The 54,133-nt window shown below is 73.4% G+C and carries 50 protein-coding genes (1 of these 50 cut by a window edge); 32 read left to right on the top strand and 18 right to left on the bottom strand.

Going from position 1 to position 54,133, the window contains the following annotated elements:
• Position 1 precedes the first annotated feature (1 nt).
• The 3 genes from ABZ312_RS02725 to ABZ312_RS02715 all read left to right on the top strand — a co-directional run bounded on the left by ABZ312_RS02725 (position 2) and on the right by ABZ312_RS02715 (position 3,597).
• Positions 2–529 (top strand): GTP-binding protein, encoded by a 528-nt coding sequence (locus tag ABZ312_RS02725; RefSeq protein ID WP_500436252.1) that lies wholly within the window; start codon positions 2–4, stop codon positions 527–529.
• Between the two features lie 30 nt (positions 530–559).
• On the top strand, positions 560–2,026 hold the full coding sequence (locus ABZ312_RS02720; protein ID WP_500360828.1) for a cytochrome P450: 1,467 nt from the start codon (positions 560–562) through the stop codon (positions 2,024–2,026).
• 500 nt (positions 2,027–2,526) lie between these two features.
• Complete coding sequence (locus ABZ312_RS02715; RefSeq protein ID WP_500360830.1) at positions 2,527–3,597, top strand: terpene synthase family protein; 1,071 nt, start codon at positions 2,527–2,529, stop codon at positions 3,595–3,597.
• Between the two features lie 51 nt (positions 3,598–3,648).
• Here ABZ312_RS02715 and ABZ312_RS02710 read toward each other — a convergent pair whose 3' ends face one another.
• Entirely contained in the window at positions 3,649–3,822 is a 174-nt protein-coding gene (locus ABZ312_RS02710) for a hypothetical protein (RefSeq protein WP_500322686.1), read from the bottom strand.
• A gap of 239 nt (positions 3,823–4,061) precedes the next feature.
• Between ABZ312_RS02710 and ABZ312_RS02705 the strand changes: the two genes are divergently transcribed.
• Entirely contained in the window at positions 4,062–4,496 is a 435-nt protein-coding gene (locus ABZ312_RS02705) for a GNAT family N-acetyltransferase (protein WP_500322687.1), read from the top strand.
• A gap of 28 nt (positions 4,497–4,524) precedes the next feature.
• On the opposite strand, the gene ABZ312_RS02700 is transcribed toward ABZ312_RS02705, so the two are convergent.
• From ABZ312_RS02700 to mptB, 3 genes are read right to left on the bottom strand one after another with little or no spacing between them, the layout of a single operon-like run.
• Entirely contained in the window at positions 4,525–5,754 is a 1,230-nt protein-coding gene (locus tag ABZ312_RS02700; RefSeq protein WP_500322689.1) for a S8 family peptidase, read from the bottom strand.
• A 46-nt stretch (positions 5,755–5,800) separates the two neighbouring features.
• A complete protein-coding gene (locus tag ABZ312_RS02695; RefSeq protein ID WP_500360467.1) occupies positions 5,801–6,961 on the bottom strand; it encodes a glycosyltransferase family 87 protein in 1,161 nt (386 codons plus the stop codon).
• A complete protein-coding gene (gene mptB / locus ABZ312_RS02690; RefSeq protein ID WP_500322763.1) occupies positions 6,958–8,271 on the bottom strand; it encodes a polyprenol phosphomannose-dependent alpha 1,6 mannosyltransferase MptB in 1,314 nt (437 codons plus the stop codon). Before mptB ends, ABZ312_RS02695 begins: the two co-directional genes overlap by 4 nt.
• Before the next feature lie 112 nt (positions 8,272–8,383).
• On the opposite strand from mptB, the gene ABZ312_RS02685 reads away from it, so the two are divergent.
• Positions 8,384–9,133: a hypothetical protein gene (locus tag ABZ312_RS02685; protein ID WP_500436250.1), complete on the top strand. Its 750-nt coding sequence runs from the start codon at positions 8,384–8,386 to the stop codon at positions 9,131–9,133.
• Between the two features lie 504 nt (positions 9,134–9,637).
• Entirely contained in the window at positions 9,638–10,837 is a 1,200-nt protein-coding gene (locus tag ABZ312_RS02680) for a DUF2786 domain-containing protein (protein WP_500360472.1), read from the top strand.
• A gap of 85 nt (positions 10,838–10,922) precedes the next feature.
• On the opposite strand, the gene ABZ312_RS02675 is transcribed toward ABZ312_RS02680, so the two are convergent.
• The 3 genes from ABZ312_RS02675 to ABZ312_RS02665 form a co-directional block, all read right to left on the bottom strand.
• Positions 10,923–11,435 (bottom strand): pyridoxamine 5'-phosphate oxidase family protein, encoded by a 513-nt coding sequence (locus ABZ312_RS02675; RefSeq protein ID WP_500322695.1) that lies wholly within the window; start codon positions 11,433–11,435, stop codon positions 10,923–10,925.
• Between the two features lie 18 nt (positions 11,436–11,453).
• On the bottom strand, positions 11,454–12,995 hold the full coding sequence (locus ABZ312_RS02670; RefSeq protein WP_500360470.1) for a vWA domain-containing protein: 1,542 nt from the start codon (positions 12,993–12,995) through the stop codon (positions 11,454–11,456).
• Between the two features lie 185 nt (positions 12,996–13,180).
• Complete coding sequence (locus ABZ312_RS02665; RefSeq protein WP_500322698.1) at positions 13,181–14,410, bottom strand: APC family permease; 1,230 nt, start codon at positions 14,408–14,410, stop codon at positions 13,181–13,183.
• 130 nt (positions 14,411–14,540) lie between these two features.
• Between ABZ312_RS02665 and ABZ312_RS02660 the strand changes: the two genes are divergently transcribed.
• From ABZ312_RS02660 to ABZ312_RS02650, 3 genes are read left to right on the top strand one after another with little or no spacing between them, the layout of a single operon-like run.
• Positions 14,541–15,440, top strand: a complete 900-nt coding sequence (locus ABZ312_RS02660) for an alpha/beta fold hydrolase (RefSeq protein ID WP_500436248.1) — start codon at positions 14,541–14,543, stop codon at positions 15,438–15,440.
• Positions 15,437–16,309, top strand: a complete 873-nt coding sequence (locus ABZ312_RS02655; protein ID WP_500436246.1) for a metal-dependent hydrolase — start codon at positions 15,437–15,439, stop codon at positions 16,307–16,309. The genes ABZ312_RS02660 and ABZ312_RS02655 overlap by 4 nt, the downstream gene beginning before the upstream one ends.
• 13 nt (positions 16,310–16,322) lie before the next feature.
• On the top strand, positions 16,323–17,432 hold the full coding sequence (locus tag ABZ312_RS02650) for a PDR/VanB family oxidoreductase (protein ID WP_500322701.1): 1,110 nt from the start codon (positions 16,323–16,325) through the stop codon (positions 17,430–17,432).
• Between the two features lie 14 nt (positions 17,433–17,446).
• Here ABZ312_RS02650 and ABZ312_RS02645 read toward each other — a convergent pair whose 3' ends face one another.
• Positions 17,447–18,475: a rod shape-determining protein gene (locus ABZ312_RS02645; RefSeq protein ID WP_499512538.1), complete on the bottom strand. Its 1,029-nt coding sequence runs from the start codon at positions 18,473–18,475 to the stop codon at positions 17,447–17,449.
• Between the two features lie 116 nt (positions 18,476–18,591).
• Positions 18,592–20,280, bottom strand: a complete 1,689-nt coding sequence (locus tag ABZ312_RS02640) for a SpoIIE family protein phosphatase (protein ID WP_500322702.1) — start codon at positions 20,278–20,280, stop codon at positions 18,592–18,594.
• A 155-nt stretch (positions 20,281–20,435) separates the two neighbouring features.
• Here ABZ312_RS02640 and ABZ312_RS02635 point away from each other — a divergent pair, with 155 nt between their 5' ends.
• From ABZ312_RS02635 to ABZ312_RS02625, 3 genes are all read left to right on the top strand, one after another.
• The gene (locus ABZ312_RS02635) at positions 20,436–21,494 is read left to right on the top strand and encodes a M23 family metallopeptidase (protein WP_500322703.1); all 1,059 of its coding nucleotides are present in this window, start codon (positions 20,436–20,438) and stop codon (positions 21,492–21,494) included.
• A gap of 230 nt (positions 21,495–21,724) precedes the next feature.
• A complete protein-coding gene (locus ABZ312_RS02630) occupies positions 21,725–23,290 on the top strand; it encodes a hypothetical protein (protein ID WP_500436244.1) in 1,566 nt (521 codons plus the stop codon).
• A complete protein-coding gene (locus ABZ312_RS02625) occupies positions 23,280–24,932 on the top strand; it encodes a carboxypeptidase-like regulatory domain-containing protein (RefSeq protein WP_500322705.1) in 1,653 nt (550 codons plus the stop codon). The genes ABZ312_RS02630 and ABZ312_RS02625 overlap by 11 nt, the downstream gene beginning before the upstream one ends.
• A gap of 48 nt (positions 24,933–24,980) precedes the next feature.
• On the opposite strand, the gene ABZ312_RS02620 is transcribed toward ABZ312_RS02625, so the two are convergent.
• The 3 genes from ABZ312_RS02620 to leuE form a co-directional block, all read right to left on the bottom strand.
• Entirely contained in the window at positions 24,981–25,979 is a 999-nt protein-coding gene (locus ABZ312_RS02620) for a cation diffusion facilitator family transporter (RefSeq protein ID WP_500436242.1), read from the bottom strand.
• Positions 25,980–26,007: 28 nt separating this feature from the next.
• Positions 26,008–27,459 carry a glutamate decarboxylase gene (gene gad / locus ABZ312_RS02615; protein WP_500436240.1) on the bottom strand — a complete coding sequence of 484 codons (1,452 nt, stop codon included), beginning with the start codon at positions 27,457–27,459 and terminating at the stop codon, positions 26,008–26,010.
• A gap of 74 nt (positions 27,460–27,533) precedes the next feature.
• Entirely contained in the window at positions 27,534–28,193 is a 660-nt protein-coding gene (gene leuE / locus ABZ312_RS02610) for a leucine efflux protein LeuE (protein WP_500322708.1), read from the bottom strand.
• A 54-nt stretch (positions 28,194–28,247) separates the two neighbouring features.
• Between leuE and ABZ312_RS02605 the strand changes: the two genes are divergently transcribed.
• Positions 28,248–29,021: a MerR family transcriptional regulator gene (locus tag ABZ312_RS02605; protein ID WP_500322710.1), complete on the top strand. Its 774-nt coding sequence runs from the start codon at positions 28,248–28,250 to the stop codon at positions 29,019–29,021.
• Here ABZ312_RS02605 and ABZ312_RS02600 read toward each other — a convergent pair.
• Both ABZ312_RS02600 and ABZ312_RS02595 read right to left on the bottom strand, forming a co-directional pair.
• Positions 29,002–29,373, bottom strand: coding sequence for a YbjQ family protein (locus tag ABZ312_RS02600; RefSeq protein WP_500322711.1), 372 nt, complete (start codon positions 29,371–29,373; stop codon positions 29,002–29,004). The genes ABZ312_RS02605 and ABZ312_RS02600 overlap by 20 nt on opposite strands.
• Positions 29,374–29,411: 38 nt before the next feature.
• On the bottom strand, positions 29,412–30,761 hold the full coding sequence (locus tag ABZ312_RS02595) for an ABC transporter ATP-binding protein (RefSeq protein ID WP_500322712.1): 1,350 nt from the start codon (positions 30,759–30,761) through the stop codon (positions 29,412–29,414).
• Positions 30,762–30,900: 139 nt separating this feature from the next.
• Between ABZ312_RS02595 and ABZ312_RS02590 the strand changes: the two genes are divergently transcribed.
• The 3 genes from ABZ312_RS02590 (at position 30,901) to ABZ312_RS02580 (ending at position 34,923) form a co-directional block, all read left to right on the top strand.
• A complete protein-coding gene (locus ABZ312_RS02590) occupies positions 30,901–31,635 on the top strand; it encodes a DedA family protein (protein WP_500322713.1) in 735 nt (244 codons plus the stop codon).
• Positions 31,636–31,748: 113 nt separating this feature from the next.
• The gene (locus ABZ312_RS02585) at positions 31,749–33,362 is read left to right on the top strand and encodes a threonine/serine exporter family protein (protein ID WP_500436238.1); all 1,614 of its coding nucleotides are present in this window, start codon (positions 31,749–31,751) and stop codon (positions 33,360–33,362) included.
• A gap of 163 nt (positions 33,363–33,525) precedes the next feature.
• A complete protein-coding gene (locus tag ABZ312_RS02580; protein ID WP_500436236.1) occupies positions 33,526–34,923 on the top strand; it encodes a wax ester/triacylglycerol synthase family O-acyltransferase in 1,398 nt (465 codons plus the stop codon).
• A gap of 76 nt (positions 34,924–34,999) precedes the next feature.
• Here the strand turns inward: ABZ312_RS02580 and ABZ312_RS02575 are convergent, their stop codons facing one another.
• Positions 35,000–35,494 carry an inorganic diphosphatase gene (locus ABZ312_RS02575; RefSeq protein ID WP_431948302.1) on the bottom strand — a complete coding sequence of 165 codons (495 nt, stop codon included), beginning with the start codon at positions 35,492–35,494 and terminating at the stop codon, positions 35,000–35,002.
• A 142-nt stretch (positions 35,495–35,636) separates the two neighbouring features.
• Between ABZ312_RS02575 and dacB the strand changes: the two genes are divergently transcribed.
• The 12 genes from dacB (at position 35,637) to ABZ312_RS02515 (ending at position 48,415) form a co-directional block, all read left to right on the top strand.
• Positions 35,637–37,043, top strand: coding sequence for a D-alanyl-D-alanine carboxypeptidase/D-alanyl-D-alanine endopeptidase (gene dacB, locus ABZ312_RS02570; RefSeq protein WP_500322716.1), 1,407 nt, complete (start codon positions 35,637–35,639; stop codon positions 37,041–37,043).
• Between the two features lie 160 nt (positions 37,044–37,203).
• The gene (locus ABZ312_RS02565) at positions 37,204–38,382 is read left to right on the top strand and encodes a zinc-dependent metalloprotease (RefSeq protein WP_500322717.1); all 1,179 of its coding nucleotides are present in this window, start codon (positions 37,204–37,206) and stop codon (positions 38,380–38,382) included.
• A 178-nt stretch (positions 38,383–38,560) separates the two neighbouring features.
• Positions 38,561–39,547, top strand: coding sequence for a tRNA lysidine(34) synthetase TilS (gene tilS / locus ABZ312_RS02560; RefSeq protein ID WP_499512522.1), 987 nt, complete (start codon positions 38,561–38,563; stop codon positions 39,545–39,547).
• A 36-nt stretch (positions 39,548–39,583) separates the two neighbouring features.
• Positions 39,584–40,123, top strand: coding sequence for a phosphoribosyltransferase (gene hpt / locus ABZ312_RS02555; RefSeq protein WP_499516875.1), 540 nt, complete (start codon positions 39,584–39,586; stop codon positions 40,121–40,123).
• 192 nt (positions 40,124–40,315) lie between these two features.
• Positions 40,316–42,370, top strand: a complete 2,055-nt coding sequence (ftsH, locus tag ABZ312_RS02550; RefSeq protein WP_500322720.1) for an ATP-dependent zinc metalloprotease FtsH — start codon at positions 40,316–40,318, stop codon at positions 42,368–42,370.
• Between the two features lie 134 nt (positions 42,371–42,504).
• The gene (gene folE / locus ABZ312_RS02545) at positions 42,505–43,113 is read left to right on the top strand and encodes a GTP cyclohydrolase I FolE (RefSeq protein ID WP_500322721.1); all 609 of its coding nucleotides are present in this window, start codon (positions 42,505–42,507) and stop codon (positions 43,111–43,113) included.
• A gap of 180 nt (positions 43,114–43,293) precedes the next feature.
• Positions 43,294–45,051: a phosphatidylglycerol lysyltransferase domain-containing protein gene (locus ABZ312_RS02540; RefSeq protein ID WP_500436234.1), complete on the top strand. Its 1,758-nt coding sequence runs from the start codon at positions 43,294–43,296 to the stop codon at positions 45,049–45,051.
• A 23-nt stretch (positions 45,052–45,074) separates the two neighbouring features.
• Positions 45,075–45,929 carry a dihydropteroate synthase gene (gene folP, locus ABZ312_RS02535; protein ID WP_500322725.1) on the top strand — a complete coding sequence of 285 codons (855 nt, stop codon included), beginning with the start codon at positions 45,075–45,077 and terminating at the stop codon, positions 45,927–45,929.
• Positions 45,930–46,216: 287 nt separating this feature from the next.
• Positions 46,217–46,702: a nuclear transport factor 2 family protein gene (locus ABZ312_RS02530; RefSeq protein ID WP_499512517.1), complete on the top strand. Its 486-nt coding sequence runs from the start codon at positions 46,217–46,219 to the stop codon at positions 46,700–46,702.
• Positions 46,703–46,919: 217 nt separating this feature from the next.
• On the top strand, positions 46,920–47,279 hold the full coding sequence (gene folB, locus ABZ312_RS02525) for a dihydroneopterin aldolase (protein ID WP_499512516.1): 360 nt from the start codon (positions 46,920–46,922) through the stop codon (positions 47,277–47,279).
• A complete protein-coding gene (gene folK, locus ABZ312_RS02520) occupies positions 47,276–47,866 on the top strand; it encodes a 2-amino-4-hydroxy-6-hydroxymethyldihydropteridine diphosphokinase (protein ID WP_499512515.1) in 591 nt (196 codons plus the stop codon). The genes folB and folK overlap by 4 nt, the downstream gene beginning before the upstream one ends.
• Before the next feature lie 54 nt (positions 47,867–47,920).
• Entirely contained in the window at positions 47,921–48,415 is a 495-nt protein-coding gene (locus ABZ312_RS02515) for a DUF3180 domain-containing protein (protein WP_499516874.1), read from the top strand.
• 5 nt (positions 48,416–48,420) lie between these two features.
• On the opposite strand, the gene ABZ312_RS02510 is transcribed toward ABZ312_RS02515, so the two are convergent.
• Together ABZ312_RS02510 and ABZ312_RS02505 are read right to left on the bottom strand one after the other, a co-directional pair.
• Positions 48,421–49,035, bottom strand: coding sequence for a GPP34 family phosphoprotein (locus ABZ312_RS02510; protein WP_500322726.1), 615 nt, complete (start codon positions 49,033–49,035; stop codon positions 48,421–48,423).
• Positions 49,036–49,048: 13 nt separating this feature from the next.
• Positions 49,049–50,236, bottom strand: coding sequence for an ABC transporter ATP-binding protein (locus ABZ312_RS02505; RefSeq protein WP_500322764.1), 1,188 nt, complete (start codon positions 50,234–50,236; stop codon positions 49,049–49,051).
• A 168-nt stretch (positions 50,237–50,404) separates the two neighbouring features.
• Here ABZ312_RS02505 and ABZ312_RS02500 point away from each other — a divergent pair, with 168 nt between their 5' ends.
• From ABZ312_RS02500 to ABZ312_RS02485, 4 genes are all read left to right on the top strand, one after another.
• A complete protein-coding gene (locus tag ABZ312_RS02500) occupies positions 50,405–51,085 on the top strand; it encodes an ABC transporter permease (protein WP_500322728.1) in 681 nt (226 codons plus the stop codon).
• A complete protein-coding gene (locus ABZ312_RS02495; protein WP_500322730.1) occupies positions 51,085–51,795 on the top strand; it encodes an ABC transporter permease in 711 nt (236 codons plus the stop codon). Before ABZ312_RS02500 ends, ABZ312_RS02495 begins: the two co-directional genes overlap by 1 nt.
• Positions 51,792–52,757 carry an ABC transporter substrate-binding protein gene (locus ABZ312_RS02490; protein WP_500436232.1) on the top strand — a complete coding sequence of 322 codons (966 nt, stop codon included), beginning with the start codon at positions 51,792–51,794 and terminating at the stop codon, positions 52,755–52,757. The genes ABZ312_RS02495 and ABZ312_RS02490 overlap by 4 nt, the downstream gene beginning before the upstream one ends.
• Positions 52,758–52,933: 176 nt before the next feature.
• Positions 52,934–53,926 carry a hypothetical protein gene (locus ABZ312_RS02485; protein WP_500322732.1) on the top strand — a complete coding sequence of 331 codons (993 nt, stop codon included), beginning with the start codon at positions 52,934–52,936 and terminating at the stop codon, positions 53,924–53,926.
• A 48-nt stretch (positions 53,927–53,974) separates the two neighbouring features.
• Here the strand turns inward: ABZ312_RS02485 and ABZ312_RS02480 are convergent, their stop codons facing one another.
• On the bottom strand, positions 53,975–54,133 hold the end of the coding sequence (locus ABZ312_RS02480; protein WP_500322733.1) for an NADH-quinone oxidoreductase subunit D. It continues 984 nt past the right edge of the window; the window shows 159 of its 1,143 coding nt (coding positions 985–1,143); the start codon falls outside the window, past its right edge; it ends in the stop codon at positions 53,975–53,977.

Raw genomic sequence — 54,133 nt, 5'->3', positions numbered from 1 at the left:
CGTGGGGGGCTTCGGGGTCGGCAAGACGACCCTGGTCGGATCGGTCAGTGAGATCCGGCCGCTGTCCACCGAGGAGACGATGACCCAGGCCGGTGTGGGCGTGGACGACATCGTGGGGGTGGAACGCAAGACGGCCACCACGGTGGCCATGGACTTCGGCCGCATCAGCATCAACGACGAACTGGTCCTCTACCTCTTCGGGACACCGGGCCAGCAGCGCTTCTGGTTCCTGTGGAACGGGCTCTTCGAGGGCGCGCTCGGCGCGGTGGTGCTGGTCGACACGCGGCGCCTCGAGGTCAGTTTCGACGTGATAGGGCGGCTGGAGGAGCGCGGAACACCGTTCGTCGTGGCCGTCAACTCCTTCCCGGAGTCGCCCAGTTACCCGCTCGACGAGCTGCGGTCCGCCCTGGACCTGCCGGATCACGTTCCCCTGGTGGAGTGCGACGCCCGGTCCCGCAGCTCCGTCCGTGACGTGCTGATGACGCTCATGCGCCATCTCCACTCCCTCGCCGCCGCATCGGCCCTGTGATCCTTCCCCGCCCGTGATCAGGAGCGTCCCGTGACCACCCCACCCCCCGAATGCCCCGCCCACGGCCTCGGCCCGGGCGGCCTGCGCAGGCTCTACGGCCCCGAGGCCGCCGCAGACCCCATGGCCCTGTACGAGAAGCTGCGCGCCGAGCACGGAACGGTGGCCCCCGTGCTCGTGCACGGTGACCTGAACGCCTGGATCGTCCTGGGACACCACGAGAACCTCGAGGCCATGCGGAACCCCTCGCGGTTCTCCCGGGACTCCCGCATCTGGCGGCACTTCCGCGAGGGCAACGTCGCCATGGACTCGCCGCTGCTGCCGATGGTCGCCTGGCAGCCGCTGTGCGTCTTCGCCGACGGCGCCGAGCACGAGCGGCTGCGCGGAGCGGTCACCACCAGCATGGGCCGCCTCAACCGACGGGGTATCCGTCAGCACATCATCCGCTTCTCCAACCAGTTGGTCGACGAGTTCTGCCAGTCCGGGGAGGTCGAACTGGTCACCCAGTTCGCCGAGCAGCTTCCGGTGCTCGTCATGACCCAGCTGCTGGGCATGCCCGAGGAGTACGGGCCGAAGCTGGTGGAGGCCGGCCGCGACCTGATGCGCGGCACCGAGACGGCGGTGGCCAGCAACGAGTACGTGCTGTCCGCCTGCAAGCAGCTCGTGCAGCGCAAGCGGGCCGACCCCGGCGGCGACCTGACCTCCTGGCTGCTGCGCCATGAGGCGAACCTCACCGACGACGAGGTCGCCGAACACCTGCGGCTGATCCTGATCGCGGCCAACGAGCCCACCGTCAACTTCATCGTCGGCGCGCTCAAGATGGTGCTGACCGACCCCCGTTTCCGGGCCCACCTCTCGGGCGGTCACATGACCCTCCCCGATGCCCTGGAGCAGGTGCTGTGGGACGAGCCGTCGATCGCCGTGGTGCCCGGCCGCTGGGCCACGGGGGCCACCGAGCTGGGTGGTCAGCAGATCGAGGAGGGGGACATGGTGATGTTCGGCATCGCCGCGGGCAACGTCGACCCGCGCGTGCGGCCGGACCTCTCCACCCCCGTGCACGGCAACCGTTCGCACCTGGCCTTCAGCAGCGGCCCGCACGAGTGTCCCGGCAAGGACATCGCCCGGGCCATCGTCGACACCGCCATCGACACGCTGCTGATGCGGCTGCCGGACCTGCGGGTTGCCGTGCCGGAGGAGGAACTGACCTCGCAGGCCGCGTGGATCTCCCGGCACCTGGTGGCCCTGCCCGCGGAGTTCAGCCCGGCCAAGCCGCTCGGTGACCAGGGGCTGGCAGCGGCCGAACCGGCGCCCCGGGAGGTCCGCGTCCCGCAGACGCCCCCGAGGGGGCAGGTGTCCGAGGCCGCTCCGTCGACGACGGCCGAACTGCCCCCGGCGCAGCCGGAACCGGCCTTCGCGCCGCGGCCGGCGGCGGCCGTTCCCCTGCAGCGCCGTTCCTGGTGGCGTGCGCTCGTTTCGCGCCTGGGCGTACGACGGCGGTAGCCGTTGGCACGTGGTGTCTCACTGTGTGACCGGTTCAAGACGGGCGCACGGGCAAATGCGCCCGTGCGCCCGTTCGTGCGCCCTCCATGCCGTAGGGCCATCGTGGCTGGTTCGGCCAAGGTCGAGCATCGGGCGCACACACCTCGCCCATGAACACAACCGGAATGCGCGTCAACTGTCCTTCCCGTGACGCATTTTGGCCTCTTGACTGCTCCGCCATATGCCGGAGTAATTGTCATTTGAATGATCCACTTGTGTTCGATTTCCGCCACGCGTGCGGTGCGTCACAGGTGGAACGGTTGTGACAGCTGAGAGGTGGACGTCAGTGGAGCCCGGGTCCGTTGTTCCACTGGGCCGCCCTCCCGCGGGCCGCTCCGCGCGCTCCGGGCGCGCGGCCCGCGCCTGTTCCTGTCGGTCTACGTTTGGCGCGTTCATGGCAAGGTTGTGCGGAAGGTAGCAGGCGCTGGCCCGCCCTCCCCCAAGCTCGAAGGAGCATGTCCGTGACCACTGTGCCCGCCCTTCAACTGGCGCCCTTCTACTGCCCGATAGCACCGGCTGCCCACCCCCTGGCCGACGACCTGGACCGGGCCACCATCGAGTGGGTCCGCCGCTTCGGCCTGTACGAGGACGAGTCCCAGCGGCTGCGCCTGGAGCACGTCGGAGCCGGCCGCCTTGCCGCGCTCACCTCGCCGTACGGGACCGAGGAGGGGGCGCAGATATCGGCGGACTCCCTGATGTGGCTGTTCGCCTTCGACGACGCCCACTGCGACGAAGGCCGCCTGGGCCGGCGCCCCGGCGAGCTGAGTCGCGTGCTGACCAGGCTGCTGCGCATACTCGAGGCTCCCGAGACACCGTTGTCCCCGAACGGCACGTACTTCTGCTTCGAGGCGGCCTTCCGGGACCTGCGGCTGCGCGTGGGCCGGGTCGCCACCGCCGCGCAGATCGGCCGTTGGACGGACGCGATGCGCATGTACTTCCTGTGCCAGGTGTGGGAGGCGGCCAACCGGGTCGACGGTGCGGCACCCGGCCTCGACGACTACGCACTGCTGCGCATCCACAACGGCGCGATGAAGGTCAGTGTCATGCTGCTCGACGTCGCGGACGGGTACGAGGTGCCCCCGGCCGAGCTGGAGCGGCCGGACGTCCGTGCCCTCACCGAGGCGACCTGTCTGCTGGTCGGCTGGGACAACGACATCCTGTCCTACCGCAAGGAGCACCTGCGCGACGGTGACGACCAGAACCTGCTCGACGTCCTCGCGCACGCCGCGGGCAAGCCCGTCCCCGGCATGGTCTCCGAGGCGATGTTCCTGCGTGACCAGATCATGGTCCTGTTCACGACGCTGAGCGCGCAGGTGCACCGCACGGCATCATCCGAGCTGCAGCGGTACGTGACCTCGCTCGGGCACTGGATCCGGGCGAACCTCGAGTGGGGCACGACCTGCGAGCGCTACCTCAACCCCGAGGATCCCGCCTACCTGCCGACGACCTGGGCGCCGGCGCCGATGCCCGGCAGCGATGCCCCGGTGGACCTCCCGGCGATCTCCTGGTGGTGGAGGCAACTGGAGGACTGACGGACGGCCCCCGCGGGACCGTCCGCACCCTCGGCGCCCTCGTGCCGTCCGTCAGCGGGACGCCACGAGGGCGCCGCCGTTCCCGGGCACGAAGGCGTCGTCGGCGGGGGAGGAGGCCGGGCCGTCGGCGCCGGGGCCGTCGGCGGAGCGGGGGCCGGGGGTCGTGCCGGCCGGGGGCTCCCCGTCGGCCGGGTGCTTGTCGCAGGAACAAGTGGGCTTCAACATGTCGATCTCTCCCAGCGTGTGAGCCCGGGACCATCGCTCGAGACGCGATGATCCACGGTCGTTTCTTACCAGACCGGGACATTCGCCACCGTGGCGTTGAGGATTCCCGCGTCACGGGTGGCTCAACCGGCTACCGTGCCTCGTTCTCCGGCCGGCCCGGACCACAACTCCGATGAACGCCAAGGCGACTTGATCCGTACGGGAGCGCGGCGGGCGCCGGCGCCTCCTAGGATCACGCCATGGAACTGACGTTCGTGGACGTGAAGTCTGGTGAACCGGCCATGACCGCTGAAGTCGGGCCGCTGATCAGGGCGTTGCGACCGGCTCTGACCGCCGACGGTTTCGCGGCCTTCGCCGCCGAGGCGCATGACCAGGGGGTGGTCTTCACGGCGGCCCTGGACGAGCGGGAGCGTTACCTGGGGGTGGCGACGCACCGGGTGCTGACCACCAGCAGGGGGCGGTTGCTGCTGGTCGACGACCTGGTCACGGTGCTGGACGCGCGTGGCGCGGGGGTGGGCACGCGGTTGCTGGCGGAGGTGGAGGCCAGGGCCCGGGCGGCGGGCTGCGAGCGGCTGGAGCTGGACGCGGGCGTGGCCAACCACGGGGCGCACCGCTTCTTCCACGCCCGCCGTATGGCGATCACGGCGCTGCACCTCGCGCGCGAACTCACCTGACGGGCGCGGCGCGGGACGGCGGGGCCGTTCAGAGGTCCCCGGTGAAGGCCACCAGCTGCGGGGTGCCCCACGGTTCGGGGACCGCGGTCCGGGTGGCGTGGTCGAGGAGCCACTTCTTCAGCACCTCGAAGCCGGCGTCCCCGTAGGTGTCCTTGTAGAGCGCGGCGATGCCGGTGACGTGGGGGGCCGCCATCGACGTGCCGCTCATGATCGCGTAGAGCCCGCCGGGGAAGGCGGAGGCGATGTCGACACCGGGCGCGTTCAGGTTGACGCAGCTGCCGAAGTTGCTGAACGCCGCCCGGTGGTCGGCCCGGTCGGTCGCGGCGACGGTGAAGGACTCCGTGGCGCTCGCCGGGGAGATGACGCAGGAGCTGACGTCGTCGTTGCCGGCCGCGACGACCGGGAAGACCCCGGCCCGGGCCAGCGCGTCCAGGGTCTCGTTCATCGTCGGGGAGTAGAGGCCGCCCAGCGAGATGTTGGCCACGGCGGGCTTCACCGCGTGCCGGGCGACCCAGTTGATCCCGGCGATGATGCCGGAGTTGGGGCCGCGCGCCTCGCAGTCCAGCACGCGTACGGAGACCAGCGAGACCGCCCGGGCGACCCCGGTGTGCTCACCGCCGACCGTGCCGGCGACGTGCGTGCCGTGGCCCGCGCAGTCCGCGGCGTTCCGGCCGTCGTCCATCTCGTCGATGCCGGGCTTGGCGCGGCCGCCGAACTCCGGGTGGGCGAAGTCGATCCCGCTGTCGATGATGTACGCGGTGACCTTCGCGCCGGTCGCGCGGACGGTGAAGCCGTGCGTGGCCGGGGCGCGGTTGCTCACGCGCTCCAGGCCCCAGAACCGGCCGGTGCCGTCGGTGGGGGGCGGGCTGCCCGGCATCCGGCGGCTGGTCGACACCGGGGTCCGGTCCTCCGCGGGCAGGGTGACCGTGGTGTCCTGCTCGACGCCGCGCACCGAGGGCAGGGCCCGTACGCGGGCCAGTTGCCTGCCGGTGAGCGGGGCGGCGAAGCCCCGCATCACGCTGTCGTACACGTGGGCCGGGGTGATCCCGGCCGCGCTCGCCACGGCGGAGGGGTCGCTGTCCGGGGCCAGGGTGACGATGTAGCGGCCGGGGATGGAGTTCGGCGCCCCGACGCCGAGCAGGGGTGCCAGGGCGACGGAGGAGCGCGCCTGTGCGGGCACCGGCGCGGGGAGGGCGGCCAGCGCGGGGACGACGGTCATCAGCAGCGCGGCGAACGTCCGGCGCAGGGACACACGCATGTGTCGATCTCCTCGGGACTCGGCGGACAGCTCGGCCGACGGGCCGTCAGCCGGCCCTCTCCCCCACCCTGTCAGCCAGGATCGGACGCGGGCGCGCCCTGCTACGCCATCCGGGCCGGGGCGCGACGAGCAGCCCCAGGCCGATCCACACGTAGGCGCTGCCGCCCACGAGGGTGCCCAGGCCGCCCGTGCCGGGGTCGCCCCGCCACAGCCACACGACACTGCTGCAGAGCAGGACGTAGCTGCCGACCGCCGCGACCGTCGGGCCCCGGGTCCGTACCCGCAGCGCCTCGCCGGCCAGCGCCGCCAACGCCGGGACCAGCCACACCAGGTGGTGCACCCAGGTCACCGGGCTGACCAGGCAGGCCGTCACCCCCGTGAGGGCGACGCCCGTCGTGACGCCGGTCCGGCGCACCTTGTACGCCCACACCGCCAGCACCGCGACCACGGCCACCGCCCACACCCACGTGGGTGCGTCGAGCCGGGCGAAGGTGCCGCGCAGCGACTGGTTCGAGGCGTACGACAGCGAGCCGACGCGGTCGGTGTCCCACATCGCCCGGGTCCAGAAGTCGCGGGACGCGCCGGGCGCGGCCAGCGCCGCCAGCAGGGTCGCCCCGGTCGCGGTGGCGGCCGCGGTGAGGCCGGCGCGGCGGTGCCCGGCGAGCAGCAGCCACCCGACGAACAGCGCGGGCGTCAGCTTCACGGCGGCGGCGAGGCCGATCGCGCACCCGGCCCAGCGGCTGCCGCGGCGCAGCAGTTCGGTGTCGGCGAGCACCAGGGCGAGCAGGACCAGGTTGACCTGCCCGAAGGTGAAGGTGTCGTGGACCGGCTCCAGGAGCGCCATCAGGCACACGGCCAGCACCATCGCGTACCAGGGGGTCCAGCCCTCGCGGCGCACGATCGGCCACACCGTCCACCACAGGACGGCCGCCGCGGCGCAGATGTTGATCGCGGCCGCGCAGACGACGGCCGCGGGCCAGCTCACCAGGGCCAGCGGCAGCATGCACAGCGCGGCGAACGGCGGGTAGGTGAAGCCGTACGTCGTCCCGGGACTGAGGTAGTCGTAGACGCCGACGCCGTCGTGCGTCCAGGCGTTGACGGTGCCCCAGTACACGCCGAGGTCGAACCAGTGCCGGTGCAGCGGCACGGTGGCCAGGAAGAGCGCGGTCGCGACCACGGCGGCGGCCGCCGTCACGATCCGCCTCATGAGGCGAGCGCAGGACGTACGAGCCGGACCAGCCGCAGCGCGGCGAGCGGGAGCAGCGCGAGGGCCGCACCCGCGGCCGCCAGGGCGATCTGACGGGGCGTCGCGGCGAGCCCGCTGGGCAGCACCACGAGCGCCAGCACCGCGCTGGCGAGCGCGGCGATCCGCCGCACCCGGCCGTCGGGTGCGGCCACGGCGAGCGGCACGAGCCCCCACAGCAGGTACCAGGGGCGGATCGCCGGGCCCAGCAGTGCCACCGCGAGCAGGCTGATCCCCAGGGCGTACACCGGCCCGAGCCGCTCGCGGTACAGCCACACGGCGGCGATGACGAGCGCGGCCGCGGCCATGCCGAGCAGCCGCCAGACGTCCGGGGTGCCGGCGAACCGCCCCAGGACGTTGACCAGGGACCAGTTGGAGGCGGAGGCGGGCGTGGTCAGCGCGCCGATCCAGCCGTAGCCGACGCCGGTGACGGCGGTGACCGCCACGGTGGCCGCGCCGGCGACCGCCGCCGTGGCCGCTCCGGCGCGCGCCAGGCGCCGGCGGCCCTCCAGGTGTTCGGCCCACAGGCTGGCCACGACCAGCAGTCCGAGCGCCGCGGGCGCCTTGACCAGGGCGGCCAGGGTGACCAGCGCGGCGGCCACGACCGGGCGCCGGGCGAGTGCCGCGCCCAGGCCCGCGCCGAGCAGGCCGAGCATCACGGCGTCGTTGTGCGCCCCCGCCACCAGGTGCAGCAGCACCAGCGGGTTGAGCGCCCCCAGCCACACGGCCGCGGCCGGGTCCGCGCCGCAGCGCCGGGCGAGCCGCGGCAGCAGCGTGGCCAGCAGGGCCACCCCCAGCAAGGCCAGCGCCCGCATCCCGGCGACCCCGGCGTGCGCCCCGAAGCGCGCCAGCGCCAGGAACGCCGGCCCGTACGGCGCGGGGCTGTTCCGCCAGATCGCCGGCACCTCGGCCGCCGCCGTACCTCCCAGCACGCCCGGCCCGTGCGTGTAGGCGTCGATGCCCGCGTTCACCATCGTGCCCTGCGCCAGGTAGCTGTAGACGTCCCTGCTGAACAGCGGCGGGGCCAGCAGCAGCGGTGCCGCCCACACGGCGAACGTCGTCAGCAGCGCGCGTATCGACGGGGGCCGGGGCCCGCGCACCAGCCGGCCGAGCTGCCACCACGCCGCGACGAGCAGCCCGAGGCCGAAGTACGCCACCAGCAGTCCGGCCGCCGCCTGCCCCTGCGGCAGCGCGATCCCGTCCCGTACCGGCAGCGCCCCCGCGGCCATGCCGCCGATCGCCAGCGCGGCGGTACCGGCCAGCCCGAGAGCCATCGTGCGAGTCACGCCCGCACGTTCCCATCACCGGATGTCCGCCGGACGACCGGCGGGCGACCGGCGGATGACCGGCCCGGACGCGCGGCGCCCGCTTCGCTACGGTGAGGGCATGTTCAGACCCGGGGAACGCGACCGCGTACGGGCCCGGTTGCTCGGTCTCGCCGCGGACGACCCGGACGTCACCGGGGCCGCGCTCACCGGTTCGCTCGCGGTCCCGGGCGGCGGCGACCGGTGGTCCGACGTCGACCTGGTGCTCGGGGTGCGGGGCGAGGTGGGCGCGGCGCTGGCCCGCTGGACGGCGTGGCTGTACGGGCCCGGGTTCGGGGCGCTGCACCACTGGGACCTGCCGGCGGGCGCGACCGTCTACCGGGTGTTCCTGCTGCCGGGGGCGCTGGAGGCGGACCTGGCGTTCACGCCGGAGGAGCAGTTCGGACCCCGGGGGCCGCAGTGGCGGACGGTGTTCGGCTCCGCGGGCCGGGCGCCGGAGGCGGCGCCGGCCGACCCGGGGACGCCGGCGGGACTCGGCTGGCACCACGTCCTGCACGCTGCGGCGAGCATCGAGCGGGGCCGGCTGTGGCAGGCCGAGCACTGGATCGGCGCGGTGCGCACCCAGGTCATCGCCCTCGCCTGCCTGCGCCTTGGGCACCCCGCGGCCTACGCCAAGGGCGCCCACCTGCTGCCGGACGAGGTCACGGGGCCGCTGCACGCCACGCTGGTGCGCTCGGCGGAGCCGGCGGAACTGCGCCGCGCGCTCGCCGCGGCCGCGTCCGCCCTGGGGCGTGAAGTGGCCCGCACCGACCCGGTGCTGGCGGAGCGCCTGTGGCCGGTCCTGGTGGAGCGGGGCGGCGCGGCCGGCTGATCCCGGCGGCGGTGCCGCGATGATCTCCGCGGCGCGGCCGGGTCGTTCGAAGAGGAAGCCGTACCCGGCGCGGTGCAGGTGCCGAGGTCGAGCCGTTCCCGGTCGGTGAGGCCGATGTCGTCGGCGGTCCCGCCGACGACGACCGCGCGGACGCCGACGGCGCGCAGCCGGGCGAGCCGGCAGGCTGCGGACGACGACGACGTCGCAGCCCGTGTCGGCGGCGAGCCGTTCCACGAGGCGGGCGCGGTTCCTGATCGGCAGGTCCCCGGGAGCCGGGACGCGGCCGTGGCCGGGCAGGGCGATGGCTACCGGGCCGAATCCGGCGACCGCAGGTGCGGGCTCGGCCATGACGTCGGCGTGGAACCCGGTCGTGCGGACGTCCCGGCCCGCACGCCCACCGTCGGCGTTCTCGGCTCCGTACCCCGGCCCGGCCCGTCGGGGCGGGCGGGCACCGTGCTCCGTGCGCGGTGTGTCGGTGCGATCCTGAACCGCGTGCGAGATGCGATGACGGTGGTCGAGGCGGCGTTCGCCGGTGTCCTGGGGGCGCCGGAGGGGGACGTCGAGACGGCGCTGGACGCCGGGGCGTCGGCGATGGCGGCGGCGGAGGCCGGGTGGGACGAGGTCGGCCGGGCGGTGGCGACCGCGGTGGGCGGGCTGCTGCGGGGCTGCCGGGCGCGCGGCTGGGAGGACGCCGACCTGCTGCGGATGGTGCGCCGCGAACTGCGCCCGGAGCACGTGCGGCTCGCCGGGCGTCTGACCGCCGACGGGGGCGCTGACCCGGCGGGCCTCCTGACGGCGTACGGGGCGGCCGAGCGGCTGGACCGCTTCACGGTGGCGACGGCCGTGCTGGAGCTCGTCCGCCTGCTGGGGCGGCTGCCCGGGATCACGCCGCCGGCACCGGCCGCGCCCGCTGCGGGCGGTGCGGGGCATCCGATGCTGCGGCGGATCAGGGCGCTGCTGGCGAAGGCGGAGTCCACGGCCTTCCCCGAGGAGGCGGAGGCGCTGAGCGCGAAGGCCCAACACCTGATGGCACGGCACAGCGTGGACGAGGCGCTGGTCGCGGGCAAGGCGCCGGGCGGCGGCGGTCCCGGCGCGCGGCGGATCGGCGTGGAGCGTCCGTACGAGGCGCCGAAGGCGCTGCTGCTGGACGCGGTCGCGGCGGCGAACCGCTGCCGTGCCGTGTGGTCGGCGGAGTTCGGCTTCTCGACCGTCGTGGGCTGGGAGGCCGACCTGGAGGCCGTGGAGGTGCTGTACACCTCGCTGCTGGTGCAGGCCGAGGCGGCCATGCGCGGCGGCGGCGCCCCGGGGCCGGCCACGCGTCGCCCGGGACGCAGGGGCGGCAGGGGCGGCGCCAGGGGCGGGGACCTGTCGCGGGACTTCCGCGAGTCCTTCCTCATCGCCTACGCGGGCCGGATCGGCGAGCGCCTGGCCGCCGCCGCCCGTGACGCGACGGAGGAAGCCGCGGAGGCGGGCGGGTCCAGGGAGGTGCTCCCCGTGCTGGCGGCGCGCGAGGTCGCCGTCGGCCGCGCCGCGGACGCGATGTTCCCCGAGACCCGCACGCAGCGGCTCAGGGGCCGTGACCGCGAGGGCTGGGAACGCGGTACCGCCGCCGCCGACCGCGCCGCCTTCCACGGCCCGGCCGGCGCCGGACCGGGACGGGAGCGCGGCCGGGGCCCGGGTCCGTCCCCGGGTTCCCGGGGGTGAGGGAACGGCCTGCGCCCCGGGGCACCCGCCCGCTCCGGCGACCGGACCTCCGGCACGGCCCGCGCCACGTCCCGGCCGCGTACGCCTAGAACAGCCACCGGGTCTGGCTGTAGGTGGTGCCGCGGGCGTACGCGAAGGCGGTGGTGGGCTCCACCTCGTACACCAGGGCCTCGTGGCCGTCGCCGACGAGGACCTGGTCGCCCACGTCGAAGTGCCATCCGGAGCCGTACTTGGTCTCGTACGCCGCGGCGATCCGGTGCAGCTGGTTCTCGCTGCGCACGCGGGCCGCCTTGCCCTCGAGCACCACGTCCAGGCCCTCGCCGAGCGCGTTGTTGCCGGTGGTGAGGACGACCCGGCCGTTGCGGGCGAGGTTCTTGGCCTTGCGCTCGTCGGCGCCGGTGCAGAAGTGCAGGGCGTCGTCCAGCCAGACCCCGATGAGCGGGGTGACGTGGGGGCGGCCGTCGGGACGGACGGTGGTCAGCCAGTAGATCTCGGCTCCGGCCAGGTGCCCGCGGGCGTCGTGCCAGGTGGTGGGGGCCGCGCCGGCGCTGCTGAAGCGGGCGTCGAGCCGGGGCTCGGGTTCCTTCTCTTCTGTCATGGGTTCACTGATACTCCATCAGCCCGCGCGCAGCGCGTACGCGCTGTCCACGGCTTCCGCCAGGTCGCGTACCGCCGGGTCCTCGGTGGTCGCCGCCAGGGCGTGCGCGCGGTCGCCGAGCCGGGCGAGGCCGGGGGCGCCGGGCAGCTGCTCGTCGCCGGTGTCGTAGGTGCGCAGCGCGTCGGCGAAGTAGGCGGCCACCGCGTCCACCCGGAGCCGCGGCGAGGTGCCGGAGTCCCACAGCCGGCCGGCCAGCCGGTCCGCCTCGACGGCGCCCGACGCCTCGTGCGGGGTGCGGTCGTGCGGGTCGAGCCAGCGCACGGTCGCGGTGGCGACGTGGCCGCGGGCGCCCGCCTTCAGGCGTACGGCGTAGAGCGCGGTGACGGTGTGGCCGGGGCCGACCTCGCCGCCGTCGACGCGGTCGTCGCGGAAGTCCTCGTCGGCGACGGCGCGGTCCTCGAAGCCGATCAGGCGGTAGCGCTCGACGGTGTTCGGGTCGAAGGAGACCTGGGCCTTGGCGTCGCGGGCGCGCAGGCCGATGTTGACGGGCAGCTGGTCCACGAACAGGGCGCGGGCCTCGGCCGGGGTGGAGACGTACGAGGTGTGGCCGTCGCCCCTGTCGACCAGCCGCTCCATCAGTTCGTCGCCGTACTCGCTGCCGACGCCGACCCCGAACAGGGCGACGCCGTGCTGTGAGCGGGCCCGGTCGATCCGTTCCAGCAGGGCGTCGGGGTCGGTCTGCCCGGTGTTGGCGAGGGCGTCGGAGAGCAGGACGACCCGGTTGGTGGCCCCGCGCCGGGCGCTCTCCAGGGCCACGTCGTAGCCGGTGCGCAGGCCCGCCTCCAGGTTGGTGGAGTCCTCCGGCGCGAGGCGGTCGACGACGGACAGGGCGCGCTGCCGGGCGCCTCCGGCGCCGAGCCGGGTCGCCGGCAGGGCGACCCGCGCGCGGTCGCTGAAGGTCACGACGGCGAGGGAGTCGTCGTCCCGCAGCTCGCCGACCGCGGCGCGGAGCGCCTTCTGGACGAGGTCCAGCCGGCCCGGATCGCCCATGGAGCCGGAGACGTCCACGACGAAGGTGAGCACGGCCGGCGGCCGGTTCCCCTCGTCGGCGGGGCGGGTGGCGAGGCCGACCCGCAGGAGGGACCAGCCCTCCTCGTCGCCGATGCGGGCGCCGTCGACGGTGACGGAGAAGCCGTCGCCCTCGGGGGCGGGGTAGTCCTGGCGGAAGCTGTTGACGAACTCCTCGTGGCGCACGTCCGCGGGGGAGGGCAGCGAACCCTCGTCGAGCCGCCGCTTGGCGTAGCCGTACGAGGCGGTGTCGACGTCCAGCGCGAAGGTCGACAGCTGTGACGCGTCGGGCGCCCGCTCCGGGCCCCGGTCCTCCTCCGTGCCCTGCCCGTTCCACTCGGAGCCGCCGTCCTTGGGGGCGCCGTCCGCGCCCCGTACCGGTCCGGGCCGCCGCGTGTCACCGGCGTGGCCCCGGTCGGTGTTCGCGCCGCAACCCGTCAGGACCGCTCCCGCCGCCACCGCCGTCAGCACCGCCGCCGTGATCCGCCGCATCACCGTCACCTGCTTCCCCCCGGGGGCGCCCCCTGCGCCTTCTGCGACTGTGACGCAGGAGGGGGCGGGCGGGTGGCATCGGGGCCGTTGCGGATGGATCTCAGTCGGGCAACGCCGCTTCGCCCGGGGCCGCTTGGCGGGCGCGGCCGGCGGGTGGGGAGTTGGCCCGCGGAGTGGGGTGGGCGTCAGGCGGGCCGGGTGTGGCGGGCGCGTGCGGCGTACAGCGCCGCCCCGGTGGCGAGGACGGCCGCGCCCGCGGCGACGGAGGTCCAGGGGAGGGCGAAGGCCAGGGCGAGGCAGCCGAGCAGGCCGAGGGCGGGGACGGCGCGCCGGGCGCCGGGGCCCAGGGTCCAGGCGGAGACGTTGGCGACGGCGTAGTAGGCGAGGACGCCGAAGGAGGAGAAGCCGATCGCCCCGCGCAGGTCGGCGGTGGCGGCGAGCACGGCGACGACCGCGCCGACGGCGAGTTCGGCGTGGTGCGGCACCCCGGACCGGGGGTGCACCGCGGCCAGGGTCCGCGGCAGGTGCCCGTCGCGGGCCATGGCCAGGGTGGTGCGGGAGACCCCGAGGATCAGCGCGAGCAGGGATCCGGTGGCGGCGACCGCCGCGCCCACCCGCATCAGCGGCGCGAGGCCGCCCGCGGCGTCGGCCAGGGGCGCCGCGGAACGGGCGAGCCCCTGCGGGCCCAGCACCACGAGGAGGGCGACGGCGACGGCGGCGTAGACGGCCAGGGTGATGCCGAGGGCGAGCGGGATGGCCCGGGGGATGGTGCGCGCCGGGTCCTTGACCTCCTCGCCGAGCGTGGCGATCCTGGCGTACCCGGCGAAGGCGAAGAACAGCAGGCCGGCCGCCTGCAGCACCCCGCCCGCGGTCGCGTCGGCCCCGATGTCCAGCCGGGCGGCGTCCGCGTCGCCGCCGGTGGTCGCGGCGACCACGAAGGCCGCGAGCACCGCGAGGACGACCGCGACGATGCCCCGGGTGAGCCAGGCCGCCTTCTGCACGCCCGCGTAGTTGACGGCGGTGAGCGCCACGACCGCGGCGACGCCGACCGCCCGTTGCTGCTCCGGCCAGGCGTACGCGCCGATCGTCAGCGCCATCGCCCCGCAGGAGGCGGTCTTGCCGACGACGAAGGACCAGCCCGCCAGGTAGCCCCAGAACGGCCCGAGCCGTTCGCGCCCGTAGACGTAGGTCCCGCCCGAGGCGGGGTGGAGCGCGGCGAGCCGGGCCGAGGACATGGCGTTGCAGTAGGCGACGACGGCGGCCGCCGCGAGCCCGAGCAGCAGCCCGGACCCTGCCGCGCGGGCGGCCGGGGCGAAGGCCGCGAAGACCCCGGCGCCGATCATCGAGCCGAGCCCGACGACGGTGGCGTCGAAGACGCCGAGCCGTCGTCGCAGTATCGCGTTCTCACCGGTCACGGCGGCAAAGCTATACCGTCCCACTGCTAGACACGGCGTCAACAAGCTGCCATCGTGGCCGCCGGGAACGGCGAACCGACGACCGACCGACGACGCGGTGACGCGAAGGCGAAGACGAAGGGCGGCGGACATGGCGCAGCGCTGGGTCACGGCCTCCGACGGGGTGCGGCTGGCGGTGTACGAGCAGGGGGACCCGGCCGGGACCACGGTGCTGTGTGTGCACGGCTTCCCCGACGACCACGGTGTGTGGGACGGCGTCGCAGGGCGCCTCGCCGCCCGCGGCTTCCACGTCGTGACGTACGACGTGCGCGGCTCGGGCGCCTCGGACGTCCCACGCCGCACCCGCGCCTACCGGTTGCCGCAGCTCGCCGCCGACACCACCGCCGTCGCCGACGCGGTCAGCCCGCGGGCCCCGGTCCACCTGTTGACCCACGACTGGGGGTCGGTGCAGAGCTGGCACACCGTCAGCACTCCGGAGCTCGCCCACCGCTACGCCTCGATCACCTCGATCTCCGGCCCCGACCTGGACCACACCGGCCGCTGGTACCGCGCCCAGCTGCGCCGGCCGACGCCCGCCCGCCTGCTGAAGCTCGCCAAGCAGTCGCTGGCCTCGCAGTACGTCGGCTTCTTCCACCTGGTGGGGGTCGCCGAACTCGCCTGCCGCAGCGGCCTCCTGGACGGAGTCGTCACGGCCCTGCGCCGCCTGGAGACCGGCGAGGGCCCCTCCGGCTACAGCCCGGGGCTCGCCGCCCGCAACCGTGCCGGGCTCAAGCTCTACCGCGCCAATGTGCTGCCCCGCATGTTCCGCCCCCGGGTCCGGCACGCCGCGCTCCCCGCGGTCGTGCTGGCCCCGTCCAAGGACGTGTTCGTCCTGCCGCCCTGGCAGACCGAGATCACCGACTGGGCGCCCGGGGCCGAGGTCCACCACGTGGACGGCGGCCACTGGCTGCCGTCCCACCGCCCGGACCTCGTCGCCGAGCACGCCGCCCGCCTGGTCGAACGTGCGGAGAAGGAGAGGACCGCGGCATGACCGCCGAGCCCGAGCACCTCGTCCTCAAGCCCCGCGACGTGCACTGGGACTGGGACGGCCTGCCCGTCCGCTACCTGGACGACGACGCGTTCCTCACCCACTTCGCCAACGTCCTCAACATCCTGCTCCCCGAGGGCGAGGACTGGTTCCTCACCGTCTTCCAGCAGACCGTGCCGATGATCGGGGACAACCGGCTGCGCGAGGACGTCATCGGCTTCATCGGCCAGGAGGCCATGCACTCCCGGGCCCACCAGTCGCTGCTGGGCCACTTCAACGACGCGGGTCTGGACACCGAGCGGTTCGTCGCCCAACTGCGCTGGTTCTTCCAGGAGATGCTCGGCGACCGCGGTCTGACCGGCAGGGCCGCGCACGGCTGGCTCGTCGAGCGGGTCGCGATCATCGCCGCCATTGAGCACGTGACGTCCTTCCTCGGCGACTGGATCCTGAACGCGCACGCGCTGGACGCCCTCGACAAGCACGAGAAGGCCGGGGCCGTCCTCGACCTCTACCGCTGGCACGGGGCGGAGGAGGTCGAGCACCGCGCCGTCGCGTACGACCTGTTCACCCATCTCGACGGCCGCTACCGGCACCGGGTGCGGGCGCACCTGGTCGCCTTCCCCGTGCTGCTCTACTGGTGGGTGCGCGGGCTGCGCTGCCTCATGGCCGAGGACCCGGTGGGCGCCGGGAAGCCGCGCTGGCGCGACTGGTACCGCGGTGCCCGGCGGGGGCTGCTGCCGCCGCCGCACGCGGTCGTCCGGCTCTTCTTCTCCTACCTGCGGCCCGGCTACCACCCGTCGCAGTACGGGTCCACCACGCAGGCCGTCGCCTACCTCGCGTCCTCGCCCGCCGCGCGCGCGGCGCTCCACTAGGGGGTCCCCGCACGTGTCCCTGCCCGACCCGAGCACCCTGCCCCCGCCTCCGGCATGGGCGACCCCGCCGCCCCGCCGGGCCGGCGGCTCCCGCCCGGAGCCGCTGCTGGCGCTGCTCGCCCGGATCACCCCGCTGCTGGTGCGCGGCAGCGGGCGGCGGCCGGTGCGCGAACCGGCCGCCGTGGACCGCTCGCTGGCCCTGCGCGTCGCCGAGGTCACCGCGGCGGCCGAGGGCGTCGTGGGGCTGCGGCTGGTGCGGGCGGACGGCGGCACCGCCGCGCTGCCCGCCTGGCACCCCGGTGCCCACCTCGACCTCGACCTGCCGTCCGGGCGGCGCCGCCAGTACAGCCTGTGCGGCGACCCGGCCGAACGGGACGCCTATCGGGTGGCGGTGCGGCTCGTCCCGGACGGGGAGGGCGGGTCCCGCGAGATGCACGCCCTCGCCCCGGGCGCGGTCCTGCGCACCCTCGGCCCGCGCAACGCCTTCCCCCTGGCCCTGACCGGCTCCGGGTCGCTGCTCTTCCTCGCGGGCGGCATCGGGATCACGCCGATCCTGCCGATGGTGCGCGCCGCGGCCGCTGCCGGGGCGGACTGGCGCCTGGTGTACGCGGGGCGCAGCCGGGCGACGCTGCCGTTCCTGGCGGAGCTGGCCGAGTTCGCGGGGCACGAGCCGTGGCGGGTGCGGGTCCGCACCGACGAGGAGGCCGGTGGTCCCCCGACGGGGGCGGAACTGCTGGCGGGCGCGGACGCGGGTACGGCGGTCTACTTCTGCGGTCCGCCCGCGCTGATCCCGGCGTTGCGCCCGGCCCCGGTGCTGCACGTGGAGCGCTTCTCGCCGCCGCCGGTCACGGACGGCACCGCCTTCGAGATGCAGCTCGGCCGGGACGGGGAGGTGCTCCCCGTCCCGGCCGACCGCACCGCGCTCTCCGTCCTGACGGGGGCGCGGCCCGCGACGTCGTACTCCTGCCGCCAGGGCTTCTGCGGCACGTGCCGGGTCCGGGTCCTGGCGGGCGCGGACGCGGTCCGCCACGGCGGCAGTGCGACCGCCCGCCGTACGGACGACGCGATGCTCGTCTGCGTCTCGCGAGGAGCCGCCGGCTCCCGTCTCGTCCTGGACGTCTGAACCCGGCCCGGGGCCTACACGGACAGCGGGTCGAGCGGCATCGGGACGGGGTGGCCCTCCATCATCGCGCCCAGCCCGCGCACCGCGCAGACGTCGGGCCGGTCCGCGATCGTGACCGGCATCCCGGTGGCCTGACGGAGCATCATGTCCAGGCCGGGAAGCAGCGCGCTGCCGCCCGCGAGCATGATGCCGCGGTCGGTGAGGTCGGCGACCAGGTCCGGCGGGCACCGCCTGAGCGTCTGGCCGATCCCGTCGACCAGCGTCGCCATGGGCATCCGGATCGCCTGCCGCACCGCCTCGGTGTCGACGCGGACCGTACGGGCGATGCCGCTGGCGACGTCGCGCCCCTGGACCTCGGCGCTGGGCGCGGTGGGGCCGGGCGCCGAGAGGATCTCGTGCAGGGGCCGTACCGACTGGCTGGGCAGCACCAGTTCGTGGGTGTTGCGCAGGTGCTGGACGACGGCGTGGTCGATCGCCTCGCCGCCCACCGCGATGGTCTCCGCCGCGACGATCGCGCCCATCGACATGACCGCGATCTGCGTGGTGCTCGCCCCGGCCAGCATGATCATCGTCGCCTCGGGCTGCTCGACCGGCAGTCCGCACCCGATGGCGGCCGCGATGACGGAGTCGACGAGTTCGACCCGCCGCGAACCGAGGCCGTACATCGTCTCGACGGCGGCCCGCTGGGCCAGCGGCCCGCTGCCGTTGGGGGTGCAGACGGCCGCCCGGAGCATCGGCTTGCGCCGCCAGGCCTTGCGGAGCTGACCGCCCAGCAGGTGACGGAGCATGCGCTGGGCCATCTCGATGTCGACGACCATGCCGGCCTGGATGGGGCGGACCACGCGGATGTGCTCGGGCGTGCGCCCTGTCATCTTCTCGGCGAGCGAGCCGACCGCGATGAGGGCACCGCTGTGCGCGTTGACGGCGGCCACGCTGGGCTCGTCCACGACGAGTCCCTGGTGCTTGAGGTAGACACGGGTGCGCGACGCCCCGAGGTCGACGGCAACGGAGCAACGACGCAGATGCGCCAGACTGACGGTCACGGCAGATCCTCCCCGAGGGGCCGGTTCCCGGGCCCGCCCCTGCGGCGGCCCGTCTGATCATCGTGCGGGCGCAAGTCGAGGTGCGCCTGTTGTGGTACTCCGAGCGGTTGATCCGCCTATCGCATGATCCGTGCCGCGAGGACCGCGATGTCGTCGTCGGCCGGCTCCACGACCAGCAGGGACAGCACCCGGTCGACGAGTCCGCCCAGATCACCGTCGGAGTGCAGGCGCAACCCGGCGAGGCGGTCGAGCGAGGCGTCGATGTCCTCCCCGCGCCGCTCCACCAGACCGTCCGTGTACAGCAGCAGGACGTCGCCGGCCCGGCAGGAGGCCGCGACGGGCTCGTAGCCTCCGTGGCCGGTGCCCAGCGGCGGCCCGACCGGCACGTCGACGATGTCGACCGTGCCGTCCGGCCGGATGACGGCGGGCGGCAGGTGACCGGCGCTGGAGAAGGTGCACGTGTTGCGCACCGGGTCGACGAGGGCCAGCAGGCAGCTCGCCGGACGGCCCGACTCGGTCTCCGAGATGAGGGTGTCCAGCCGGCGCAGAATGCGGTGCGGCGGCAGGTCGGCCGCGGCCACGAAGCGCAGCATCGAGCGGTACTGGCTCATGTCGACCGAGGCCTCCACCCCGTGCCCCATGACGTCGCCCATGGCCAGCAGGGTGCGCCCGTAGGACAGCCGTACGGCGTCGTACCAGTCGCCGCCCACCAGCGCGGTGCTGCCGGCCGGCTGGTAGCGGAACGCGGCCTCCACCGAGGGGTGCGGGGAGCCCGGCTCCGACATCAGGGCACGCTGCAACTCCAGGGCGATGCCGTGCTCGTGGGTGTAGCGGCGGGCGTTGTCGAGGTAGATCGCGGCCCGCCGGACGATGTCCTGGACGGTCTCGGTGTCCCGCTCGGTGAACCCCGGGGACTCGCCGCAGCGGACCAGGGTCACCGTGCCGATGGGTTCGCCGCGCGCCGCGAGCGGCACGACGAGCGCCGAGTGGATGCCCACCGAGCGGAAGGCGGCCATCCGCTCGCGGGCCGACCCGCCGTGGCCCAGGGCGTCGTCCTCGAAGAGGCTCTGCACCACCGGGCTGCCCGACTGCAGGCAGCGCGGGATGGTCGTGCCCGACGGGTACTCCACGTACTCCCCGGGCTCGCCGAAGATCTTGACCTGCTCGCGCAGGTTCGGCAGCGCGGCCATCGCCGCCCGGCGCAGCCGCAGCAGACCGCGGTTGTAGGGGGTGGAGCGCTCGGTGGGGAAGACCTCGACGGTGGCGATGTCGGCGAGCAGCGGCACGAGGAACCCGGCGAGCTCGGCGCAGGTCTCGTCCATCTCCAGGGTGGTGCCGATGAAGGTGGCGGCGCGGTCCAGGATCGCCAGCCGCTCCCGGGCCCGTTCCAGCTCCTGCTGGTGCTGGCGCGACGCGCTGACCTCCAGCATGATCCCGACGAGGCCGAGCACCGTGCCGTCCGCCGCGTCCAGCCGGTGGTACGCGCCCTGCCAGTAGCGCCGGCCCGTCCCGGACTCGGCGTGCGTGCGGCCGCTGGAGGGCACCTCGCGCGACTTGCCGTCGGACAGGACCTGGCGCAGCGCCTCCTCGCCCGCGTCGTCCAGGTCCGGCAGCACCTCGGTGATCCGGCGACCGAGGTGCGCCTCGGCGGGCAGGCCGTTCATCCGGGCCAGGGCGGGGTTGACGTAGACGTAGCGCAGTTGCGGGTCGTAGATGCCCACGCCCGCGGGGGTGCCGTCCAGCACCTGCCGCAGGACCCCGTCGTCCGGCGGTGACCAGCCGCCGGGCTCACCGTCACCGCTCACCCGGTCACCCTCCTGTCCGCCGAGTGCGCCCGTTCCCATGATCGGGCGGTCCCCCGCCGGGCGCACGCCCGGATGCGGTCACCCCGCCGGGTGGCCGCCGGGCGGCGGGGCGTGTCGTCCGGGCCCCGCGGTGACCGGCCCGAAAGGATCGGGCGATGCGATGGAGGACGGCGGCCGTGGCCCTCTGCCTGCTGCTGACCGCCTCGCCGGCGGTGGCCGGCGAGCACCCCGGGCCGCGCCCGGGCCCCCCGGCCCGGGTGGAGCGGCTGTACGCGCAGGCGGCCCGTGCGGTGCAGGCGTACGAGGACGCGGAGCGGGCGGTCCGCCGCAAGCGGGCCGACCTGCGCCTGCTGCACCGGGCAGCGGCGGTGGAACGGCGGCGGCTGGACGTGCTGCGGGACCGGATCGGGGCGATGGCGCGCAGCGAGTACCGCAACGGGGGGCTGGGACCCTCGGCGCGGCTGTTGCTGTCCGGGCGGCCCGACCGGCTGCTGGAGGGCGCGACGCTGGCCCGGCAGGGCGACCACGCGCAGGCGGCGCTGCTGGCCGAGCGGATGCTGGCCGAGCGCCGGCTGGCGGCGGACACCGAGGCCGTCCACCGGACGCTGGCGGTGCTGGCCCGCGAGGCCCGTCGCAAGGACGCGCTCCGCCGGCGCATCGAGGCGCGGCTGCTGCGCGCCCGGGCCGGGCTGTCCGCCCGGGACCTGGCGCTCATGGCCCACGAGGGACTCTCGGCGGACTGCCCGCGCGACCTCCCCCGGACCCCGCCCCGGTCGTCCGCCGCCGCCCACCGGGCGGGCGCCCCGCACTGGGTGCGCCCGGTGGCGCACTACACGCTCACCGCCGGCTACGACGCCTCCGGGGCGCACTGGGCGCACCGCCACACCGGCCAGGACTTCGCGGTGCCGCCGGGCACCCCGGTCCGCGCGGTGGGCGACGGCACGGTGGTGGTGGCCGCGTGCGGTGACGGCTTCGGCAACCAGGTCGTGGTCCGGCACGACGACGGCTACTGCACGCACTACGCCCATCTGTCCGTGCTGGAGGTCGTCCCCGGACAGCGGGTCCGCGCCGGCGAACGGATCGGCCGGTCCGGCAACTCCGGCAACTCCACCGGTCCGCACCTGCACTTCGAGGTCCGTGTCACGCCGCAGATGGGTTCGTCGGTCGCCCCGCTGCCCTGGCTGGCCCGGCACGGCGTGCGGATCGGCGGCTGACGGCCGCCGACCGGCACGGGAGCCCCGCCCCCCACAACTCCCTCACAGGTTCGCTATTGTTCGGCCTCCGGCGCTGACCGTTTCGGCGCCGCTTTCTGACCTGTGGGGGGTCCTGCATGCGCATACCGCGCGCACATCGGGCTGCCGTCCTCCGAAGTGCATCCGTTCTCCTTCTCACCACCGGCCTCGCGGCTGGACCGCTGACCGTCTGGCCGGCCTTCGCCGACGACGTGACGGTCAGCGGTCTGACCACCGGCGACGACGGCACCCTGGCCGTGGGCCTGGCCGACGGCCAGGCGCTGTGGGTCAAGGTGAGCGTCCGGGCCTCCGCGGCCGCGGACGCGCCCGTACTGGCCTCGACCGACGACCTGTCCTTCTCGTGGCAGCGCGGCTGGTACACCGACCGGCCCGTCGGCCTGCCCGCGGGCACGGCGTTCGGCGACTACCCGGTGGACGTCGACTACCGCCTGCCCGGCGGCACCGTCCAGCACTGGAGCGGCGCCGCACACGGCGGGGCGGGGCTCTTCGGCTACCGGCTGCACACCGGGGTCGGCACGCTCGCCTACGACCGCGACCACACCGACTTCGACCACCAGTCGGCGGTGCTCACCGGCGCCGTCACGACCTTTGACCCCGCGACGGGCACGACCGGCCCGGCCGCGCCCGGCACTCCGGTGCGGGTCAACTGGACCGCCCGCGTCGGGGTCGACACCAAGCACGGCTCGGCGACGGCGACGTCCGGAGCCGACGGCACCTTCTCGGTCGGCGTGACGCCCGGCGGCGCGCTCACCGCGGGCACCGCCGTCGTCAGCGGCGGGGCCGACACCGACCCGGTGGCCCCGGCCGCCCTCCCGGAGCTGCCGGCCAAGGCGGTGCAGTACCGGATCAGCGCCGATCCGTCGGCCAAGCGGGTCCACCAGGGCAAGACCTTCACCATGCGGGGCACCGTCCAGCGGCTGACCGACGAGGGCTGGAAGCCGTTTGCCGGCGCGCCCCTGGTCACCACCCCGCAGCCCCCGGACGTGTACCGGTACACCACGCCCGGCCTGATGGGCACGGGCACCGCGGACGCCTCGGGGAACTTCTCGCTCGCGGCGACGGCGACGAGGACGACGTACCACTACACCTACGTCAAGCCGTCGGAGTACGTGTCCGGCTTCGCCTACGCCGAGCACCTGGTCAACGTGCCCACGGCCGGCTCCTACTCGGGCGTCACGATGTCGCTGGACGCCTACAAGAAGGTCACGGCCAAGGGCAAGCTGGCGGGTTCCTGCTGGAACGCGCAGGTCTCCCTGCAGTACTCCAAGAACGGCAGCACCGGCTGGAAGACCCTCAAGTCGGGCTCCGCGGGGGACTCCTCCGGCGGCAAGTGCTCCTTCTCGGTGAGCGCCTACGGCTACACGGACGGCTACTACCGCCTGTACCACGCCGAGTCGGACGGGATGCTCGCGGTGGCCTCGGCCAAGAAGCGCCTGCACCGCACGGTGACCCGGATCGTCTCCTTCGACATGACGCCCAACAGCCCGCGCGTGGGCGGTGCGCTGAAGGCCCGCGGCACGCTGCAGTACCAGTCGGGCGGCAAGTGGAAGGCGTACAAGGGCGGGAAGGTCGTCATCGTCTTCCGGCCCAAGGGCGAGAGCACCTGGTACTGGACCGTGAAGGGGAGGACCGACTCCTCGGGCCGTTTCAGCCTCAACACCAAGGCCTACGGCGACGGCACGTGGGGCGCCTACCTGGAGGCCGACTCCACGCACTTCTACAGCGAGTCGAAGACGGAGTACGTCAATGCCCGTTGAGTCCCGGCGCGCCCTCGCGCTGATCGCCTCGGTGGCCGCGCTCTCCGGCGGTCTCGCCGTCACCCCCGCCCTCGCCGACGACGCGGGCCCGGTCGGCATCGGTGTGGCCCGTACGGCCGACGCCGAGCGCGGCTCCTTCACGGTGCCGGTGTGGACGGACGTCCCCGGCGCCGCGGTCACCTCGGTCACGGCGACGGTGCGCGACGGCGACGCGGTCGTCGTGGACGCGCTGTCGCTCGCCGGCTCCGGGGAGCGGTGGTCGGTGCCGTCCGGCGCCCCGCTGAAGCTGACCGAGGACGGCGGCGCCATGCCGCACCTGGGCCGGTACACCATCGACGTCACCGCCACCGACGACCAGGGCCACACCGTCACCCGCACGGGCGCCGGCACCCTGGACTTCACCCTCCGGCCGGTCCTCACCGGCACCGTCCTGACGCGGACGGTGCTGGACAAGGACCACCGCACGACGGCCGTCACCGGCACGCTCCTCGGCGTCCAGCCGGGCAGCGGCGACCAGGTGCCCGTCGAGGGCGCCACGGTCGACGTGACCCGCACCTACTACTCCGTCGACGGGCGGCCCGACAGCACCGGGCAGGCCGTGACCGGGGCGGACGGGTCCTTCACCTCCCAGGAGTTCCCGGTCGTCACGTGGTCCGGGCTGAGGGCGGCGCTCTCCGTGGACGACGGGCGGGTGCACGGGTCCGTCACCGCGGAGGCCGGGAGCCCGGAGATCCGGCAGACCGACGTGATCGTCACCGCCACGGCCGACCGCACCCGCGCGGTGCCCGGCCAGGCGGTGACGATCAGCGGCCACGTCAAGGACACCACGGGCGCGCCGGTCGCCGGGGTGCCGGTGGCGCTGGCGCTCAGCGGCACGGGTCAGGTCACGGTCACCACCGACGCCTCGGGCGCCTTCACCGGCAAGGTGATCGCGGCTCCCGCCACGTACGGGTCCTGGTCGGCCGGCGAGGCGGACCCCTACCTGTCCGCCTCCGTCTCCGCCGGCGGCTCGATCGTCCTCCCGGCGGACTCTGTCTTCACCGAGGCGAGCGCCAAGATCGCCGCGGACACCAAGGTCACCCTGTCCGCCCGGCTGTACGCCGCGTACGACCGGGTGACGTCCGTCTACCAGCCCCAGGTCGTCCACCTGGAGTACTCCAAGGACGGCAAGACCGGCTGGCAGGACCTCGGCACCGCGCACGCCGACAACAACGGCAGCGTGGTGACGATCACCAAGTGGGGCCACCTCGACGGCTACTACCGACTGCACCACTACGTCTCCGACCAGCTCGCCGAGAGCACCACCAAGCCGGTCCGGCTGACCCGCACCAACACCCGGATGTACTCGATCAAGGCGTCCGCGACGAAGGTGAAGAAGGGCGCCACCGTCACCTTCACCGGCACGTTGAAGGAGTACGTCTCCGGTTCCTGGCGGCCGTACAAGGGCCGGCACGTCGAGCTGTTCTTCCAGAAGAAGGGCTCGACGAAGTGGACGTACGTCGCGTCGGGCACCACGAGCTCGACGGGCAAGGCCACCGTGAAGGGCAAGCCGTCCTCCGACGGCAAGTGGCTGATCCAGTACTTCGGTGACTCCAAGCACTTCGACAGCGACGGCACCGCCGTCTACGTCGACGTGCGCTGACGCACGCGGCACCACCCGCACGAGGGCGGGGGCCGGCCGGGCGACCGGTCAGCCCCCGCCCTCGCCCTTGCCCGCCTCGGAGCGCAGGGACCGCCTCAGCCGGTGCGCCGCGCGGCGGTCCTCGTCGGAGGCGTCCGTGACGTCCAGGAAGATCTGGTCCAGTTCGGGGAACTCCCCGGCCAGGGTGCGCTTGATGCGGACCGCGGCCTCCTCCACGGTCTCGCTGTCGATGCCCTCGGTCAGGTCCAGCCGGGCGGCCAGCAGCACCGAGTCGACCCCGAGGCGCATCGTCAGCAGCGCGGTGACCGTGTCGATCTCCGGCTGCAGGGTCAGCAGTTCGTGCGCCCGGTGCCGCAGCCGGGGGTCGGCGGCCTCGCCGATGAGGGTGTCCCGGCAGTCCTTGCCGAGCCGGTAGGCGACGTATATCAGCAGGGCGGCGATCGCCAGGGACGCGTACGCCTCCCAGGTGCGGTCGCCGGTGGTCCAGTGCAGCACCACGCCGGCGAGCGCCAGCAGCACGCCGAGCACCGCGGCGCTGTCCTCGCCGAGCACGGTGCGCAGGGTGGGGTCGTCACCCTCGCGCAGTTCGGTGCGGAAGGGGCGGCCGTGCTCGCGGGCCCCGCCGCGCACCTGCAGCAGCGCCCTGAGCAGCGAGGATCCCTCGGCGAGCAGGGAGACGACCAGGACGGCCACGGCGGTCAGGAAGGCCTGCGTGGTGTGCGGCTCGCGCTCGTGGAACGCGGACACGCCCTGGTAGAAGGAGAAGCAGCCGCCCATCACGAAGATCCCCACGGCGGCGAGCAGCGACCAGAACCAGCGCTCCTTCCCGTAGCCGAAGGGGTGCCGCGCGTCGGGCCTGCGCCGGCTGCGGCGCAGCGCGGCCAGCAGGAAGACCTCGTTGAGGGTGTCGGCCACCGAGTGCGCGGCCTCCGACAGCAGCGCAGGCGAGGTGGTGAGCAGCCCGCCGACCGCCTTCGCCACGGCGATCACCAGGTTCGCGGCGAGGGCGATGAAGACGGTGCCCTTGGTCTGTTCGTCCTTCCCCATGGGGAGCGTGTGCCCCGCCACGCGGCGCTCAGTGGTGGAAGGCGGTGGGTGCCTCGCCGGGCGGGTGGAGCGGGCGCTCCTGTTCGCGCAGTTGGGGGAGGTAGCGCTTGAGGTCGGCGAGGAAGAGGTCGGCGAGGTCCTCGGAGAAGCCGTTGCGGACCACGATGCGCAGCACCGCCAGGTCCTCGCGGTCGGCCGGATAGGTGTAGGCGGGCACCAGCCAGCCGCGCTCGCGCATCCGCCGGGAGACGTCGAAGACGTCGTAGGCGGTGACGTGGTCGGCGGTGGTGAAGGCGAAGACCGGCAACTGGTCGCCTCGGGTGATCAGCCGGAAGTCCCCGCACTCCTCGATCCGCGAGGCGAGGTAGACGGCCACGTCGCGGGCGGTCTGCTGGACGGTGCGGAAGCCGTCCCGGCCCAGGCGCAGGAAGGTGTAGTACTGGGCGACCACCTGCGCGCCCGGCCGGGAGAAGTTCAGGGCGAAGGTCGGCATGTCGCCGCCGAGGTAGTTGACCCGGAAGACCAGCTCCTCGGGCAGGGCGTCGCTGTCCCGCCACAGCGCCCAGCCGACGCCGGGGTAGACCAGCCCGTACTTGTGGCCGGAGGTGTTGATCGAGGCCACCCGGGGCAGCCGGAAGTCCCAGACCAGGTCCTCGTCGAGGAAGGGCGCGATCATGCCCCCGGAGGCGCCGTCGACGTGGACGGGGACGTCCAGCCCGGTCCGCTCCTGGAAGGCGTCGAGCGCGGCGCAGATCTGGGCCACGGGCTCGTAGGAGCCGTCGAAGGTCGAGCCGAGGACGGCCACCACCCCGATGGTGTTCTCGTCGCACATCGCGACGGCGGCGTCCGCGTCCAGGTGCAGCCGGTCGCCCTCCATCGGCATCAGGCGCGGCTCGACCTCCCAGAAGTTGCAGAACTTCTCCCAGCAGACCTGCACGTTGGCTCCCATGACCAGGTTCGGGCGGCCGGTGCCCGGGTGGCGGTCGCCGCCGCGCCTGGTCAGGCGGCGTGCGAGGGACGCGCGGGCGCCGTCGCCGGTACGCCTCATCCAGCGGCGTTTGAGGGCCATCCCGGCGAGCATGCAGGCCTCGGAGGAGCCGGTGGTGGAGCAGCCGACGGCGCTCTCCGGATCGGGGGCGTGCCACAGGTCGGCGAGCATCGACACGCAGCGCCGCTCCAGTTCGGCGGTGCGCGGGTACTCGTCCTTGTCGATCATGTTCTTGTCGAGGCACTCGCCCATCAGCACCCCGGCCTCGGGCTCCATCCACGTGGTGACGAAGGTGGCGAGGTTGAGCCGGGCGTTGCCGTCGAGCATCAGCTCGTCGTGGACGAGCTGGTACGCCGTGCCGGGCGCCATCGGGCCGTCGGGCAGCCGGTGCTTGGGCGGCGCAGCACGCATCCCGGCGACCGGGTCGGCCCCGGCGTAGAAGGGGTTCACGGCGAGCTTCGGCAGGCCCTCGGCACCTTTGTGCAGCGACATACCGTCACGATACGTGTGAAAACGGTCACCGGCAGGTCGGCGGCGACCGGCGACCGGTCCCGGCCGGGGGCCGGTCAGCCCGCCGAGGACATCGACAGCTTCGCCGCGAAGCCCAGGAAGAGCGCCGCGGCGCCCGAGGTCAGTCCCGCCGCCAGGCGCCTGCGACGGCGGAACTGGGCGGCCAGGTAGGTGCCGCCGAAGATCAGCAGCGTCAGGTAGCAGAAGCTGAAGACCTGCGCGATGGCGCCCAGCGCGAGGAAGGACAGCGCGGGGTGGGCGTAGCCGGGGTCCACGAACTGCACGAAGAAGGAGATGAAAAACAGGATCGCCTTGGGGTTGAGCAGGCTGATCACCAGCGCCCGCCGGAACGGCCGCTCGGCGTCCGCCACCTCCTCGGCCGCGGTCGTCACCGGCACCGGCTCGGTGCCCCGGGAGCGCCACATGCCCCAGGCGGCCCGCGCCATGCCGACGGCGATCCACGCCAGGTAGCCGGCGCCCGCGTACTTCACGATGCCGAACAGCACGGCGTTGGCCTGGAGCAGCCCGGCCACGCCCGCCGCCGACGCGGTCATCAGCACGGTGTCGCCGAGGAAGACGCCCAGGGCCGCGCGGTACGCCGTCCGGACGCCGCGGCGCGCCGCGACGGACAGGGTGTACAGCGAGTTCGGCCCCGGCAGCAGCACGATCAGTACGGTGCCCAGCACGTACGTCGACAGGTCGGTGATTCCCAGCATGCGCACCAATATGGCACTTGCACCTCACGTGGCGTGAGGCCGGAGAGTGTGGTCATGAACACGAGCACGGGCTACCCGGTCGGGCAGGTGGCGGGTTTCGCCGGCGTGACCGTCCGCACGCTGCACCACTACGACGAGATCGGACTGCTCTCACCCAGCGCCCGCAGCCACGCGGGCCACCGGCGCTACAGCGACGCCGACCTCGACCGGCTGCAGCAGATCCTCTTCTACCGGGAGCTCGGCTTCCCCCTGGACCAGGTGGCGGTCCTCCTCGACGACCCTGCCGCGGACCCGCGGGAGCACCTGCGGCGCCAGCACGAGCTGCTGACCGCGCGGATCGGGAAGCTGACGGAGATGGCCGACGCCGTCCAACGAGCCATGGAGGCACGCACGATGGGCATCAACCTCACGCCCGAGGAGAAGTTCGAGGTCTTCGGGGACTACGACCCCGACCGGCACGCCGAGGAGACCCGGGAGCGCTGGGGCGACACCGAGGCGTACGAGCAGTCGCAGCGCCGCGCCGCCTCCTACACCAAGGAGGACTGGCTGCGGATCAAGGCCGAACAGGAGGACTGGGGCGCCCGGCTGGTCGCGCTGCGCGGGTCCGGCGCCCCGGCGGACGGCGAGGCGGCGATGGACCTGGCCGAGGAGCACCGGCAGTTCATCGTGGACCACTACTACGACTGCACGTACGAGATCCACACCGGTCTCGCCGAGATGTACCTGGCGGACCCGCGCTTCAACGCCTTCTACGAGGCGATCGCGCCGGGCACCGCGCAGTACGTCCACGACGCGATCGTCGCCAACGCTAGGCGGGCGCGGGGCTGATCACCGCCGCCGTGCCGTAGGCGCACACCTCGGTGCCGGCGTCGGCGGCCTCGCCGACGTCGAAGCGCATCGCCAGCACCGCGTTGGCGCCGCGCGACTGCGCCTGTTCCACCAGCCGCTCCATCGCCTCGGTGCGGGTCTGGGCCAGGGTCCTGGTGAGTCCCTTCAGCTCGCCGCCGATCAGGGACTTCAGGCCCGCGCCGATCTGGCTGCCCAGGTGGCGGGAGCGGACGGTGAGGCCGAACACCTCACCGATCACCCGTTCCACCCGGTAGCCCGGCACGTCGTTCGTGGTGACCACCAGGACGGCGGACCGGGGCGACTGTCCGCCGCCGTACTCGTCGATACCCATACGGGCATCGTCGCCCCTGTGCGCCGTCCCGCGCAGTCTCAGTACTCCAGGTGCGGTGCCCGGTCCGGGGCCGGGCAGATCCGGTGGCCCGCGTGGTCGAAGACGTACAGGTGCGCGAGGTCGACCAGCAGCGGCACGTGCTGGCCGGCACGGAGCCGCAGGTCGGGCCCGGTGCGCACGACCAGGTCGCCGCCCCCGCCGGCGGGCCGCTCGGTCTCCGGCCGCTGCCCCGGCGGGTCCAGTACGGCCGTCTGGCCCTGGCCGGAGACCCGAGCGGCGGCCTTCTGCACCAGCCGGCCCAGGCCTGCCGCGCCGCCCTGCCGGGACGCCGCCCGGGAGCGCTGCCGCCCGGTGCCCGGACGGGCGGACTCCAGTTCGGGCACGACGGCCGCGCGGGCGCCGGTGCCGAGGTGTACCAGCGATTCGTGGCCCTGGTACTCCACGTGCTCCACGACACCGCTCAGCACCACCTCGCCCGGCCGCGCGCTGCTCGGCCGGTCGATGCGCACGGCCTCCGAGCGCAGACCGACGATGACCGGCCGGCCCTGCTGGATGCGGAGCATCTGGTGGTCCCGGCTCAGCGGCTGGGGGAGGACGAGCCGCTGCCGTCCGAGGTCGATCCACATCCCGCCGTCCAGCGGTGCCACCACGGTCGCCTCCATGAGGTTGATCCGCGGGGTGCCGATGAAGGCGGCCACGAAGACGTTCTGCGGCAGGTGGTACGCCGCACGCGGGGTGCCCACCTGCTGCAGCACGCCGTTGCGCATGATCGCCACGCGGTCGCCCAGGGACATCGCCTCGGCCTGGTCGTGGGTGACGTACACGGTCGTCACGCCCATGCCGCGGGTCAGCCGGGCGATCTCGGCGCGCAGGTGCGAGCGGAGCTTGGCGTCCAGGTTGGACAGCGGCTCGTCCATCAGGAAGACGGACGGGCGCCGCGAGATGGCCCGGCCCATCGCGACCCGCTGCCGCTCGCCGCCGGACAGCTGGCCCGGGTAGCGGTCGAGGATGTCCTCGATGCCCAGGGTCCGCGCGGTCTCCGCGACCCGGGGCCCGGTGTCCTGCCCGGGCATCTCGAAGCGCAGCGGGAAGCCGATGTTCTCCCGGCTGGTCATGCTCGGGTAGAGGGCGAAGTTCTGGAAGACCATGGCCATCCTCCGGTCGCCCGGTGCCAGGTCGTTGGCGTACTCGCCGTCCAGCAGCAGCTCGCCGGAGGTGATGTCCTCCAGGCCGGCGATCATGCGCAGCACCGTGGACTTGCCGCAGCCCGAGGGGCCGAGCAGCACCAGGAACTCGCCGGGGGCGATGTCCAGGGAGAAGCGGTCCACGGCGCGCACGCCGCGGCCGTAGGTCTTCGAGACGTCGTGCAGGGAGATGGCGCGAGTCATGTGGGTTCCGCCGGATCATGATGATTCAGGAGTGACGGGCGACTTGCGGTGTTGCACGGTAAAACGCTTGGGAGGACCGTAGCCGAGCGTTCGCGGGCTGGGAACGGTTCGGTCGCGACCACGTTGATACTTTTGGCGCGTGACGACTCTCGCCCTGGGCCCGCAATGGCTCGACCCCGATTACCTCATCTCGTCAGCGGGCCTAATCGGCCTGCTGGCGATCGTCTTCGCCGAGTCGGGTCTGCTCATCGGCTTCTTCCTGCCAGGTGACTCCCTGCTCTTCACCGGCGGCCTGCTGGTCGCGGGCGGCAAGCTCGACTATCCGATCTGGCTGGTCTGCGTGCTGGTCGTGCTCGCCGCGGTCGCCGGCGACCAGGTGGGCTACCTCTTCGGCCGCAAGGTCGGGCCCTCGCTCTTCCGGCGCCCTGACTCCAGGCTCTTCAAGCAGGAGAACGTCGAGAAGGCCCACGAGTTCTTCGAACGGCACGGCGCCAAGTCGATCGTGCTCGCCCGCTTCGTGCCGATCGTGCGCACCTTCACCCCGATCATCGCCGGCGTCAGCCGCATGAACTACCGCGTCTTCGTGACGTACAACATCGTCGGCGGCCTGCTGTGGGGCGCCGGCGTGACCCTGCTCGGCTACTGGCTGGGCCAGATCGCGTTCGTCCACGAGCACATCGAGCTGATCCTGGTCGGCATCGTGCTGCTCTCGGTCGTCCCGATCGCGATCGAGTTCCTGCGCGCCCGCGCGGCCTCCCGCAAGGCCGGCCCCGGGCCGCTGCCCGGCGCACCCGAGTACGCGGACGAGGACGAGGCCGGCCAGCCCCCGCTCCAGCGGGGCTCCGGCGGGCGGCACCGCGCGAACCGCCGTTAGCGGACGGAGGGAGTGGGCAGTCGTCCCGCTGTGCCAGAGGGGAGGGTGACCGCACCCTCCCCTCTGGCGCACCCCGGCACCGTCCAGTGATCACGCGTCGAAAGGAGGATCCCGTGGCGCACCCCAAGGAGCCCGACGAGCCCGAGCAGCCGGTCGGCGGCTCGGAGTTCACCCCGCCGCTGGGCGTGGAACTGCCCAGGCCCGAACCGCAGGGTTCCGCCTTCGCCCGCCCCGGGACGCGGACCTCATCGCAGCTGTCCCACCCGGCCTTCACGCCCCCCGAGGGCATCCCGGTCGTCAGCCTCTCCAAGGAGACCCCCTGGCCCGACCGGATGCGCACGATGCTGCGCATGCCCGTCGGCGAGCGCCCCGCTCCCGAGCAGCCCGCCCGGCGGCCGGAGGCGGAGGGCGGCCCACCGGTCCCGCGCGTGCTCGACCTCACGCTGCGCATCGGTGAGCTGCTGCTCGCCGGCGGCGAAGGCGCGGAGGACGTCGAGGCCGCGATGCTCGGCGTCGCCCACGCCTACGGGCTCGGACGGGTCGAGCCGACCGTGACGTTCACCCTGCTGGGCATCTCGTACCAGCCCTCGCTCGTGGACGCGCCGGTCACCGCCAACCGCACGGTGCGCCGCCGGGCCACCGACTACACCCGTCTCGCGGCCGTCTTCCGGCTGATCAACGACGTCACCGCGGCCGACCTCAGCCTGGAGGACGCCTACCGGCGGCTCGCCGAGATCCGCCGCAACCGGCACCCGTACCCGGGCTGGCTGCTGACCGGGGCGGCCGGGCTCCTCGCCGGCGCGGCGAGCATGCTGGTCGGCGGCGGTGGTCCGCTGGTGTTCGCGATCGCCGCGCTCGGCGCGATGCTGGGCGACCGGCTGGCCTGGCTGTGCGCGGGCCGCGGGCTGCCGGAGTTCTACCAGTTCGTCGCCGCGGCGATGCCCGCCGCCGTGATGGGGGCGCTGGTCGCCCGGTTCGGCCAGCACCTGCCCGGTACGAGCACCCTGCAGGCCTCGGCGGTCATCACCGGTGGGCTCTTCGCGCTGATCCCGGGAAGGGCCCTGGTCGCGGCCGTCCAGGACGGCCTGACCGGCTTCTACATCACCGCCTCCGCGCGCCTGCTGGAGGTGATGTACCTCTTCACCGGCATCGTCGTCGGCGTGACGCTGATCCTCTACGCCGGGGTCAGCCTGGGTGCCGGACTCGACCCGGACCAGGTCTTCCGGGCCTACGAGAACCCGCCGGTGCAACTGGTCGCCGCGATGGTGCTGAGCCTGGCCTTCGCCGTGCTGCTGCAGTGCGAGCGCGGCGTGCTGGTGGTCGCCGCGCTCAACGGCGGTGTCGCCTGGACGGTCTACGCGGCGCTGCACCAGGAGAAGATCGGCATCGGCATGTCGCCGGTCGCGGCCACCGCCGTGGCCGCCGGCCTGGTGGGTCTCTTCGGCCAGGTGCTCTCCCGCTACCGGTACGCCTCCGCGCTGCCGTACGTCACGGCGGCCATCGGCCCGCTGCTGCCGGGTTCCGCGACGTACTTCGGGCTCCTCGGGCTGACCCGCGGTCACCTGGACCAGGGATTCGCCTCGCTGACGAAGGCGGCGGCGCTGGCGCTCGCCGTGGCCATCGGGGTGAACCTGGGAGGAGAGATCGCGCGGCTGTTCATCAAGCTGCCCGGCGGCGCTGACCAGGCACGACGCCGCGCGGCGGCCAAGCGGACCCGCGGTTTCTGAGCCTTCCGGGCCCCGCCGCCTCGCCGCCCGGCGATCGTACGGGCAACCTGATGTTAACTGTCCGTATCGTGGTCGTAGTTGACTGTAATCGGTTTTAGGGGTTTCACTTCACCAACTGGAGTCCGTTCCGGGGCAAAACCCGACCTTTCGGAGGCATGGAGCCTTGGCAGACGAGCACCTGAGCCCGCTGGACCTCGCCTTCTGGAACCTGGACTCGCCGGGTCACCCCATGCACCTGGGCGCCGTGGCCGTCTTCGACCGCGACCCGGAGCACCCGGTCGACGCCGACGGACTCGCCGCGCTGCTCACCGTCCGGGCCGAGGCCGTACCGCGGATGCGGCAGCGCGTGAGGGACGTCTGGTACGGCGTCGGCGGCGCCGCCTGGGCGGCCGACGAGCACTTCGACGCCCGGCACCACGTCCACGCCGTCCGCCGGGCCGACGCCCGGGCCGCCGTCGCCGAACTGATGTCCCGGCCCATGGACCGCGACCGGCCGCCGTGGGAGGTCTACGTCATCGAGGGCGCGCCCGACGTGCCCTTCTACGTCCTGGTCAAGCTGCACCACGCCCTCGCCGACGGCCTGCGCGCCGTGGAGTTCGGCGCCGCCCTGCTCGACCAGGGGGCCCGCACCACGGCGGCCGCCCCCGCCCCGGCGGGTCCGGCGCCGGCGCCGCGGCCCGGCGCCGAGGCGGCCGTACCGGCCCAGGTACGGGGGCCCGGCATCCACCTGCCCGCGCTGCCGCTGCCCGATCCGCGGCAGGTCGTCGCCTCCCTGCCGGACCGGGTGCGCGAGGCCGGGCGCGCCCTGGGCATCGGCTCGGCCGTGCTGCGCGCCTCCCTCGACCCCGGCGGGCCCGCCGCGCTGGGCGCGGCCTGGACGCCCGGCGGCGCGGAGCGCCGCTTCGCCACCGCCTCCCTCGACGTCGACGACCTGCACCGGATCCGCAAGACCAGCGGCGGGACCGTCAACGACGTCGTCATGGCCGTCGTCGCCGGCGCGCTGCGGCGCTGGATGCAGGCCCGCGGCGACGACCCGGCGGGTCCGGGCCCGCGCGCCCTGATCCCGGTGGCGCGGCGCCGCCGCAGAGGCGTGCGCGGCGGCCGGGGCAACCGCATCTCCGGCTACCTGCTGCGGCTGCCGGTCGGTGAGCCCGACCCGCTCGCCCGGCTGCGCGACGTCCGCGCGGGCATGGACCGCAACAAGGACGCCGGACCCGACTCGGGGCCCGGTGCCGTCGCGCTGCTGGCCGACAGCGTGCCGCCGCTCGCGCACCGCTTCGCCGCGCCGCTGCTCGCCGCCTCCGCGCGACTGCTGTTCGACGTGCTGGTCACCAACGTGCCGATGCTCGACGTGCCGCTCACCCTGGACGGCTGCCGCATGACGGAGCTCTACCCGATCGCCCCGCTCGCCCGCGGGCAGTCGCTGGCGGTCGCCGTCTCCACGTACCGCCGCCGGGTCCACATCGGGCTGCTCGCGGACGCGGAGTCCCTGCGGGACGCCGAGACGCTCGCCGGGGCCCTGCACGGCGCGCTGGCCGAGCTGCTCGACGCCTGCGGGTGACGCCCCCGGACACGTGTGAGGGCGGCGCGCCCCGGCAGGGAGCGCGCCGCCCTCGTGGCCGCGGGAGCGTACGGGGTCAGTGACCGCCGTGCTCCTTCAGGCGCTTGTAGGACGCCTCGATCTCGGCCTCGGCCTCGGCGCGGCCCACCCAGTTGGCGCCCTCGACGGACTTGCCGGGCTCCAGGTCCTTGTAGACCTCGAAGAAGTGCTGGATCTCCAGGCGGTCGAACTCGGAGACGTGGTGAATGTCACGCAGGTGCTCGACCCGCGGGTCCGCGGCGGGCACGCACAGGAGCTTGTCGTCGCCGCCGGCCTCGTCCGTCATGCGGAACATGCCGATCGCGCGGCAGCGCACGAGGACACCGGGGAAGGTCGGCTCGTCGAGCAGGACCAGGGCGTCCAGCGGGTCGCCGTCCTCGCCGAGGGTGTTCTCCACGAAGCCGTAGTCGGCCGGGTAGACCGTCGAGGTGAACAGGTGCCGGTCCAGGCGGATACGACCGGTCTCGTGGTCCACCTCGTACTTGTTGCGGGAACCCTTCGGGATCTCGATCGTTACGTCGAACTCGAGCACAGCCTGTCCTCCATGATCAGCACATACTTCTGGTGATTAAGTGTCTCCCACGCTTGTGTGTGGTCGCGAAAGGGGCTGGTCCGGGGTGCCCGTCTCGAAGAACTGGCAGGTGGTGGCAGGTTCGGCTGCCGCAGGACTTGCCGTGGCGCTGACGGCTGTGGCCGCAGCAGGACCGTGGGAGTCAGGCCAGCGTACGGCCGAACGGGCGATCGCCGCCTCCCGGGACGGTCAGGGGAAGCAGGCGCGTCCCCACAAGAAGGGCGGCGGGGGCGGCCACAAGGGGGCAGTCGCCCCGGTGCCGCCCGCCCCCGAGGTGCTCACCGCCGTGTCCGGGCCGCAGGGCGCGCCGCTGCCGACCAAGGCCGGACTGGCGGGCCGGCTCGGCCCGTTGCTGCACGACCCCGCGCTCGGCGCGCTGACGACGGGCGCCGTCGTCGACGCCGTGTCGGGCCGGACCGTGTGGGGGCAGGGCACCGCCACGGCCGCCGTCCCCGCCTCCACCACGAAAGTCGCCACGGCCGTCGCGGCCCTGTCGCTGCTCGGGGCCGACCACCGGCTCACCACCTCCGTGGTCGCCGCGGGCAAGGACCGCGTCGTCCTGGTCGGCGGCGGCGACCCCACCCTGACCGCCCGCGCGAAGCCCGGCGGCGGATGGACGGCGGCCTCCCTGGGTACCCTGGCCTCCGACACCGCCCGCGCGCTGCGCGCCAAGGGCGTCCGCTCGGTGAAGCTCACGTACGACACCTCGCTCTTCACCGGCCCCGCCGTCCACCCCATCGGGCACAACGACAACATCGCGCCCGTCACCGCCCTGATGGCCGACGAGGGCCGCACCGACGGCAAGAGCTTCAAGGGCCCGGCCGCCCGCGGGTGGGACCCGGCGGCGGACGCGGCGGCGGCCTTCGCGGACCTGCTGCGCAAGCGCGGCGTCGAGATCGACGGCGCGGTGAAGGCCGGCAAGGCGCCCACGCGCACGCACGCGGCCGACCGGCTGGCGGAGGCGCGGTCCGCACCCCTGGCCGACCTCGTCGAGCGCATGCTCACCAACAGCGACAACGACATCGCCGAGGCCCTCGCCCGGCACACCGCCCTCGCCGCGGACCGCCCGGGGTCCTTCTCCGGCGGCGCCAAGGCCATCGGCTCCGCACTCCGCGAACTCGGGCTCCCGCTGGAGGGGGCCCGCTTCGTGGACGGCAGCGGGCTCAACCGCGCCGGCCACCTCACGGCGGAGCAGCTGGCGCGGATGCTGGCGCTGGCGGCCGACTCCGACCACCCGGAGCTCCGCCCCGTCCTCACCGGCCTGCCCGTGGCGGGCTTCACCGGGTCCCTGCGGGAACGCTTCACCTCCGCGGGCGGGGGCGCGGGGCTCGTCCGCGCGAAGACGGGCACGCTCACCGGGGTCAACGCGCTCGCCGGGACGGTGGTCGACGCGGACGGCCGCCTGCTCACGTTCGCCTTCCTGACCAACGGCACGACCAACCCCACGGCCGCGCAGTCCGCCCTCGACCGCCTCGCCGCCGGCCTCGCCACCTGCGGCTGCCGCACGTAGGGGGTTGTGGGACGTCGTTCCGCAAGGCATGGGGGCACCCCCAGCGGCCGCTGGGGGTGCCCCCAGCCTCCGGCGAGCGGCCGACCCGCAACCCCGTTCGCCGCCCGCGCCCCCGCGAGGAACGCTCCCGGGGAGGGGGACAAGCACGTACCGTGAAGGGATGACGAGCATCGGTGGTGCGGAGATGGTCGACTGGAACCTCGCGGTCGCGACCGCGACCCGCTTCGTGCGGCCCGGACCGGACGTGAGCCGGGACGAGGCGCGCGCGGTCGTGGCGGAACTGCGGCGGCACGCAAAGGAGTCGGAGGCGCACGTCCGGGCCTTCACCAGGATGTTCGGCGATCAGGAGGACCCGGCCGACACCGGGACCCCGGTGCTGATCGTGGACCGCCCGGGGTGGATCAGGGCCAACGTCGCCGGCTTCCGCGAAGTGCTCAAGCCGCTGCTGGACAAGATGCAGGCGCGCAAGCCGGGAGGCCCCGGCGGCGCCGTGCTGGGCACCGTCGGCGGGAAGGTGACCGGCGTCGAGGTCGGGATGCTGCTGAGCTTCCTGGCCTCCCGCGTGCTGGGCCAGTACGAGACCTTCGCCCCCGCGACCCGCGACATGCCGGCCGGCCCTGCCGCGCCCGGTCCGGGCGAGCCGCGCACCGGGCGGCTCCTGCTGGTGGCCCCCAACATCGTCCACGTGGAGCGCGAACTCGACGTGGACCCGCACGACTTCCGGCTGTGGGTGTGCCTGCACGAGGAGACCCACCGCACCCAGTTCACGGCCGTGCCCTGGCTGCGGGACCACATCGAGCAGGAGATCCAGGCCTTCCTCGGCGAGACCGAGATCGACCCGTCGACGCTGATCGAGCGGCTCCGCGAGGCGTTCCAGGCCTTCTCCTCCGGCAACCGGCCCGACGCGGAGGAGGCGTCGGTCGACGCGGACGGCGACGAGGGCCGCAGCCTGATCGACCTGGTGCAGACCCCGAACCAGCGGGAGATCCTGGGGCGGCTGACCGCGGTCATGTCGCTGCTGGAGGGGCACGCCGACTACGTGATGGACGGGGTGGGCCCGGACGTCGTGCCGTCCGTGGCGGAGATCCGGGAGAAGTTCCAGCGCCGCCGGCAGAGCGGTGCCGGACGGATGGACATGGCGCTGCGCAAGCTGCTGGGGCTGGACGCCAAGCTGCGCCAGTACCGTGACGGCGAGCGTTTCGTGCGCTCCGTGGTGGACGGGGCCGGGATGGACGGCTTCAACCGGATCTGGACCTCCCCCAACACCCTGCCCACCAAGCAGGAGATCGCCAAACCCGCGGACTGGGTGGCACGGGTGCACGGGCGGAGCGAAACCTGAGTCGACCCGGGGCACAACAGGCCCCGGGGCCTCCCGGTTCACCCGTCCGAGGGACCGTGGGCGCAGGGTAAGCGTGCGATGCTCGAGTATCGCCCGCTGTCTGTCACCATCTAGCTACCCTGCGTCATCTTCACCGTTCCCGACGCCTCCCCCAGCCTCTCCAGGAGGGAAACCGGACATGGGTCCCCACCCCGCGGTCGCGGCGATACGCCTGGCGGTCCGCCGCGTACTCCAGGACGTCCTGACCGACCACCCCGGCGGCAGTCCGCTCGTGCTGGCCGCCTGCAGCGGCGGAGCCGATTCGATGGCCCTCGCCACCGCCCTCGCCTTCGAAGCGCCCAAGCTCGGCATCCGGGCCGGCGGTGTCACCGTCGACCACGGTCTGCAGGACGGCTCGGCGGCCCGCGCCGTCGACGTGGCCGACCGGCTGCGCGGTCTCGGACTCGACCCGGTGGACGCCGTCGCGGTCACCGTGGGCCGCCAGGGCGGCCCGGAGGCCGCCGCCCGCGACGCCCGGTACGCGGCCCTCGACGCCGCCGCGGAACGCGCCGGCGCCGCCGCCGTGCTGCTCGGGCACACCCGGGACGACCAGGCCGAAACGGTGCTGCTGGGGCTGGCCCGCGGCTCCGGCATCCGGTCACTGTCCGGCATGCCCGCCGTCAACGGCCGTTACCGCCGTCCCTTCCTGCTGCTGGACCGTGACACGGTCCGCAAGGCCTGCCTCGCGCAGGGCATCGACGTGTGGGAGGACCCGCACAACCAGGACCCCGCCTACACCCGCTCCCGGGTCCGCCACGAGGCGCTGCCGGTGCTGGAGAAGTCCCTGGGCAAGGGCGTCGTGGAGGCGCTGGCCCGCACCGCCCAGCTCTCCCGGGACGACGCCGACGCCCTCGACCAGTGGGCGGCCCAGGCCGAGCGGACCGCCGTCGACGCCGACGGCGGGCTGGACGTCGCCCGGCTGCTGACCCTCCCCGCCGCCGTGCGCCGCCGGGTGCTGCGCCGTGCGGCCGTCGCGGCGGGCTCCCCCGCCGGTTCGCTCTTCGCCCGGCACGTCGAGGAGACCGACCGCCTGCTCACCGCGTGGCGCGGTCAGAAGCCGCTCAACCTCCCGGGCGGCGTCGTCGTCGGCCGGCGGAATGGCAGACTGTTCTTCCAGGCCCTGTAGACCGAGCCGGAAGTTGTGCGGGTGAACGAGAACGACATGGGCACCGACCTCGAGAAGGTGCTCATCTCCAAGCAAGAGATCGACGCCAAGCTGGCGGAGCTGGCTGCGCAGATCGACAAGGACTACGAGGGCAAGGACCTCCTGATCGTCGGCGTCCTCAAGGGCGCCGTCATGGTGATGGCGGACCTCGCGCGATCCCTGTCCTCCCAGGTCACCATGGACTGGATGGCGGTGTCCTCGTACGGCGCCGGGACCAAGTCCTCGGGTGTCGTGCGGATCCTCAAGGACCTGGACACCGACATCGCCGGCCGGGACGTCCTGATCGTCGAGGACATCATCGACTCCGGACTGACCCTGTCCTGGCTGATCAGCAACCTCGGCTCGCGCCGTCCGGCCTCGCTCGAGGTCTGCACGCTGCTGCGCAAGCCGGACGCCGCCAAGGTCGAGATCGATGTGAAGTACGTCGGCTTCGACATCCCCAACGAGTTCGTGGTCGGATACGGCCTGGACTTCGCGGAGAAGTACCGGAACCTGCCGTTCATCGGCACCCTTGCGCCGCACGTGTACGGCGGCTGAGGCTCCGGGAACCCCGACGCCCTCCTCCGCGTTGGAGGGTGGTAACGCTGTTTGTTTATGGTCTCCGGCGACTTCGGGTGACAATGCTGGGGTACCGTCCGAAGGTCGGTTCATACACCGGATGCACCGGCGGCCCCCAGGCCGCGGTGCCTCACTGTGGCAGGAGGGACGGGGCGATTTCGCCCCGCATGGATGGACGTGAAGCGCTATTTCCGTGGGCCAGTCATGTGGATCGTGCTGGCTGTCCTCGCCGTGGTCGTATTGATGCAGGTCGTCGGTTCTTCCGGTGGCTACAAGACGGTGGACACCGGCCAGGCCATTGAGGCGATCAACAGCAACCAGGCCAAGTCCGCCGAGCTGACCACCGGCGACGAGAACACGATCAAGGTCGAGCTCAAGGACGGCGCCAAGGTAGGCGACAAGGACCTGGGCTCCAAGATCAAGGCGAGCTACATCGGCGACCAGGGCGTCGACGTGGCCAAGATCCTGCAGGCGAAGGTCGACGACGGCGACAAGAGCACGCTGCCCGACGGCTACACCGTCGCGCCCTCGAAGCAGAACGCCTTCGTCGGCATCCTGCTGTCGTTGCTGCCCTTCGTCCTCATCGTCGTGGTCTTCCTGTTCCTGATGAACCAGATGCAGGGCGGCGGCTCCCGGGTCATGAACTTCGGGAAGTCCAAGGCCAAGCTGATCACCAAGGACACCCCGAAGACCACCTTCGCCGACGTGGCGGGCTCGGACGAGGCCGTCGAGGAACTCCAGGAGATCAAGGAGTTCCTGCAGGAGCCGGCGAAGTTCCAGGCCGTGGGCGCCAAGATCCCCAAGGGTGTGCTGCTCTACGGCCCGCCCGGAACCGGCAAGACCCTGCTCGCGCGCGCCGTCGCCGGTGAGGCGGGGGTCCCGTTCTACTCGATCTCCGGTTCCGACTTCGTCGAGATGTTCGTGGGTGTCGGCGCCTCGCGTGTCCGCGACCTGTTCGAGCAGGCCAAGGCGAACGCCCCGGCCATCGTCTTCGTCGACGAGATCGACGCCGTCGGCCGGCACCGCGGTGCGGGCCTCGGCGGCGGTCACGACGAGCGCGAGCAGACGCTGAACCAGCTGCTGGTCGAGATGGACGGTTTCGACGTCAAGGGCGGCGTCATCCTGATCGCCGCCACCAACCGCCCGGACATCCTGGACCCGGCGCTGCTGCGCCCGGGCCGTTTCGACCGGCAGATCGCCGTCGACCGCCCCGACCTGCAGGGCCGTCTGGAGATCCTCCGGGTCCACCAGAAGGGCAAGCCGGTCGCCCCGGACGTCGACCTCAAGGCCGTCGCCCGCCGGACCCCCGGCTTCACCGGCGCGGACCTCGCGAACGTGCTCAACGAGGCGGCGCTGCTCACCGCGCGCAGCGACAAGAAGCTGGTCGACAACGCGATGCTGGACGAGGCCATCGACCGTGTCGTGGCCGGCCCGCAGAAGCGCACCCGGATCATGTCCGAGAAGGAGAAGAAGATCACCGCGTACCACGAGGGCGGTCACGCCCTGGTCGCGGCGGCTTCTCCGAACAGCGACCCGGTCCACAAGATCACGATCTTGTCCCGCGGCCGTGCCCTCGGCTACACGATGGTCCTGCCCGACGAGGACAAGTACTCCACCACCCGCAACGAGATGCTCGACCGGCTCGCCATGACCATGGGCGGCCGCGCGGCGGAGGAGCTCGTCTTCCACGACCCCACCACGGGTGCCGCGGACGACATCGAGAAGGCCACCACCACGGCCCGCGCGATGGTCACCCAGTACGGCATGACCGAGCGGCTGGGCGCGATCAAGTTCGGGTCGAGCGACGGGGAGCCCTTCCTCGGCCGTGAGATGTCCCACCAGCGCGACTACTCGGAAGAGGTCGCCGGGCTGGTCGACGAAGAGGTCAAGAAGCTCATCGAGACCGCGCACAACGAGGCGTGGGAGATCCTGGTCGAGAACCGCGACGTCCTCGACAACCTCGTTCTGGCCCTCCTGGAGAAGGAGACGCTGAACAAGGAGGAGATCGCCGAGATCTTCAAGTCGATCGTCAAGCGTCCGGCGCGTCCGGCCTGGACGGGTTCCTCGCGGCGTACGCCGTCGACCCGCCCGCCGGTGCTCTCGCCCAAGGAGCTCGCCCTGACCAACGGCACCCAGCCGACGGCCAACGGCAGCACCACGGCGTCCTCCCTGAGCAAGTCCGCCGAGACGGTGGAGCTCCCGGAGGAGCCCAACCCGGAGTCCTGACGTCCGCGACGTGGCCTTGGTCACGGACATCGGAATGCGTGTCGCGCCCCCCAGGTTTCCTATCCTGGGGGGCGCGGCGTTTCCGCGGCTCCCGCGGTGCACGCATTTCGGTACGTCTGAGGAACGAGGCACACATGACCGACCCGGTGACCCTGGAGGGCGATCTGCGCCCCATCGGCGAGTTCGACGAGAAGCGTGCCGAGAACGCCGTCCGTGAGCTGCTGATCGCCGTCGGGGAGGACCCCGACCGCGAGGGGCTGCGGGAGACCCCCGGCCGGGTCGCGCGGGCGTACCGGGAGATCTTCGCCGGGCTCTACCAGGAGCCGGAGGACGTCCTGACGACCACCTTCGACCTCGGGCACGACGAGATGGTCCTGGTGAAGGACATCGAGGTGCTGTCGAGCTGCGAGCACCACCTGGTTCCGTTCGTGGGCGTCGCCCACGTCGGCTACATCCCCTCCGTGGACGGCAAGATCACCGGTCTGTCGAAGCTGGCCCGCCTGGTCGACGTCTTCGCCCGCCGCCCGCAGGTGCAGGAGCGGCTCACCACGCAGATCGCGGACTCGCTCATGCGGATACTCGAACCGCGCGGTGTGATCGTGGTCATCGAGTGCGAGCACATGTGCATGACGATGCGCGGGGTCCGCAAGCCCGGCGCGAAGACCATCACCTCGGCGGTGCGGGGCCAGTTGCGCGACCCCGCGACCCGCGCGGAGGCGATGAGCCTGATCATGGCCCAGTGACCTGAGGCGCCGCGGGCCCCGGCCCGCGGCCCGGTCGGCGTGCCCCGTTCCCCGTTCCCGTTCCGCGCTTCCCGCCCGGCGACGGAACCCGCCCGCCGGAGTTCACGTCCTACAGGGCGCAAATCTCCGACGAGAGCGGGGCGTGCGGTGGTGAACCGCATCGCCGGGGCGTGGTGGCTGATGTCTGTCGTGGCAGAGGAAGATCCCGCTGTCCGGGTTCCCCGGGACAGGGTGCGACGGCTCCCACGGCTGATGCCGGGGTCGGCGGCGCCCCGCGTGGTGGGGAGGGCGTGCGCGCTGGTGGGGCTGCTGGACCTCGCGGCGGCGGTGTTCCCCGGGTTCCGGCACAGCCGGATGCACGTGCTCGCCGGGGTCTTCCCGGGCACGGTCACCTCGGTGGCCGCGGCGGCGGGGGTGGTCACCGGCATCCTGATGCTGATGCTGGCGCACGCCCTCAAGCGGGGGAAGAAGCGCGCCTGGCGGGCGGCCGTGCTGCTGCTGCCGGCGGGCGCGGTGGCGCAGGTGCTGCACCGGCACTCGCTGGGCGGGGCCCTGCTGTCGGCGGTGCTGCTGGCCCTGCTGATCGGGTACCGGGCGGAGTTCTCGGCGCTCGGCGACCCCCGTACCCGGCTGAAGGCGGTCGCGGCCTTCGCGGGGCTGAGCACGCTCAGCCTGGTGGTGGGACTGGCCATCGTCTCCGCCCACCCGGCGGCGGAGATGGGCGACCCGTCCTGGACGGACCGGCTGGCCGAGGTGGTCTGCGGGTTCTTCGGCTTCGACGGGCCGGTCTCCTACGCCACCGGCCAGGCCTCCGACGTCGTCGCGTACTCGCTGGGCGGGCTGGGGTTCCTGATCGCCGCCACCACTGCGTACCTGGCACTGCGACCGGCCCACCCGGTCGCCGAGCTGACGGCCGGGGACGAGGAGCGGCTGCGGGCGCTGCTGCGACGGCACGGGGCCCGTGACTCCCTGGGGCACTTCGCGCTGCGCAGGGACAAGAGCGTGGTCTTCTCGCCGAGCGGCAAGGCCGCGGTCTGCTACCGCGTGGTGTCGGGGGTGATGCTCGCCAGCGGCGACCCGATCGGCGACGTGGAGGCCTGGCCGGGGGCGATACAGCGGTTCATGGCCGAGGCCCGGGCGCACGCCTGGATCCCCGCGGTCATGGGCTGCAGCGAGACCGGCGGGGAGGTGTGGACCCGGGAGACCGGTCTGGACGCCCTGGAGCTGGGCGACGAGGCGGTGGTGGAGACCTCCTGCTTCTCCCTGTCGGGGCGGGCGATGCGCAACGTGCGGCAGATGGTCAAGCGCACCGAGCGCGCGGGGTACGTGTGCCGGGTCCGGCGCGTGGCGGAACTGGGCGAGGAGGAACGCGACGGGGTCCGCCGCGCCGCGGACGCCTGGCGCGGCACGGACACCGAGCGGGGCTTCTCCATGGCGCTGGGCCGTTTCGGCGACCCGGCGGACGAGGAGTGCGTGGTGGTGACGGCGCACGACGCGCAGGACGTGCTGAGGGCGGTGCTCCACTTCGTGCCCTGGGGCGAGGACGGCATGTCGCTGGACCTGATGCGGCGCGACCGGTCCGCCGACCCGGGGCTGAACGAACTGCTGATCGTGGCCGCGCTGGTCGAGGCGCCGCGGCTGGGCGTGCGGCGGGTGTCGCTGAACTTCGCGATGTTCCGGTCGGCGCTGGCCCGCGGGGAGCGGCTCGGCGCGGGGCCGGTGCTGCGGACCTGGAGGGGCCTGCTGGTCTTCCTGTCCCGGTGGTTCCAGATCGAGTCGCTGTACCGGTTCAACGCCAAGTTCCAGCCGGAGTGGCTGCCGCGCTTCCTGGTCTTCCGGGCCACCGGGGACCTGCCCCGGATTGGCCTGGCCGCCATGCGCGCCGAGGGATTCGTCACCCTGGCGCTCCCCGCGTGGGCCTCCCGGCGCCTGCGGTGAGCCGCCCGCTCTAGGCTGACCTCATGGGTACGATGCGCGGCCACGTGGCCGGATTGCCGTCCTGGGACCGGTGCGCGGTCATGGGCGTGGTCAACGTCACGCCGGACTCGTTCTCCGACGGCGGCGACTGGTTCGACACGGACCTGGCCGTGAAGCACGGCCTGGACCTCGTCGCGGCCGGTGCCGACCTGGTGGACGTCGGCGGTGAGTCGACCCGTCCGGGCGCGGCGCGGGTGGACGAGGCGGAGGAACTGCGCCGGGTGGTCCCGGTCGTCCGCGAGCTGGCCAGGGCCGGGGTCGTGGTGAGCGTCGACACGATGCGGGCCACGGTCGCGGAGAAGGCGGTCGAGGCGGGCGCGGCGCTGGTCAACGACGTCAGCGGCGGACTGGCCGACCCGGCGATGATCCCGGTCGTCGCGGCGACGGGCAGCCCGTTCATCGTGATGCACTGGCGCGGCCAGAGCATCGACATGAACAACCGGGCGGTCTACCGGGACGTCGTCGGCGAGGTCACCACCGAGCTGCGGCGCAGCTTCGAGCACGCGGTGGCGGGCGGCGTCGACCCGGAGCGGATCGTCCTTGACCCGGGGCTGGGCTTCGCGAAGAACGCCGAACACGACCTGACCCTGATCGCCCACGTCGAGGACCTGCTGGCCCTCGGCCGCCCCCTGCTGATCGCGGCCTCCCGCAAGCGGTTCCTCGGCCGCGTGCTGGCCGGCGAGGGCGGCGATCCGCCCCCGGCCAGGGAACGCGACGCCGCCACGGCCGCCGTCACCGCCATCGTGGCGGGCCGCGGCGCCTGGGCGGTCCGGGTGCACGAGGTGCACGACAGCGCCGACGCCGTACGGGTCGCACGGGCGCTGGAAGGGGCTCGGTGAGCTACGTGTCCGACCGGGTGCCGAGGGGTGCCGGGAGAAGCGAACGAGGGGGCTTGGTGAGCGACGCACGCGAGGCTGCCGGGCGGCAGGCGGCGATGATGCCCGCGGCGGGGTGCCGAGGTGTGCCGGGAGAAGCGAACGAGGGGGCTTGGTGAGCGACGCACGCGAGGCTGCCGGGCGGCAGGCGGCGATGATGCCCGCGGCGGGGTGCCGAGCGGGCGGAGAAGCGAACGAGGGGGCTTGGTGAGCGACGCACGCGAGCAGACGACGAGGGACGGGGGCACAGGATGACGCCGCGTACCGCCGAGGCCGCACGGGTCGAGGAGGCGAACCAGGCGTTCTACGACGCAGTGGAGCGGTCCGACCTGGACGCGCTGGAGGAGCTGGTGCTGACCGGCCCGCTGGCGGAGACGGTGTCCGTGGTGCACCCGGGCTGGCCGGTGCTGCGCGGGCGACGCGAGGTGATGCGCTCGTACGCCCTGATCATGGCGAACACCGAGTACATCCAGTTCTTCCTGACCGACGTGGAGGTGGCGGTCGACGGCGACACGGCCCTCGTCACGTGCACCGAGAACATCCTCACCGGCGGCCCCGCCGAGGAGGAGGGCGAGATGGGCTCCCTCGTGGGCGGCCTGGTGGTCGCCACGAATGTGTTTCGGCGCACACCGGAGGGCTGGCGGTTGTGGGTGCACCACGGTTCCCCGGTGATGGCGGACGGGGCCGACGAGGACGCCGCGGAGGACGCCGACAACGGCGGCGAGGGGTCAGCCTGAGGCCTTCTGACCACTCGTTCGAGCCAAGAAGTGGTGAAGGCCGGAGTAGGCCGCTGCGTCCCGGGGTAAGCGCGGGGCGGTCGGCCGCCGCCGTGCCCGGTACTGGGGACTGTCGGTGGTCGAAGGTACATTCGAGTAAGGGCGGAGCGGCCCTCCCCTCCCGCTGGGCGGGCGGACCGCGCCCGCCCGTCCGTCCGTCGACCAGCGGGAGTGAATCGTGGATCGTGTCGCGCTGCGCGGCCTGAAGGCCCGCGGGCACCACGGCGTGTTCGAACACGAGCGCCGCGAGGGCCAGGACTTCTTCGTGGACCTCGTCCTCGGCCTGGACACCGCCCCCGCCGCCGCCACGGACGACCTGACCAGGACCGTGCACTACGGCATCGTGGCCGAGGAGGTCACCGCCGTCGTCGAGGGCGAGCCCGTGGACCTGATCGAGACCTTGGCCCAGCGGATCGCCGACCAGGTCCTCAAGCACGACCTGGTCCAGGAGGTGGAGGTCACCGTGCACAAGCCGCATGCCCCGATCACCGTCCCGTTCGCCGATGTGTCCGTCACCATCACCCGGAGGCGCCCGTGAGCTACGACCCCACCGTGCAGCCGGTCCCGGCCTCCGTCGTCGCGCAGGTCGACGCCGCGGACTCGACGCTGCAGAATCCGAAGTTCGCCGTCATCTCGCTGGGCAGCAACCTCGGCAACCGCCTGGAGACGCTGCAGGGCGCCGTGGACGCCCTGGAGGACACCCCGGGCGTCCGGGTCAAGAAGGTCTCGCCGGTGTACGAGACGGAGCCCTGGGGCGTCGAGCCGGGCTCGCAGCCGAACTACTTCAACGCCGTCGTCCTGGTCAGGACGACGCTGCCGCCGTCCTCGCTGCTGGAGCGCGGCCGGGCGATCGAGGACGCCTTCGCCCGGACCCGCACCGAGCGCTGGGGCGCGCGCACCATCGACGTCGACATCGTGGCCTACCAGGGCGTGGTCTCCGACGACCCGGAGCTGACGCTGCCGCATCCGCGGGCGCACCAGCGGGCCTTCGTGCTGGCGCCGTGGCTCGACATCGACCCCGCGGCGGAACTGCCGGGACAGGGGCCGGTGGCCGGTCTGCTGGCCGGCGTGGGCCGCGAGAGCGTGTGGGCCCGGGGCGACGTGGAACTCAGGCTGCCGGAGTAATCGTTACGATCCCGTCGGTACGTTCGTCGATGTGATGTGGGGAGCGAGCACTCGGTGAAGGCGCTGCGCATCAGGACCCTGGTCGGACTGTTCGTGGTGGCCGGAGTGCTCTCCTGGGCCGGCGCGAAGCTCTGGGACTCGCTCGGCACCTTGCCGGGCGTGCCCGTGGCCGCGCCGATCGTGCTGGCGCTGATCGCCGCCGTGCTGGCGGCGACGGCGCTGTCGTTGCGCTCCAGGCTGCGCGCGCAGCGCGAGCGGCGTCCGGGAGCCAAGGGCGTGGACCCGCTGCTGGCCGCCCGGGCGGTGGTCTTCGGCCAGGCCAGCGCGCTGGTCGCTGCCCTGGTCGCGGGCATGTACGGCGGCGCGTGCGTCTTCCTCGTCATGTACCAGCTGGACAACGACCCCCGCCGTGACCAGGCGATCTACGCGGGCACCGCGGTGATCGCCGGCATCGCGGTCTGCGCCGCCGCGATCTTCCTGGAGCGGGTCTGCCGCCTCCCCGAGGACGAGGACGACAACCGCACCGGCGCGGTGGGCGGCCGGGCCTAGCTCTGTCAGTAGCCGCGCCGGACGTTCTCGGCGGCGGCGTCGGCCTGCCGGCGGGAGCGCCGTCGGCGCTCGGCCGTCAGCTCGGCCAGCGCGCCGTCGAGGGCGGCCAGGACGCGGGCCTTCGCGGGGTCGGTCACGCCGGGTGCCGCGTCGGCGGCTGGGCCGACGCGCAGGCCGAGCGCCCCGGTGAGGGCCGCGAGGACGGGCTCGTCCGCCGCCAGGCGGTCCGCCGCGCGGCGACGGGCGGGGGAGTCGCCCAGCACGGTCCGGGTGTCGCGGACCAGCCACCGCCGGTGCCGTTCCCGTACGACCTCGCCCCCGGCTTCCAGGGCGCCCAGGTAGACGTCGGCCAGGCCGCGGCCCCTGCGCCACAGCCAGTCGCCGGGGGTCTCGTACGGCGTCCGGCGCACCAGCGCGGCCGCGGCCTCCTCCAGCAGCGGGTCGGCGATCTCCGGGTGCCCGCCCGGCACCAGGCGGTCGCCCTCCAGGGCTACCGCCCCCGCGGCCAGGAGGTCGACGGCCTCGGCCGCGGCGAGGGCGAGGGAGAGGTCGCCGGGCTCCACGGCGCGTTCGGCGGCCCGTTCCAGGGCGGTGATGATCAGGTCCCGCGGGGTGGTCATGGAACGCTCCGCATCAGGAGGCTTCCGCGTCCGGTTCGGCCCGGCGATTGTCGCCCGGCCCGGTCCCGGCCGCCACCGACCGCCCCGCGTCCTCGTCGTCGCCGTCCTCGTTGACCGAACGGCGCAGCGCGGTGTGGAGCGTCGCCGGGGTCAGCACCCCGGCGAAGCGGTCGCCGTCCACGACGGCTATCCAGCCCGCGTCGTGCTGGAGCATCGCGCTGAAGGCCCGCTTGAGGGGGGCGCCGACCGGGACCCAGGCCTCCAGGCGGCGGGTGTGGTCGGCCACGGTGCCCGAGGTGAGGGTGCCCGCGGCGACGTAGCCGCGCAGCCCGCCGTCGTCGTCGAGGACGACGGCGTAGGGGTCGCCCTGCTTCGCCAGGACGGCCGCGGCCTCCGCGGCGGGGGAGCCGGCGCGCACGACGGGCGGGTGCTCCAGGTCGGCGGTCTCGACCGGCGTGACGGACAGCCGCTTCAGACCGCGGTCTGAGCCGACGAAGTCGGCCACGTACGGGGTGGCGGGGGAGCCGAGCACGGTCGCGGGGGTGTCGTACTGCTCGATCCGGCCGGGGCCGAAGACCGCCATGCGGTCGCCGAGCCGGACCGCCTCCTCGATGTCGTGGGTGACGAACAGCACGGTCTTGCGCACCTGTTCCTGCAGCCGCAGGAACTCCGACTGCAGCCGCTCGCGCACCACCGGGTCGACGGCGCCGAAGGGCTCGTCCATCAGCAGCAGCGGCGGGTCGGCCGCCAGTGCCCGTGCCACACCGACCCGTTGCCGCTGCCCGCCGGAGAGCTGCTCCGGGTAGCGGGAGCCGTGCACGGACGGGTCCAGGCCGACCAGTTCCAGCAGCTCGGCGGCGCGCGCCCGGCGCTTGGCGCGGGTCCAGCCGAGCAGGTGCGGCACGGTCTCGGTGTTCTCCAGCACGGTCTTGTGGGGGAACAGCCCGACGTTCTGGATGACGTAGCCGATGCGGCGGCGCAGCCGTACCGGGTCGGTGCGGGCGATGTCCTCGCCGTCCAGCAGGATCCGGCCGGCGGTGGGCTCGATGAGCCGGTTGACCATCTTCATCGTCGTGGTCTTGCCGCAGCCGGACGGTCCGACGAGGGTCACGAGTTCGCCCTCGCGCACGTCGAAGGACAGGTCGTCGACGGCGGTGGTGCCGTCGGGGTAGCGCTTGGTGACGTTCTCGAAGCGGATCATCGGGACCTCTCGTCGGCGCTGGGCGGTGCGGCTCACCCCCAGCTTGGTACACGCTCGGCGATGGTTGTGAAGGGGGTGTTGCGAGGATGTGGCGGGACGCCGGGAATGTCGGTGGCCGGGTTTACGCTCACCTGCATGATCTGAAGCGGGCGGGGGAGGTGGCATCGCATGGCCGGACAGGACTGCCTGGCGGCGAACGACTGGATCTGCGGTGAGTACGTGCGCACGCGCAGCCAGGAGTTGCTGGACGCGGGTGTGCAACATCTTTGGATCACCGTGGCGTCGGTGGCGGCGGGCGTGCTGCTCGCGTTGCCGCTGGCCCTGCTCGCCCGGCGCTGGCGGGTGGCCGCGGCGCCGGTGATGGGGGTGACGACGGTGCTCTACACGATCCCGTCGCTGGCCCTCTTCTCGCTGCTGGTGCCGGTTTTCGGGATCTCCGCGTCGGTGGTCGTCACCGGTCTGACCCTGTACTCGCTCACCATCCTCGTCAGGAACTTCCTGGCCGGTCTGGACGCTGTGCCCGAGGACGCGCGGGAGGCCGCGCGCGGCATGGGCTACGGGCCGATACGCCTGCTGTGGGAGGTCGAGCTCCCGCTGGCGCTGCCGGCGGTGATGGCGGGCGTGCGCATCGCCACGGTTGCCACGGTCTCCCTCACCACGGTCGGCGCGATCATCGGCTACGGGGGTCTCGGCAATCTCATCAAGGACGGCATGCAGAGCTTCTTCAAGGCGGAAGTGCTCACCGCGTCCGTGATCTGCGTGGTGTTCGCCCTCGTCGCCGATCTGCTGCTGCTCGGGGTGCAGCGGCTGCTCACGCCATGGACCAGGGCCGCCAAGGCGGTGGGCTGATGGGGACGATCCCCGGCGCGTGGCACTGGCTGACCACGGGCGCCAACTGGACCGGCACCGACGGAGTGCTGCAGCGGCTCGGCGAGCACCTGGTGCTGACCTCCGTGTCGTTGGCCATCGCCTGCCTCGTGGCCCTGCCGGTCGCGATCCTCCTCGGCCACCTCGGCAAGGGCGGCGCGCTCGCCGTGAACCTCTCGAACGTCGGGCGGGCGGTGCCCACCTTCGCCATCCTGGTGCTGCTCATCGTCGCGACGAATTCGGCGCGCTACTGGCCCACCATCATCGCACTGGTGCTGTTCGCCGTACCGCCGCTCCTCACCAACACCTACGTCGGCATGCGCCAGGTCGACCGGGACGCGGTGGAGGCCGCCCGCGGAATGGGGATGACCGGCGGCCAGCTGCTGGCCCGGGTGGAGCTACCGCTCGCGGCGCCCTTCGTCCTGAGCGGGGTGCGTTCGGCCGCCGTCCAGGTCGTCGCCACCGCCACGCTCGCCGCGATTCCCGGTGAGGGCGGCCTCGGCCGCATCATCACCGCGGGCTTCGCCCAGTTCGACACCCCGAAGGTCGTGGCTGGAGCGGTGCTCGTGGCCGCGTTCGCCCTGCTCGTGGAGGGAGTCTTCCTGTTGCTGCAGCGCCTGGTGTCCCCCACGCGGAAGTCCCGACCTTCCCGAAGACCTGCCCGTCCCACACATCAGATGGAGTTCTCATGAGCAAGGCCCTGCGCACCGCCACCGCCGTGGCCGCCGTGGCGGTCCTCTCCGCCGGCCTGGCGGCCTGCGGCGGCGACAGCCTGGAGAAGAGCGGGGGAGGGGGCACTTCGTCGGCAGGCGGCGGCAAGGGTTCCCTGACCGTCGGCTCGGCCGGGTTCACCGAGAGCACGGTCCTCGCGCAGCTGTACGCGCAGTTGCTGACCGACGCCGGCTACAAGACCACGATCAAGACGGTCGACAACCGCGAGCTCTACGAACCCGCCCTGGAGAAGGGCCAGATAGATGTCGTCCCCGAGTACGCGGCCACGCTCGCGGAATTCCTCAACGCGAAGGTGAACGGCAAGGACGCCGCGCCCGTGGCCTCCTCCGACGTCGACGCCACCGTCACGGCGCTCACCGAACTCGCCGACCCGCGCGGGCTGAAGGTGCTGCCGGCCGGTGAGGCGGTCGACCAGAACGCGTTCGCGGTCACCAAGGACTTCGCGGAGAAGAACAACCTCAAGACCCTCTCCGACCTCGGGAAGTCGAAGATCAAGGTCAAGCTCGCCGCGGGCGAGGAGTGCTCCATCCGCCCCTTCTGCTCGCCCGGCCTGAAGAAGACCTACGGCATAGACGTCACGTCGGTCGACACCAAGGGCGTCGGCACCGTCCAGGCCAAGCAGGCCGTCAAGGACGGCACCGACCAGCTGGTGCTCACCACGACCACGGACGCCACCCTCGACCAGTTCGGCCTGGTGCTCCTGGAGGACGACAGGGGCCTGCAGAACGCCGACAACGTGCTGCCCGTCGTCAACGCGAAGGAGGCCGGCGGGGCGGACGTCGCCGCGGCCCTGGACAAGCTCACCCAGGTGCTGACCACGGCCGACCTGACCGAGCTGAACAAGCAGGTGGACGCGGAGCGCAAGAAGCCCGAGGACGTGGCCGCCGACTACCTGAAGTCGAAGGGCCTGCTGAAGGGCTGAGGCCCCGGGGCCGACGGACGGTCCCGGACGGACAAGATCGACTAAATGGTGGCGGGAGGGCGTTCGTGTGACGTTTGGTGCACGCGCGAGCGCCCTCCGTATTTGTCGTTGTGTGTTCGGTGAGAAATCGGATGCCGCGGCCCCACACGACGCACGGGCACGCTAAGTTCCCTTCCATGCCCCGTGGACGACACCGCCATTCCCAGCCGCTGCACCGGCTGCTCCCGCCCGTGACGGTCGCCGGCTCCGCCGCGGCCCTCGCCGTCGGCGCGCTGGTGATCGGTGATCCGGTGCTGCTCCGTGTGTTCGTCGTCGCGGCGGCCGGTGTCGCCGGCGGCGGCGCCTTCCTGCTGCGCAGCTGGGACCGTGCGGCCGGCAAGCAGGTCGCCGACCTGAAGACCGCGCGTGTGCGCGACGAGTGGCGTGCCGACGAGCGGATCGCGGAGCTCGAGGTGGACCTCGAGGACTCCCGCGAGCTGCGCGGCAAGCTGGAGAACAAGCTGCGCGGCAAGCGCGCCGAACTGGCCCGGCTCCGCACGGAGCACGCGGACCTGCTGCGCCGCTACGCCACCGCCGAGTCCGAGCGGGCCCGCGCCCTGGAGGACGGCCGCGTCGCCAAGAAGGCGGTCGGCTCCGCGCTGCCCGTGCCCTACACCTCGCCGGTCAGCCCGGCCGCGTACCTGCGGGCCGCCTCCGCGCTGCGGGACCTGTCGCGCAACGGCGCCCGCCAGCAGGCCGCGCTCACCGTCGAGGAGGCGCGCCGCCGCGACCTCGCCGACACCGACGAGCCGCAGGGCAGGCACGCGCTGGACCCGGCCGTCCGTGAGCGTCCCGCCGACGCCACCACCAGCGGCAGCGGGAACACCCCGGCGCTGCCGGTGCGCCAGCCCAAGCTCGTCCCGGCGGTCGCCGCGGCCGTGCTGCCGTACGCCAAGCCCAACCGGCAGGCCAGCCGAGCCCAGGGCGGCTTCGACTTCTTCGGCACGAAGAACGAGAAGGCCCGCCCCCAGGAACTGGAACCGGCCGGCGAGGCGGCGCCCGCGGGGGCGGACCTCGCCGACGTCGTCGGGGACGAGGCCGTGGCCGAGCAGGCCGAGGTCATCGACCTGACCGTGCACGACGAGACCGAGCAGCTGGACCTCAGCGAGCTGCGCGCCCAGTCCTCCTGACGCCCGGCTTCCCGACGTCCGGCGGGCCGCCCGCGGGCGGCCCGCCGGTCACTTGTCGATGTCGCCGACGACGAAGAACATCGAGCCCAGGATCGCCACCATGTCGGCGATCAGCGTGCCCGGCAGCAGTACGGCGAGCGCCTGGATGTTGTTGTAGGACGCCGAGCGCAGCTTCAGCCGGTACGGCGTCTTCTCGCCCTTGGAGAC

The organism is Streptomyces sp. NPDC006207 (assembly GCF_040613835.1).
Taxonomy (GTDB): domain Bacteria; phylum Actinomycetota; class Actinomycetes; order Streptomycetales; family Streptomycetaceae; genus Actinacidiphila.
The sequence above is the reverse complement of the archived record's forward strand: the minus strand, read 5'-3'. Positions and strand labels throughout refer to the sequence as shown.

Coding starts and splice junctions, on each gene's coding strand:
- ABZ312_RS02620 (WP_500436242.1), bottom strand. CDS start 25,979: ATGGGGAAGGACGAACAGACCAAGGGCACCGTCTTCATCGCCCTCGCC.
- ABZ312_RS02500 (WP_500322728.1), top strand. CDS start 50,405: ATGGCCGGACAGGACTGCCTGGCGGCGAACGACTGGATCTGCGGTGAG.
- ABZ312_RS02710 (WP_500322686.1), bottom strand. CDS start 3,822: ATGTTGAAGCCCACTTGTTCCTGCGACAAGCACCCGGCCGACGGGGAG.
- ABZ312_RS02595 (WP_500322712.1), bottom strand. CDS start 30,761: ATGACTCGCGCCATCTCCCTGCACGACGTCTCGAAGACCTACGGCCGC.
- ABZ312_RS02495 (WP_500322730.1), top strand. CDS start 51,085: ATGGGGACGATCCCCGGCGCGTGGCACTGGCTGACCACGGGCGCCAAC.
- ABZ312_RS02680 (WP_500360472.1), top strand. CDS start 9,638: ATGACGGTGGTCGAGGCGGCGTTCGCCGGTGTCCTGGGGGCGCCGGAG.
- ABZ312_RS02490 (WP_500436232.1), top strand. CDS start 51,792: ATGAGCAAGGCCCTGCGCACCGCCACCGCCGTGGCCGCCGTGGCGGTC.
- folP (WP_500322725.1), top strand. CDS start 45,075: ATGGGTACGATGCGCGGCCACGTGGCCGGATTGCCGTCCTGGGACCGG.
- ftsH (WP_500322720.1), top strand. CDS start 40,316: ATGGACGTGAAGCGCTATTTCCGTGGGCCAGTCATGTGGATCGTGCTG.
- gad (WP_500436240.1), bottom strand. CDS start 27,459: ATGTCGCTGCACAAAGGTGCCGAGGGCCTGCCGAAGCTCGCCGTGAAC.
- ABZ312_RS02505 (WP_500322764.1), bottom strand. CDS start 50,236: ATGATCCGCTTCGAGAACGTCACCAAGCGCTACCCCGACGGCACCACC.
- ABZ312_RS02625 (WP_500322705.1), top strand. CDS start 23,280: ATGCCCGTTGAGTCCCGGCGCGCCCTCGCGCTGATCGCCTCGGTGGCC.
- ABZ312_RS02635 (WP_500322703.1), top strand. CDS start 20,436: ATGCGATGGAGGACGGCGGCCGTGGCCCTCTGCCTGCTGCTGACCGCC.
- leuE (WP_500322708.1), bottom strand. CDS start 28,193: ATGCTGGGAATCACCGACCTGTCGACGTACGTGCTGGGCACCGTACTG.
- ABZ312_RS02695 (WP_500360467.1), bottom strand. CDS start 6,961: ATGAGGCGGATCGTGACGGCGGCCGCCGCCGTGGTCGCGACCGCGCTC.
- ABZ312_RS02510 (WP_500322726.1), bottom strand. CDS start 49,035: ATGACCACCCCGCGGGACCTGATCATCACCGCCCTGGAACGGGCCGCC.
- ABZ312_RS02670 (WP_500360470.1), bottom strand. CDS start 12,995: ATGCGGCGGATCACGGCGGCGGTGCTGACGGCGGTGGCGGCGGGAGCG.
- ABZ312_RS02540 (WP_500436234.1), top strand. CDS start 43,294: ATGTCTGTCGTGGCAGAGGAAGATCCCGCTGTCCGGGTTCCCCGGGAC.
- ABZ312_RS02675 (WP_500322695.1), bottom strand. CDS start 11,435: ATGACAGAAGAGAAGGAACCCGAGCCCCGGCTCGACGCCCGCTTCAGC.
- ABZ312_RS02705 (WP_500322687.1), top strand. CDS start 4,062: ATGGAACTGACGTTCGTGGACGTGAAGTCTGGTGAACCGGCCATGACC.
- ABZ312_RS02685 (WP_500436250.1), top strand. CDS start 8,384: ATGTTCAGACCCGGGGAACGCGACCGCGTACGGGCCCGGTTGCTCGGT.
- mptB (WP_500322763.1), bottom strand. CDS start 8,271: ATGGCTCTCGGGCTGGCCGGTACCGCCGCGCTGGCGATCGGCGGCATG.
- hpt (WP_499516875.1), top strand. CDS start 39,584: ATGGGCACCGACCTCGAGAAGGTGCTCATCTCCAAGCAAGAGATCGAC.
- ABZ312_RS02485 (WP_500322732.1), top strand. CDS start 52,934: ATGCCCCGTGGACGACACCGCCATTCCCAGCCGCTGCACCGGCTGCTC.
- ABZ312_RS02565 (WP_500322717.1), top strand. CDS start 37,204: ATGACGAGCATCGGTGGTGCGGAGATGGTCGACTGGAACCTCGCGGTC.
- ABZ312_RS02655 (WP_500436246.1), top strand. CDS start 15,437: ATGACCGCCGAGCCCGAGCACCTCGTCCTCAAGCCCCGCGACGTGCAC.
- ABZ312_RS02700 (WP_500322689.1), bottom strand. CDS start 5,754: ATGCGTGTGTCCCTGCGCCGGACGTTCGCCGCGCTGCTGATGACCGTC.
- ABZ312_RS02605 (WP_500322710.1), top strand. CDS start 28,248: ATGAACACGAGCACGGGCTACCCGGTCGGGCAGGTGGCGGGTTTCGCC.
- folE (WP_500322721.1), top strand. CDS start 42,505: ATGACCGACCCGGTGACCCTGGAGGGCGATCTGCGCCCCATCGGCGAG.
- tilS (WP_499512522.1), top strand. CDS start 38,561: ATGGGTCCCCACCCCGCGGTCGCGGCGATACGCCTGGCGGTCCGCCGC.
- ABZ312_RS02600 (WP_500322711.1), bottom strand. CDS start 29,373: ATGGGTATCGACGAGTACGGCGGCGGACAGTCGCCCCGGTCCGCCGTC.
- ABZ312_RS02530 (WP_499512517.1), top strand. CDS start 46,217: ATGACGCCGCGTACCGCCGAGGCCGCACGGGTCGAGGAGGCGAACCAG.
- ABZ312_RS02660 (WP_500436248.1), top strand. CDS start 14,541: ATGGCGCAGCGCTGGGTCACGGCCTCCGACGGGGTGCGGCTGGCGGTG.